Origin of the sequence: Listeria rocourtiae subsp. hofi, assembly GCF_963575615.1 — a bacterium.
Classification (GTDB): Bacteria; Bacillota; Bacilli; order Lactobacillales; family Listeriaceae; genus Listeria_A; species Listeria_A hofi.
The window spans coordinates 1-57,671 of record NZ_CAUYTL010000003.1 but is presented as its reverse complement, the minus strand read 5'-3'; the positions used below and the strand labels follow the sequence as shown (position 1 = coordinate 57,671).

Below are 57,671 nucleotides of genomic sequence, written 5' to 3'. Positions count from 1 at the left end.
GTGGTAAATCGAGCGCCATTAAAATAATTGGCCAGTAAATCGTGTGGAAGCGAACAATTTCTTTTCCGATAATATGAACGTCTGCCGGCCAGTATTTATTAAAATTAGCCTCATCATCTGAACCGTAGCCAAGTGCAGTTATGTAATTAGAAAGTGCATCAATCCATACATAAACAACATGTTTCGCGTCACCAGGAACCTTAATTCCCCAATCAAAAGTAGTTCTAGAAACCGCTAAATCTTCCAAGCCCGGCTTGATAAAATTATTTATCATCTCGTTTTTGCGTGATTCTGGTAGGATGAATTCAGGATTGTCATTGTAATAAGCTAGTAAGCGATCGGCATATTTGCTCATTCGGAAGAAATACGATTCCTCTTTTACGAGCTCAACTTCATTGCCACTTGGTGCTTTTCCGCCAATAACTTTGCCATTTTCATCGCGATACACTTCTTCCAGTTGCGTCTCCGTGAAATATTCTTCATCCGAAACTGAATACCAGCCTTCATATTGACCAAGATAAATATCTCCTTGATCCAGTAGTTTTTGGAAAATCTTCGCGACACCCTCTTTATGGCGCGGTTCTGTCGTCCGAATAAAATCTGTGTTTGTAATCTCAAGTTTCTTCCACAAATCTTGGAATCCAGCCGCGATATCATCTACGTAGCTTTGCGGTGAAATATTTTGTTCCTCTGCTTTTTGCTGAATTTTTTGACCGTGCTCGTCCGTGCCTGTCAAATAGAAGACATCAAATCCTTGCAAGCGCTTGTATCGCGCCATCGCATCTCCTGCAACTGTCGTATACGCGTGCCCAATATGAGCTTTTCCACTTGGATAATAAATCGGAGTCGTAATATAAAATGTATTATTCTCTTTTGGCAACCTAATCCTCTCCTATTCCTCCACCGAAAAATCATTTTTTCCGGTGTTAAATTCACAATTACCTTTTATTATATCATTTTCTGCTCAAAACAAAATACCGCAAGCTATAAAAATAAAAAAAGACAGCGTAGAGTAACCTTCCACACCGCCATATTTCCTTATTTTGTTAGACCAATCATAAATCCACCAGCACCAACAAGTATAATCCCGATAATAACTAAGATCAGTTCGCGTTTTGTCTTTTTCTCACCTAACAATAAAATCCCGCCTAGCGTTGAAATTACAACGCCCATTTGCGATAGCGAAAAACTGATTGCCACACCGATAACCGTGTTGGAGATAAGTAACGCCAAGTTTCCGATACTCCAAATAACACCTGGGATAATGCTAAGCCATGTTTCTTTTAAAAAGAAAGTTTTGCGATCTTTAAAGGAAAACGCAACCGCCGCAAAAACCATCCCAACTGCTTGTGGTAGAATTGCTTCCCAGCCGCTAATGTTAAATGCTTTTAGAATAACAACATACGCCACATAGCCCAACGAAGAAATAATTAACGCTACCATTCCTTGCTTCATATTGTTTCCCTTTGATTTGTGCTGCTGATAGGACGTCAAAGAAATTCCAACGATAATAAACACCAATGCTGAGAATCCAAGTACTAACTTCGCTGTGGTTCCCCATTCTTGGAAAACAAAAACACCGAACAACGAAGTTCCAACCAATTGCATCCCTGTCGATAGTGGCATCGCTTTGGAAACACCGATATGAGTAAACGCTCGAAATTGATTCAGTTGACCTACTGTCCAAAAAATCCCTGATACAAAACTCACTAACAAAATTGTTCCCGTAAATTGCGGTGTTGAATAAAAATACATCCCAATCGCAAAAATGAATGCTCCAAATGTAACTCCTAATGTTTGCTGATAAGGTTTTCCTCCAATTTTTGAAACAACAAGTGGCATTATCCCCCACATCACCGCTGGAATTAACGCAACCAATAAATCCATCCAAAAAAACTCCTTTCAAATCTGCGAAAATGTATAATTTATCTAAAGAAAAAAAATTGGCAATTGTAGAACATTTTATCTACAAATAGCGCTCCAACTAGGTTTATACCCTTTTTTAAAGAGAATAACCTTTTTTTTTGTATTTATTGATATTTTCATCTAGCTTTTCTAGGAAATTCTTGGTATTATAGATGTTAGACTACAGAAGTTAGGAGGTAAGAACATGAAATCTACAGGTATGGTAAGAAAAATTGACGAGCTAGGACGTATTGTAATCCCAGTTGAAATTCGTCGTAACCTAGGCGTTGCTGTTAAAGATGCTTTAGAAATTTACATCAATGAAGATGAAATTATCCTAAAGAAATATACAGCTAGCAACCTTTGTGACATCACTGGTGAATTTTCCGATCAAAACAAACAAGTTGTTGATGGTAAATTAACACTTAGCCGTGATGGTGCTGAGAAATTAGTAGCTGACATCCGTCGTCAATTCGGCGATGATATCTAAGACTACAACTAAAGAAAGTATCCTATTTGAAAGCGTGCTAGCCTCAAATAGGATGCTTTTTTGTTTGGGCTCTTATGAAGCGTTCTTTGCTGAATTAGAGCCCAAATATAAGCGTGAACACAGTGAACGGTTAATCCTACTTATCTGTACTCGGCGACAGCGCTAGACTTGGGGGCAACAGTTCGGCCTAACTTCCCCGTATGATCAAGTATACGCCTTTCCCCTACTTTCAGCCACCACATACACGAGCATGCTCCGGCTTTGTTGGGGCTGTTCGAATAACATGAGTTACAGCCCCAATATGCATGAGAGCAAAGCGAACATGTAATCCACCAGTGACTGTTCGAATAACATGAGCTACAGTCCCAATATACATGAGAGCAAGCGAACATATAGTCCACCAATGACTGTTCCAATAAAAGGAGTTACAGTCCCAATACAAGCGTGAACACAGCAAACGGTTAATCCATTCTAAAAACCACAGAATACAAATACTTTCGCTCGATTTGTTTAAATCAAAATGTAGATTCTACATAAAAGAAAAAGATATAATTAATCTAATTTATTGTTCTATCACTACAAATGATGTCAGTTCTGAGATTTTGGCGTCTTTTTTGTTGCTCTTGAAGGTGAAGATATCGGAGAAGTAGACATGTTTGCCTTTTTTGTTGATAACGATTCCATGTGCAGAGCCTTCTTTGCCATGTGTTAGGAGGGATTGAATTTCAAGGGAGCTTATTTCTTGGAGATTGGCTTGCAATTCTTTAATGAATGCTTCGCGACCTTTGATTTGGAATTCTCCCGGTACGTTCCATACGAATGATTCTTCTAATACGTTTTCAAGTGCCACTCTTTCGCCTGATGCAGAGGCAACAAGATAATCTCGGATAATGCGTTTTTTAGGGGCGTTGTCACAATTAAAATCACAGAATACGGCAAAGTCCACACCATGTGTAGCGCTTTCTTTCATTACTTCTTTAAAATGTAAGCCGTGTCCTGCCATCGCTTCTTTCAAAATCCCGATTGATTTTGGTCCAATCCCGTGTACTTTTAAAAGTGTTTTTTCATCATGCATTGCAATTTGTTCCAACGTTGTAATATCCAGTTGTTGTAGTGCATTTGTTGCTGGTTTGCCGATATTAGGTAGATTTGTCACTAGAATTCCTCCTTTTCTTGCTTTCATTATTATAGCAAGTACATCCATTCGAGAGCAAAATTTTGAGATTCCTCTTTTATAAGGTACAATGAAGTTTTCTGATGAATAAGACTACACTCATGTTTATCTTCTCGATAGTTTCGCTGTTCATTCCACTCGGTACTATTTTAGCGATTTGGACCTTGGTTTACAGTGTGCAATCAAAAAATTTGAGCACGAATCCATTGGTGAAGGCAACGTTTATTATCTCGATTATCAGTATTGTTCTGATTATTGTGCCAATAGTTTTGATTATCGTATTTTTATCGGTTAGTACGTAAAGGGACCAGCTCATGATGCGGAGCTGGTCTCTTTTTATAATTCATGGTATGCCTGATATACTTCGCGCTTCGGAAGCTGGCGGGTTTTCATGACTTGCTTAATAGCTTCTTTTGAGCTCATCGATCCTTCTGTCATGACTTTTTCAACATGCTCTTTGATTGATATTTTTGCCCACCATATTTCTTCATCTTCAATTGGTACGTCTGTATTTCCTTCCACTATAACGCAAAATTCACCGCGGATTTCGGTTTCTTTTGCCCACTCTAGCGCATCTTCCAACGTTCCTCGCAAAAATTCTTCATATTTCTTCGTCAACTCCCGGCATAATACGATTTTGCGGGTGCTGCCGAGTATTTTATTCATTGCTTTTAAAACATCTTTCAAACGGTGTGGTGATTCGTAGACAATCCACGTTTCTTCGCGACGGTTCAACTGAATCAATGCCCCCTCACGCTCTTTATTGCTCCGAGGTAAGAAACCGTAAAAGAAGAAGGGCTGTGGTGCAAGTCCTGATGCGATAAGAGCTGTTAGTGCTGCGTTTGCGCCTGGCAGTGGCACGACGGTAATTTCAGCTTCAATAGCAGCGCCTACAAGTTCATAACCTGGATCGGATATCGATGGCATTCCTGCGTCACTAACAACAGCAATCGTTCTTCCAGCCTGCAACTGCTCAATCAGCTCACTTTGGCGGGCTGTTTTATTATGTTCGTGATAGCTCACCATTTTTGTGTGGATGTCAAAATGGTTAAGTAACTTGATTGTGTTCCGTGTGTCTTCCGCTGCAATTAAATCTGCTTCTTCCAAAATTCGAATCGCGCGCATCGTCATGTCCTCTAGGTTACCAATTGGCGTTGGCACTAGATACAGTATGCCTTTTGCATCTGCTTTTTCGACAAAACTTTTTTGACTTTTCATCTCATATCGCCCTCCTTATTTTTTTGCAAATACTGTTCTTTATCTTTGCGTGCTAATTTTTTAAAGGCAGATTCGGCTTTGGTCGCTTCTGATCTCGTTTCGAAGCATTCAGAGTGGATGACTCTTACGGGGCGCCGATTTCGGGTGTATTTGCAACCAATTCCTGAGTTGTGCTCGGCTTCGCGGCGCGCCACATCAGTCGTATAACCGCCGTAATAGGTGCCGTCCTTGCATTCCAATACATAAAAATAATGCACGTCACTCTTTGCCATAAAGTAGCTCCCTCACTTGATTTGTGTACTCGCCATTCGCACGCTGAACAATGATTGGCGGTAAATATTTCACACCTGGTTTTGCGTCTTTTATCCCTTCGATGAGGATTGTGTTAGCTTCTCGTTCAACACGTGGATGGACAAATTGGATACGCTTAGGTTCAAGGCCGTATTCTCGCATGATATCAATGATTTCTAGCAATCGTTCAGGACGGTGAACAAAACTCGCCTTCCCACCCTGTTTTAGCAAATCTGCTGCAACTTGAATCGTATCCCGCAACGTACAATGTACCTCGTGACGCGCAATTCGCAAGTGCTCGTTCTCATTTTTGATGCTGGTCGATTTAAGCGCGAAATATGGCGGGTTACAGATCACGAAGCTATTTTTACCTTTCCCAAGAATCGGCACTACCTCGCGTAAATCTTGTTGCAAAATTTCAATCTGGTCCTCTAGCCCATTGTATTCGATGCTCCGTCGTGCCATGCTTACAAGCCGTTCTTGGATTTCCACGCCTAGAATTGGGACTTTTGTTCGCGAGCTAATCAAAAGAGGGATAATCCCATTCCCGCTACATAAATCGATGATGCGGCCGCCTTTTTGATATGGTATGTAGCTAAATCGTGCGAGTAATACGGCATCTAGAGAAAATGAGAACACAGATGGACTCTGGATAATCCGCAACCCTTCAGCTAATAAATGATCTAATCGTTCGTCTCCTACTAACATCCAAATCTCTCCTAAAAAATGAGTATGGGACATAAACCAAATAAATCGGCGACAAGCGCTCGCATTCAGGGGATTTGGCAGACTTCCGGTTCTCACATACAGTCGTATGCTCCGCTTCCGGCTTCCACCAAATCCCCTGAATACAAACGCTTTCGCTCGATTTGTGTCAAGCAAGATTCACATCCTACTCAAAAAAAAGGATTTGTGATATCTTGCTTGTTTTGCATGAAAATGAGTTTTGCCCCGTCCTCGCGTTTTACTTCTTATTCAATAACGACATGCAGAATAGACAGTCTTCGTCATTTCCGCGTGGGCTTCCAAAGTGTACATTACAAATATGAAAACCTTCTTTATACAGTTTGACTAAATTATCATATCCTTCGCCAACTTCAATCATTTGGCGCATCGCCTCTTTGCGAGCTGGAGCCATTGCGCCGAGCTCTTTGTCTGCGGGCACTGTACTCACGTGTTGCTTGCCATCTAACTCTTCTAAACGGCGACGCAAATGTTCATTTTCTAAGTTTAGACGGTTGTTTTCTTCAAGCATGTCACCTAAATTTTGCTTTAGATCACCAAGTTGTTGATACAGCTCGCCAATTTGTTCTTCCATATTGCTGACTGAGTCAAAAAGTGCTTTTTTATCCATATGGGCTCACCTCAGGACTTCGCGGGTTCTTTTGAAAAAGCATTGAAGGGACGTAATTCTTCTAATGCGTATTCAATGACCGCGTCTTGATCTGGTAGTCTGACTTGCATAATTCGGCCGAGTAGATTAATACCTACCACACGCGCCTTACCATCAGGCGTGACAACATGTTGGCCAACATCAGGCATTTCTTTCTTCGCCATTTCATATTCATCGTTCTCATATTTCAAGCAGCACATTAAACGACCACAAAGTCCAGAAATCTTCGTCGGATTGAGCGATAGGTTCTGGTCTTTGGCCATCTTGATAGAAACAGGTTCAAAATCACCTAAAAAAGTCGAACAGCAGAGCATCCGGCCACATGGACCAATTCCACCAAGTAATTTCGCTTCATCACGCACACCTATTTGGCGTAATTCGATTCGCGTGCGAAAAACTGATGCCAGATCTTTCACGAGTTCACGGAAATCAACACGCCCTTCTGCGGTAAAGTAAAAGATGATTTTGTTGCGATCGAATGTATAATCAACGTCAACTAGATTCATATCAATCTTATGTTCATGAATTTTTTCGTCACACAGTAAAAAAGCTCGCTGACATGATGCTGCATTTTCTTCAACACATTTATAATCCGCATCTGTTGCTACACGCAATACTCTTTTTAGAGGCATAACAACATCCTCTTCATCGACTTCGCGTGGTGCTATAATTGCTTTTCCGAACTCAATTCCTTGTGCATTTTCGACGATGACACCTTGGCCTTCAACAATGTTCAGTTTCTCAGGCGAAAAATAATATATTTTACCGGCTTCCTTAAAACGAACGCCTACAATTTTCGGCAATTGGATTACCTCCCTTGAATTTTCAGTACGAGTTGCTCCATCAGTAGTTGGGTGTTCATGTTAGAATCAAGTCTTCGCTTGGCTCCAAGGATAATTTCCATTTCGGCGGTTGTATCTGTGAGTGACTTCCGCAATGTATCCTGCTTTAATATTGATGCTTGTTCCGTGCAGATTGGAGAATAATTGTCATTTAGCGACAGATGCAAGCGGTCACGATATAGTAACAGCAACAACTCGAGTCCTAAATGTAATTGTGTCTTATCTTTAAAAACAGGCATCCATGCTTCTTGGACTAGCAAAATGGGATCGACACCTTGATGATGCAATCCTTCATATAGCTTCACAGTCACATTGCGAGCGTCAGCAAACCATTCATCTTCATTCCAAATGATGGCTTGTTCTGCGTTTCCAGCGACACTAGCCAAAACACGGGCCTTCTGTTCTGAAACGCCCTGTACTAACAAATCGTTGACAAATGCTTTAAACGGCAAAGCACGAAAGCTCACTGGTTGTAGCCGCGATTGAATAGTCGGTAAGATTTGTTGTGGACTGGCAGTCAGAAATAAAATTAACATTCCGCCATCTGGTTCTTCTATAAATTTAAGCAAAGAATTGGCAGATTGAACCGTCATTTTATCCGCATTATCGATAATCAAAACTTTACAATCCGACTCCATACCGCGCTTAGACAGTTCCTGCTTCAATTCCCGTACTTGATCAATTTTGATACTGTTGCCATCTGGCTCTAGCCAATGAACGTCAGGGTGATTATCGTTTTCGATTCGAAGACAATTATTGCACATGCCGCAAGCCAACTCGTCGTCGCTTTTTTCTAAGCAAAAGCGAGTTTGGGAAAGCCATTTAGCGATGCGTCTCTTACCAGTGCCACGCGCGCCTTCCAGCAAATAACCATGCGCCAATCGATCTGTTAGAATGCTTTTGATGAACAGTTGCATCGCGATTGGTTGCATCACGAGCAGATCAGCTTGTCGTCCCACGAAAAACCCCTCCAATCATTTCTATACATTATAACATGACAGGCATAGTTATGGCGCAGATTTTGCCAAAAAAATTGCTTTAAAATTCTTCGCCACGCATGATTGCTAGAACGCGCGTGTTTGGCAAGTAACGCTTTATTTCTCGTAATTTGGCATACGTATCTAAGTCATTCGTGTATTCTGCAAGTTGCATCGCGACCGCGCTACTTCTACTCACGCCAGCATTGCAATGCACAACGATTTGGCTTATATCCTCAAACTGATCAACGAAATCATGAATAATCGCTGCATGTTTCTTATTAAAAAGGAGCATTTCATCTGATTCTTTCTTGCTTAGTCCCCAATAATCATCTTCTTCATTGATATCATTGAACTGAATCTCCAAAATCCCTTGGTACTTACCAGAATCATTTATTTTTGCAAATGTTTTATTTTTATCGGCAATACGAATCATAATTGGCGTTTTTCCAATTGGATTAAAAGAGGTCGCGATTACCTCAGGCAAGGCTATGATGGGCAATGTATACGGATCAAAGTCTATTTGGCGACGTTTCTCGTTAATATAATTAGCCACTATTCTCACTCTCCTAGTTTCGGCAACTTTTCCTATACCTTTTATTCTAGCATTTATCGTGGCAATTCCCTACCGTTACCCCTTTATATTTGCACTTTTCTTCACATTGTTCGAAATAAACAAACCATTTCAAAAGTTTATGTAAAATGTCTAAGGAAATACGTTTGTCGGCATGCTATATTTAAATTTATAAAGAGAACGTTTTCATACAACTAATTAAATTAAGCGCTTTCTTTCACAAACTTATTTTGGTTTCAGGCTTATTTTTTAAGCTTATCATAATAAAAAGGAGGATAAGTAGTATGGTTCAGGTGGACAATGCGCAACTAGAGAAATATCGGTCTCGCGGGTATAGCGATGACTTACTGCCTAAGACAGAGAACAAACGGACATGGGGTACGTTTAACTATTTCACATTGTGGATGGGTTCTGTACATAACGTTCCTAACTATGTAGCAGTCGGAGGATTCCTGATACTCGGATTGTCAACGGTTAGTATCATGGCAGCTATTATTGTAAGCGCCTTTATTATTGCCGCGGTCATGGTTTTAAACGGCGCAGCTGGATCGAAATATGGTGTGCCTTTTGCGATGATTTTACGGGCTTCTTACGGTGTTCGTGGCGCTTTATTTCCGGGGATTTTAAGAGGATGTGTGGCTGCGATTATGTGGTTCGGCTTGCAGTGCTATGCAGGATCACTCGCTTTCTTAATTTTAATCGGAAAAATTTGGCCAGGATTTTTGGAGATTGGCGGGGGAACTAGTATTTTAGGGATTACGATTCCCGGTTTGATTGCCTTCTTGCTTTTTTGGGCTGTTAATGTCGCGATTGGATTCGGTGGAGGCGGTGTGCTAAATAAATTTACCGCGATTCTTAATCCTTGTATTTACATCGTGTTTGGCGGAATGGCTATTTGGGCGATTTATTTGGCGGGATTCGGTAATATTGTAAATTATGTACCGGCGAACGTTCAAACTGGTGGGAATTCGATTTTCCTATTTCTAGTCGTGATTAATGCTGTTGTCGCGGTTTGGGCGGCTCCTGCTGTCAGTGCCTCAGACTTCACGCAAAACGCAAAGAATTTCAAATCACAAGCAACTGGCCAAACGTTCGGTCTTGCAGTCGCTTATATTTTATTTGCCATAGCTAGTGTTTGCATCTTAGCAGGTGCGAGTATTCATTACGGTACGGAAACTTGGAATGTACTCGATATTGTACAGAAATGGGATAGCTTATTTGCATCCATTTTTGCAGTCTTGGTTATCTTGATGACAACGATCTCAACAAATGCAACTGGGAATATTATTCCAGCAGGCTATCAGATTGCTGCTATTTTCCCGAAGAAATTAACGTATAAGCACGGCGTAATGATTGCAAGTATTATTAGTGTTCTAATTTGTCCGTGGAAATTGATGGAGAATCAGGCGAGTATCTACTTATTCCTTGATATTATCGGAGGAATTCTTGGTCCAGTTATTGGTGTGATGTTAGCGCATTACTTCATTATTATGCGTCGCCAAATCAATTTGGACAGCCTCTACACAGAACCCGGCCAATTCTCTTATTACAAAAATGGGTTTAATTCGCTAGCATTCGTGGTGACAATCGTTGCTGTAGTTGTATCACTGAGTGGTAAGTTTATACCAGTTCTGGAGCCAGTTTCCAGACTTTCATGGTTCGTCGGTGTGCTCGTGGCTTTCGGTGCTTATGCCCTATTTGCCTCCCTTCACCGCAAGAAGAATCCATCGTTTTATGATGACAATACAGAAATTCATATTAAAAAAATAGGAGTTGAAGGAAATGAGTTATGATTTAATTATCAAAAATGGAAAAGTGATTTTAGACACGGAAGCGGTAATTACAGATGTCGCGGTAACAAACGGAAAAATCGTTGCGATTGGTGCTGATTTAGGCGATGCAAAAGAGGTCATCGATGCAAGCGGGCTAATTGTTTCCCCAGGCATGGTTGACGCGCACGTTCATATTTCTGAACCCGGCCGTACCCAATGGGAAGGCTATGAAACAGGCACAAAGGCGGCCGCAAAAGGTGGCGTAACGTCATTTATCGAAATGCCACTAAACCAATTGCCGGCAACGATTGACCGCGAATCTCTAAACCTGAAATTTGATGCTGCAAAAGGGAAACTTAGCGTCGATGTAGCGCTTTTTGGTGGACTTGTTCCGCATAACTTAGATCGTCTAAATGAACTAAATGAAGATGGCGTTGCTGCTTATAAGTGTTTTCTAGCAACGTGTGGCTTCGATGGTGTAGATAATGATTTCCGCAACGTAGACGATTATTCATTCTTCGCCGGCATGCAAAAAATCGCTAAAATGGATAAAATTCTGGCTATCCATGCTGAAAATGCGTTAATTTGCGATGAGCTGGGTAAAGTCGCACAAGCAGAAGGTAAAACATCAGCAAAAGATTATGTCGCATCACGCCCTGTGTTCACAGAAGTAGAAGCCGTTCGTCGCGCTATCTACCTTGCTAAAATCGCTGGTTGTCAAATTCATATTTGCCACTTAAGCACTCCAGAAGGCGTAGAAGAAGTCACTCGCGCACGTAATGAAGGGCAAAAAGTGACATGCGAATCGTGTACGCATTATTTCGCAATTGACGAAGAGCAATTCGAAACGATTGGTACAACTGCGAAATGTGCGCCGCCACTACGTGATAAAGCAAATCAAGAACGTCTTTGGGAGAAGCTTTTCGCAGGAGAAATTGATTTCGTTACTTCGGATCACTCGCCTTGTCCACCAGACATGAAAATCGGAAATGCGTTCACTGCTTGGGGTGGCATTTCTGGACTACAAAATAACGTTGATATCATGTTCGATGAAGCTGTTCAAAAGCGTGGCATGGAGCTAACACAGTTCGCGAAACTGATTGCGTCGAATCCAGCTGATCTTTACAAGTTAACGAACAAAGGCCATATCGCGATTGGCAAAGACGCTGATTTCGCATTAATCCAACCGAATGCGCCGTATACGCTGGTTGCTGAGGACTTGGAATATCGTCACAAAGTCAGCCCTTACATTGGTCGTACAATTGGTGCACAAGTCGTAGCAACGATTCTTCGCGGCTCAGTGATTTTCGACAAAGAAAACGGTGTGCGTGATACACATGAAGGTTCGTTCGTACTTCAAAACGCAAAAGAAACCGTTCAATAAAGTATTTCTAGGCAGGTTCTGTGTCTTTTCGCAGAGCCTGTTTTATTTTTGCTTCGTTGCTGGTATACTTAATAGTAATTATGATTTATTGGAGGCCAAATATGAGCGTAACGACGCAGTTTCGAAAAGGCGCACTGGATATGTGTGTACTTTACATTTTGCAGACGGATGATTTTTATGGCTACGACTTGACGCAACAAATAAAAAAACATATACCAATCACGGAAAGTACGCTTTATCCACTTTTGCGCCGGCTTGTGAAGGATGGGTATTGCGCGACGTATACGGTGGAATCGCCGTCTGGGCCACAACGGAAATATTATCATATTACACATCAAGGTCGGATTTTTTTGAAGGAAACGTTGCAAGAATGGGATGCATTCACGGCAAGCATCGCGGCATTAAGAAAGGAGATAAATCCACATGAACAGAATTGATTTTTTTGAAACATTACAGCACGGTCTCCGTTCTTTGCCTGCGGATGAGCGTGATAGCATTATCAAGGATTTGGATGAACATATTGCGGTAAGTTTGGAAAATGGAGTTTCGGAGGCGGAAGCGATTGCATTGTTAGGCCATCCGAGTGATATTATTGAGCAGTATGTGCATGGCGATGTTGTGGAGCCTAAGCGGGAGCAAGCGCCAATTATTCAGAAGCCTGCGCCTGTTCGAGCGGAAGAGCCTACTCAAAAGCGAATATCCACATTTAAAATCGTGCTAATCGCAGGCATGTGCTTTATCATTTTGATGATACTCCTGGATGCATTGGATTAAAAAATAGAAACGTGGACTGATTACCTGAAAAAATCAATCTACGTTTCTATTTTTTGTTATTCTTTGATCTTCACTGTTCTGAAAACGTTTGGCACGAGCGCTTTCTTCTTCTAATTTTTGTTGGACAAATGCAAGAAAAGCATCCGTATCTTGATTTGCCAAATAACTCATATACTCCGCTCGCTCCTCTGCACGTATGGTAAGTGGTGGAAAATCATTTTCAAGTAGCGCATAGTTCATGAGCATTCGCACCGTCCTACCGTTTCCATCGCTAAATGGATGAATTCGTTCAAAAGCAAGATGACTCTCCACGATAGCTCGCAATTTCTCATCTGATGAATCCTGCGCTAGCCGATAATTAAGATTATCTACCCATTGTTGCATTAAAATTGGCGTTTCTGCTGGGCTAGTCGTTTGAAAATCAGCTCCTAAAATGGCATTCTCACCAGTTTTGAATTCACCTCTATCGTACTGTAGTTTGTCAGTGAGATTAGCGTGAATGGCTTTTATTAATGATATGCTGATTGGTGCCGACTCTTCTAATTGCTCCAACATATACTCAAAGGTCTGCTCATGGTTCTTAATTTCATATATTTCGCGCAGGTCGTAGCCGCTTCCTGTTACTTTGTTATGAATAATAATTGATACCGTATCCGCCAAAGAAATCGTATTACCTTCTATCGCGCTAGAGTGATGGGCTAATCGGACCAGTACATCTTGTAAATACTCATTTGACAGTGTTCTCCTCATGATTGGGTTCAACCTCCTATACTTTCACTCAATTATAACGGTTTGCGCTACCAAAGTAAAAATCCCCACTCTCTCAAGCAGGGATTTGTCTTCGTATTTAATTCTCACTATAAAATTTCAACGCGGCTTGTGCTGCTTCGCCTTTTGCGATTTTGCCGCCGTGGAATGTGATCGAGGCTTCTAGCGCATTCAATGTATGCAGAACGTTCTCTTTACGACTGCTAAAGCCCATGTTCCCGATTCGCCAAATCTTGCCGGCAAGAGAGCCGAATGAGCTCGCAATTTCGACGCCGTAATGGTGAAGTAATGTTGAGCGAACCGCTTCCCCATCAAGACCTTCTGGGATATTAACACACGTTACGGTTGGCATTTTGCTAGACATATCACCGAACAGTGTCAAGCCCATAGCGTTCAAACCAGTCATCATCGCTTTTTCATGCTTACGATGACGAGCAAATCGATTCTCTAGGCCTTCCTCGTGCACGATTCGTAAACCTTCACGTAAAGCGTAAATCATCGACGTCATTTCTGTATGGTGATTAATATGTTTAGGACCCCAGTATTGCTGAATTTGGCTGAGATCTAAGTAATTACTCGAAATGAAGCGGTCATTTCGAACATCTTTTGTTAAGCCTAATTCAATTTGGTAACGGGACGAAAGGATTTTTTCGACTTTTGCATTGTAGGTTAATGGTGCCATTCCAGTTGGAACGCTGAGACATTTCTGTGTTCCTGCAACAGCGATATCAACACCCCAAGCATCTGTTTGAAAGTCTGCTCCCGTGAATGTTGCTACTGCATCGACCATAAATAAGACATCATTTTCTTTACAGAATAAACCAATCTCCTTCAAATCTTGCATTTGGCCTGTGGACGTTTCGCCGTGAACCATGATAAGCATTTTCGGATTAAAGGCTTTAATCTCATCAATAACTGTTTTAGGGTCAAAAATAGTACCCCATTCTTGCTCAACGATTTTAACTTGCGCGCCAGCACGCTGGGCAAGCTCTGCCATTAAAAATCCAAAACGGCCAAATGATGGTACGAGTACTTTATCACCTGGTTCAATAATGCCGCAAACGGCTGCTTCGAGTCCTGCGCGCGCTGTTCCATCAACTGCTAGCGCCCATTCGTTTTCAGTTTGGAACGGCATTTTTAAAAGGTCGGTTACGTCGTTCATCATTGCGAAGAATTCTGGATCATATTGTCCTAGAATTGGTGTGCTCATTGCTCTTAATACACGCGGTTCGGCTTCAACTGGGCCGGGAGTCATGATTGTCCGAATCGATGCTTGTAGTTCTTTTACCATATTATGTTCCTCCTCCGTTATAAAAAAAGAGCGGTTGGCCGTTTATGTATATTCATTCACAACATTACTTGGGAATTCATCATACACTCTCCATTGACCGACCGCCACAATAGCTATGTTTCTGTCTTTATTTTAAGATAATTCTAAACTGGAAACATTGGTTAATTAGCACGAAAAGACGGAGGCGTTTTGTACATAGTAGACAGTATTTTCTAACGACAAATAGGATCAATATATAGTACAATTGAGGAGATACAGCATGCTTTGGTTTGTACGATGCTTGTTGGCTTGCCAATGAAAGGAGTTTTTCTATGACAACGATGTCCGAACTGCTACTAACGCCAAGGTTTTCTAATATAGAAGTAATTAATGCAGAGGCTAATTTGGAAAATACAGTGGATACGATTGAAATTTCGGAAACGCCTGATATTGTTGCCTACCTACCTAAAAACACTTTTTTGCTCACGACTGCTATGGCTTTTCAGAATGATCCGGAAGCACTTTGTAAATTGATTGAAGATTTGCATCGTTTGCCAGCCGCGGGGCTAGGGATTAAGCTGGGCCGCTTTATTGATAAATTAGACCCCATGGTGATTGAGACGGCGAATCGCTTAGGTTTTCCGATTTTGCGAATTCCACTTACGGTAACGCTGGGCACGATTTCGCACCAGCTGTTGTCTTATATTTGGGATCATCAGACGGAAAAGTTTCATTATGCGATTGATATTCAGCAAAAATTTTCAAAAATGATGATTAAGGGCGCGTCGCTTCAGTCACTGATTCAGAATCTAGGCGGAATTTTGAAGCGACCAGTAGTTTTGATTAATCCCTTTTTAGAGGTTGTGGCGAGTACACAACATTTTAAACAGACGAGCTATGCCAGAACACTGGATGATATTCAGGAGAAGTTGAAAAAGACACCGGAGCTTACAAGTGAAATGACGTTTTTACTGGAAGATGATACGCTGTTGATTTCGGTGTTTCCAGTGAAAGTGACGACGTACTATCCTTATTTTCTGGTGATTTTGAAGGCGGATCAAATTCCGTACCCCTTCTCACAGCTCGCGATTGAACAAGCAAATACGATTATCTCATTTACGATTTATAAAAATCAGAAGTTGGCGGAAGGTAACAGAACATTACGTGGAAAATTTTTCACGAAATTGTTGCAAAAGGGAGATGATGACGCGGAGTACACCCGAAATTTATTAGATTATGGGAAAGGTTACGGGTTGTTACCCTCAGATTATTATCGGTGTTTGGTAGCTGGAATCGATGAAAGTTCTATGGCTTTGAAAAACCTGACATTACAAGAAGAAATTTACTCATTAACATATGAATGGTTGGAGCGAGAATTGCATCGAAATTTTGAGAATGCGTTAATATTTCCACATCCGACAGAGGATAAGTTTATCATCTTATTGCAACAACAGGAGGCAGAGTTGAAAGCAAGATTAGTTGCAATTCAAACAGCGCTTGATCGATTGTTCCCGATTTCTATTTCTTTTGCAGCAGGGAATGAAGTGTATGAGACTGCTTCCATTCATTATTCTTACATGGAGGCTGTGGATACATACCGGCAAAGTGAGAAGGACCACTATCATTCGTTTGTGCATTTTTATGAGTCGAAAGGTATTATGGAGTTGATGCAGTTTATTCCGGTGGAGCAGATTCAGCATTTTTGTTTGTTTACGTTGAAGACACTGGCCTACCCGCAAAATGAGATGCATCAGGAGTTACGGCGGACATTGCAAGTGTATCTGAGTTGTCAATGTGAGATTACGGAGACGGCGAAGCAGCTTTATATTCATCGGAATACAGTGAAATATCGAATTGCGAAATGTACGTCATTGTTAGATCATCCGATTACGCATGCGGATTTTTCTTTAAAACTACGGTTAGCGTTGCTGTTGTCGGATAAAAAAGGTTGAGCAGATGCTTTCTGCTCAACCTTTTTCCTATTTAATTTAAAATTGTTGAAACTGATCAACTGGCATTACAAACACCGTTGCACCACCGACTTGAACTTCTATCGGGTATGGCACATAAGTATCTACCGTCACACCAAGTGATGCTGCAGGACTCATAATTTGCTCACGAGCTTTGCAGTTATTTTTAATGATTTCAAGTGCGGTATCTACTTGTTTGTCCTCTACACCTATGATAAAGGTTGTATTTCCTGCTTTTAGAAAGCCACCTGTTGATGCTAATTTTGTGGCACGGAAATTGGCATCCGTTAGAGCGTCGGATAGGCGGTTGCTATCTTGATCTTGAACAATCGCAAAAATAAGTTTCATCATTTTCCATCCCCTTATAGAGTTTTTCTTTATTATACCAGAATTCCCTAGAAAACTTTACTAATAAAACCTCGTGTGCTGTGCGTCTAACTGACGTATGTAACAAACGATGTCAGCCTAGTCGCGCTTGGATTCGCTCAAAAATATCTGTCACGATTTCATCAATTGTTCTTGTCGCATCAATAATTTCAATCCGCTCTGGAAACATGTCGCGTACGGTTTCATAGCCTACTTGAACCTTATTGTGGAATGTCACGTCTTCCATGTCAAGACGGTTGACTTCCCGGCCTTTATTGGCAGCGATTCGCGCCAAGCCAACATCTGCTGGAACGTCTAAATAATACGTTACATCTGGCATCGTTGTTTCTACAGCAAATTGATTAATTTTCAAAACTTCATCAATCCCAATATCGCGTCCAACACCTTGATAAGCAAGTGAACTATCAATAAAACGATCACACAAAACTAGCTTCCCTTCTTTGAGCGCTGGGCGAATGAGTTCTACGACGTGTTGGCGTCTCGCACCAGCAATCAGCAAGGCTTCGGTTTTTGCATCCATCCTACTATCAAGATCATTCAGGAAAATCTCGCGTACAACATCGGAAATTTTGCTACCTCCGGGTTCTCTCGTTTTGATAAATTGGATTCCAGCTTCTTCTAATCGTTCTGCTAAGCGTGCACCGACCGTTGTTTTTCCTGATCCATCTGGACCTTCTAGTGTGATAAAAATACCGTTCATTTTTGTTACCATCCTTATTCATTTTCTTAATCATAAGCATAACATGAACTGACGCAAAACGCTTATATTTATATGAAAATAGAGGCAAGAAATCTAAATATGATTCCTTACCTCTATTAATTAAATGCTTAGTCGTGTTTGCGTCGTCTTTGTAGCAGTGCTCCAATCAGGATGAATGCTGATCCGAGAAGTGCATACAGCATATTAGATGTATCGCCAGTTTTAGGTAGTGCTTTTTTGATGCTTGGTTGTTTTACTTCTGGTTGCTTTGGTTCTGGTTGCGCTGGTACTGGCTGCGGTGCAATAACTTGAAGGTTTACTATTATTGTTGTTGTTTTGTTATTGCTATTTGTCACGCTGTACGTAACTGGGTAATTGCCCGCTTTTGTCAGGTCTGTTTGGCTCGCGTCATAAGTGATTTTATCTGTGATATCACCATCAACGGTATCTTGTGCATGTGCCTTTTCTAACCACCCAACGTTATCTTCTGTCACGCCTTGCATAACAATCAAATTTTCCGCTTCAAGAATCGCCATTTCCGCCGTCACATCGATTTGGGCAGTTTGGACAGTTGTTTTGCCATTACTGTTTGTCACGGTGTAGTAAATCGGATATACGCCTTCTTTATTGAATTCTACATTGGAATAGTCAACGGTTACATCAGAGCTCAGGTCACCATCTACTTTATCAGTTGCAAAAACATCTGCGAGCCAATCGATATCATCCGCTTTTGTTCCTGCCAAAATAGATTTATTGACCGCCGCGATAACTGGATTTTCAGCTGTGACTTGAAGGTTAATCGTAACGCTAGTTTCTTTGTCATTACTATTTTTCACGGTGTATGTGACTGGATAATTACCTTCTTTGTTAAAATCTACGCTACTGTAATCAACGGATACGAGTTGCGAAATGTCGCCGTCTACTTTATCAGTTGCCACAATGTTCTGGAACCATGGATAGTCTTCGCTTGTTGAGCCTGCCAGAACGCTGATATCGCTAGCTTCGATAACTGGATTTTCAGCAGTTACTTGTACATTTACTGTTTGTGTTGTTGTTTTATTATTACTGTTTGTAACGCTATACGTGGCTGGATAATTACCCTCTTTATTAAAGTCCACAGCGCTGTAATCTATTTTGATCTCGTCATTGATGTTCCCATCTGCTTTGTCCTCAGCCGTCACGTTATTGAACCATGTAGTGTCTTCGGCTTTTGTTCCTGCAATTATTGCCAGGTTGTTTGCGTGAAGGACAGGATTCTCAGCAGTTACGAGTACATTGATTGTTGCAGTTGTCATTTTGCCATTACTATTTGTCACACTGTATGTGGCTGGATAACTGCCTTCTTTTTTGAAGTTCACATTGTCGTAATTCACTGTGATATCAGCACTGATGTCTCCATCTGCCAAATCCTCAGCGGAAACTCCACGATACCACGGAATATCTAATGCATCGGTTCCTGCAATAACATCCAGATCTGTTGCTTCTAAAATTGGATTCTTAGCGGTTACTTGTACGTTTACTGTGGTTGTAGAGGTTTTTCCGTTGCTGTTAGTTACAGTGTATGTGATTGGGTAGCTACCTTCTTTCTTAAACTGCACTTTTGAGTAATCAACGGTCACATCTTTGGTGATATCTCCATCTGCTTTATCAAGAGCCGTTACGCTTTCGTACCACAGAGTATCCTCGGCTTTTGTTCCTGCAAGAATATCTAGATTGCTCGCTTGCAAGGCTGGTTTCTCAGCGGTTACCGTGATATTGACTGTTTTTGTTGTTGTTTTATTGTTGCTGTTTTTGATACTGTAAATAACCGGATAACTGCCTTCTTTTTTGAAGTTGACTGCGCTGTAATCGACACTGATATTTGCACTAATGTCACCGTCTACGCGATCTTCAGCTGATGTGTTTTGATACCAAGCAATTTCATTAGCGTTTATTCCTGCAATTGTTGTTAGATTTGTCGCTTGAAGCACTGGATTTTCAGCAGTGATACTCATGTTGACTGTTTTGCTCGTCGTTTTCTTATTGCTGTTCGTTACAGTATATACGACTGGATAATTACCTTCTTTGCTAAAATTGACTTGGCTGTAATCTACTTTTACATCCGTGCTAATATCTCCATCTGCTTTGTCGGACGCCAAAACACCTTGGTGCCAAGCGATGTCTGTTGATTTTGTGCCAGCTAGTGCATCTAGGTTTGTAGCTTGTATCGTTGGTGCATCTGCTGTGATTGTGATTGTAACTGTGACAGAGCTTGTTTTATTATTACTGTTTGTCACGGTGTATACAACTGGATAAGTGCCTTCTTTGTTAAAATTAACAGCACTATAATCAGCGGTTACAGCTGTGCTTAGATTTCCGTCTGCTTTGTCTGTTGCATTGACATCTTGATACCATGAAACTTCATCTGCTTTTGTTCCAGCTTGAAGTTGCATATCAACGGCTTGAATGATTGGTAAATCTGCTGTGACAGTTACTTGAACTGTTTTTGTTGTAGTCTTATTATTTGTATTTGTTACAGTATATGTGACTGGATATTGTCCTTCTTTGTTGAAGTTCACTTTACTATAATCAACTGTCAAATTCGTACTAATATCGCCATCCGCTTTATCTGTAGCAGATGTATTTTGATACCATGGAACGTCTGTTGCTTTTGTTCCTGCGATAACACTGATATCTTGCGCTGTGATAACTGGTAAATCTGCTGTGACGTGGGCTGTTATGGTTTTTGTCAAAAATTTATTATTACTATTTTTAACGCTGTAAACAACTGGATAGTCGCCTTCCTTATTGAAATTAACTGCACTATAATCAACAGTAAGGTCGTTACTCAAATCACCATCCACTTTATCTGTTGCACTGACGCCTGTATACCATGAAATTGCGCTGGCATCAGTTCCTGCGATGATATCAAGATCGTTCGCTTCAATAACTGGGGCATCAGCTGAAATCGTCATAGTCACAATTTTATTCGCTGTTTTATTTTTGCTATTTGTAATCGAATAAGTGACTGGATATTCCCCTTCTTTGTTGAAGTTCACTGCACTATAGTCAACGCTAATATTCTTCGTGACATCACCATCTACTTCATCCAACGCCGATACAGTGTTTAGCCAATTAAAATCTGTTGCTTTGGAACCTGCTATTGCATGAAGATCACTAGCTTGTAAAACTGGCGCATCAAAAATTCTGATTTTAGCAGTAGCTTCTTCACTTGTTAAAGTCAGTGCTTCCAGTTCTGTTTGTGAATTTGCTGGAATTTCCAAATACTTATTCTTCAGATAAGATTGATAATCGGCATCTTCTTTTAGATCTGCCGTTACCCTCAATACATAACTACTTGTATAAAAATTAGGGTTTTTAAGCGCGGCTGCTGTCGCTGTTGCCGTTACTGTATTAGTAGCCTGATCGATAGTAATGTTAAATAATGATGTTGCATCTTGCCCCGAAATATCTGTAATTTTGGCCGTTTTTATATCCAAAATATTCTTTAATGTATTCTTAATTACCAACTTTTTCTCTAAGTCCTCTGTGTCGCGATAAGGTACTTCTTGAATTGTCGTGTACTCTACTTGATTGTCCTCAAGATTAGAGGTTGCCTCATCTGCAATGAATTGTGGTTTTGGAACCTCGATAGGTACAAGTGACTTACCGATATATCCCATAACGCTAGTTCCAGTAGCTCGTGGTGCCATGACAATGTGATCTGTCGGCCCATATATGAAGGATCCCCAGCTTTCCTTAATTGTTTCATCGGTTGCAACACCAGCAGATGTGATGGAAGTCGATGTATCATCGTCACTATAGTTCAGCGTACTTTTTTCCATAACATAAATATTTTTCAATTGGCTTTCTTTAAAAATTTTCAAACTTTCTGCATTATCTATATCTGTATAAGTGAAAAATCCAGATACATTGATAGGCTGCTTGGTTTCGTGGTCTAAGTACTGAATTTTAATAATTGGATCAGATGTTGTTCCTGTGTTAGTGAACCTAAGGAAATTATTTGACGTGTGCCCCACTGTAATTGGTGACGTTAATTCAAGTGGGATTAGTCGAAGGTCGACCCATCTAGAATTATAAATACCCACTTTTGTTGCCTCCATGTAGGTATTTTCCACACCCTTAGTCACATTACTTGGTTGAAAAATAATATCATTCGCTGGTAGTGCCTTTGTTGTACCGCCAACTACATAACTCACTTGAGTATCCGATGTAAATCTCGGGAAAAAGGAGTATTCGTTCGGAATGAAAAGTAATGGGTCTTTCTTAGTTGGAACCTTGATGGAATATGGACTATCAATAAGTTTACCACTAATAGCTAGTCTACTCTCTAAACCTGTGCTTGTGTTTTCGATGGCCTGTGCTTGATTAGGTGATACTAATGAACTTATCCCTAGACAAAAATCAATGACAGGGACTGCAACTTTATTCATGTTTTGTTTTCCTCTTTTCTTTAAATGTCTTTAGGTTACTTATTAAGTTTCCTTAGATTCTACTATAATAGATAGAGAGGATAGCGTGAATACCCTGTTTTGTTGTTTAGAGCGATTTGATGTGAAGAATTTGTGAACAATGAGCAAATAGGAGCTCTTTTTAATATATCGCAAAGAAAACTCCTACTCGCTACATAAAAATTCGTAGCTTATCTTTATGCAATTGTTCACCACCCTGATAATGATACTGCTTGATAGTATGCAACGCTTCAATATGTTGCTTTGTAATTTGCTCACCAACAAGAAGAATAGGAATCCCCGGCGGATACGGGATAACCATTTCTGCTGCTATTTTACCAATCAAGTTTTCAAAAGTTTCAAAGTAGCTTTGGCTAGTTGCACCATTGGCTGAGAGTCGCGTTATTGAAGGAATTTCTATTTGAATTGATTTAGGCATCCCACCGAATAGAGCGGTATCCCACTTTATTAATTTCCTAGGAGTAGAGAACTCCATACCATTTTTGATTAGTGGCAAAGTCAATAGCACTTGTTTGGCATCCGCCAGCTCTGCAAAATATCCTTCGTTTTCTAATACTTCTTGTAGCGCGAAGCCTGATATGCGATTTTTTTGAACAATGAGTTTAAGTGGATCATCCGGTGTAATAACAGTCAGTCCGCTACGCTCTAGCCATTCTTGCCAACTTGTGCGTATTTTTAGAAACGCTTTGGTATCTTGTTCTCCATAATTTGCCACGTAATGACGGGCATAATCGAGCGATGCCATTATTAAATAGGATGGGCTACTGGACTGTAGCATTTGCAAATAGCGCGGAATTTCTGCTAGCTCCTCTCGCCATTTTGGTATATGTAAATAAGATCCCATCGTTAGTGCAGGAAGTGTTTTATGCGCTGAATGGACGACAACATCAGCGCCGAGTTCAATTGCAGAAGTTGGAAAAAGAAGCGAATCCGTTTGAAAATGGGCGCCGTGTGCTTCGTCAACCAGTACTAGTGCGCCAAATTCTCGACATATCTGGATGCATTCTGCCAAGTCAAAACCGAAACCATAATAACTAGGATACGTAAAAACGACTGCGCGAACCTTCTCTATTTGTAATGCTTCACGTAATAATGAAACTTCAATTCCACTCGCAGTTCCCGTCTGTTCTTCTTTTCGTGTTGCTAAATAAATCGCGTTGACTCCTGCTAAATCCAGCGCATGCATCACCGACTTATGACAATCCCGTGATACAATCACCGTATCTCCCCGTTTACAAGTTCCCAAAATCATCGCCAAGTTCCCAACTGTTGAACCATTCACCAACATGTAACTACGCTCAGTGTTGTAGCATTCTGCAAGTAATTGTTGCGCCTCCAATATAGCGCCTTCTGGGTGATGCAGATCATCCAATCCTGAAATTTCAGTAAGATCATGTTGCAAAACTTCACGGTATTTCCCGGGAAATAATAACCCATTTTTATGTCCTGGTACGTGTAAAGAAGTGTTCCCTATATGCTGCTTCAACGCATCCACTATCGGCATCTTATTTTGCATCTAAATCCCTCCAACCTTATCCTATCCATTGTATCACAAACGTTTAATCTCCCACCATCAGGGAAATTTAAATATATAGTAACTAAAAGCAAGGAGGAGACAGCAAAAATGAAAAAGATTCTAAATGAAGTGGACCAAGCCGTGGAGCAAATGGTAGAGGGCTTCGTCAAAGCGCATAGTGATCTTGTTTATCGTGTTAAAGGAACGCGTGTCATTGCTCGTCATGACAAACGCCTCGGAAAAGTTGGACTTATAAGCGGTGGTGGCTCTGGACACGAACCTGCACATGCTGGCTATGTTGGCAAAGGAATGCTTAGCGCAGCAGTTTGTGGTGACGTTTTTACATCGCCAACTCCTGATCAAATTTTAGAAGGAATTAAAGCTGCGGATCAAGGAAAAGGCGTGCTTCTTATTGTAAAAAATTATACGGGTGATGTGATGAATTTCGAAATGGCGGCAGAGCTTGCGGAGGCAGAAAACATTAGTGTTGCATCTGTGCTCGTCAATGATGATATCGCGGTGGAAGATAGTTCATTTACAGTTGGGCGGCGCGGCGTGGCAGGAACCATCTTTGTTCACAAAATCGTTGGCGCAGCTGCAGAAGCCGGTGCGTCACTGTCCGAACTCCAAGCTCTCGGTGAAAAAGTCGTAGCTTCTGTCAAATCGATTGGTGCTGCCTTATCCGCTGGGACGGTTCCCGAAGTTGGGCATCGCGGCTTTGAATTACCAGATAATGAGATTGAAGTCGGTGTTGGTATTCATGGTGGGCCAGGTTCTAGTCGAGAACAAGTGATGACCTCTCATGAACTCGCGAATTTACTTTTTGCTCGCATTAACGCAGAACTCATTCTTGGATCAGATGACAAAATCGCCGTTCTTATAAATGGTATGGGCGCAACACCACTTATGGAACAGTATATTTTTGCTAACGACGTGCATAAAATCATTGTGGCACACGGGATTCCTATTGTAAAAACGTTTGTTGGTGACTTTATGACATCGCTTGATATGAACGGTCTATCCTTGACAATTTTGAAATTAAGCGACGAAAAATGGCTTGATATGTTGAACTATCCAGTTGTTACTAGTTCGTGGAAATAGGAGGGGTTTCGATGACTTATGATACAAAATGGGCGATTCGGTGGCTGGCAGATTTCAGTGATCGTGTCATCAAAAATAAGCAACTGCTCAGCGATTTGGATCAAGCGATTGGTGATGGGGATCATGGTATCAACATGGCTCGTGGCCTCACCGAACTGCAAAAAGTGCTAACTGAAAAAGAGCCAACCAGCGTAAAAGAAACGTTCAAAACGGCTGGTATGACAATACTTAGCAAAGTTGGTGGAGCGTCGGGACCACTTTATGGCAGTGCTTTTCTTGCTATTAGCAAAGCAACCGATACAGAAACACTAAGCGAAACCGAACTGATTGAAGCACTCGAAGCTGGACTTGCTGGGATTGAACATCGCGGCAAGTCTCATGCTGGTGAAAAAACGATGATTGATGTTTGGGAACCGGTTATCCATGCATTGCGCCAAGACGAATTAACTGGTGATGTCATCGAAGCCGCTCTCCAAAAAACGAAAGACTTAAAAGCAACAAAAGGCCGTGCTGCATATCTTGGTGAGCGCTCAATTGGCCATCTCGATCCAGGCGCATACTCATCCGCACTACTTTTCCAAGCTCTACTTGCTCAGGAGGGAATCAGCTAATGGTGAAGAAGTATGGTATTGTAATCATTTCGCATTCCGCAGATCTCGCGTACAGCGTTCACCAAATTATTCAGGAAGTCGCACGTGACGTTGCAATCACGCATGCTGGCGGAACTGATGATGGCAAAATTGGCACAAGTTTTGAGAAAGTGAGCACTGCTTTTGAAACTAATGAGGCTGATCACATTTACGCTTTCTATGATCTCGGTAGCGCCAAAATGAACATCGAGACAATCATGGAAATATCCGATAAAGAAATCCTCTTGTTTGACGTTCCCATCCTGGAGGGCGCCTATGCTACCGCTGCACAACTTCAAATGGATGAAAGTATCGCTGTCATTAATAAGAATTTGGAGACAATTATTGTGAAATAAGAAATGCCTCGCGTGACTATTACGCGGGGCATTTCTTATTTCACCAACTTGCTTTCTTCACGCCAGGAATTTGTCCTTTATGTGCTAATTCACGAAATGTAATTCGCGACATCGCAAACTTACGCATATAAGCACGTGGTCTGCCATCTGTTAAATCACGATTTTTATAACGAATCGGATTTGAATCTTTTGGTAGTTTATTCAACGCTTCCATGTCGCCATTTGCCTTTAGTTCTCGCCTTATATCAGCATATTGAGCAATTAGTTGACGCTGTTTTGTTGCTTTTGCTATTTTAGATTTTTTAGCCATCTTCTTCCCTCCTCCTCATAAATAGTAATCATTACGATTTAACAAGTATACTCCTACTAATCGGATAAAGCAAGAAAAACTGAGCTTGACGAAATTACTCAGCTTTTAACTTTTCCAAAAACTTAGTCGCCGCAATGGACATTGGATGATTCTTTTTCCAAATCATACTTAATGATGCCTCTAGTTTCGGTTTTAGAGGGACAAATATCAAATCTGTGCCCACCGTATTAATTATTCCATCGATACAGAAAGCCACTCCAACTCCTTGTTCTACCATCAATGACGCATTGTATAGCAGGTTATAGCTACCTACAATATGAAGTTCTTCCAAACTCTTTCCAAACCATTCAGAAATTTGCTGGCTTACAAGGCTTTGTTGAGAAATTAATAGCGGGATATCTATTAAATCCGCTGGCAAAACAACTTTCTTATGCGCTAAAAAATGATCACGCCTCACTAGCAATCCCCAAACATCAATTTGTGGCAGAGCAATATGATCATATTTTTGCTTATTCGCTGGATTCACAATTACACCAAAATCTAGCAATCCATTATCTAGTTTAGCCATAACATCATCTGCATTTCCGCTAAACAGACGAATTTTTATATTAGGATACTGCTCCACCATACGCTTTGCTATTTTAGCTATTAATGACATTGCTCTTGTTTCGCCACCACCGATATAGACTTCCCCAGCAACTATTTCCTCTTTCTGTAAATTCAGTGTCGTCTTCTCCACTAAACTCAGTATCTCGCTAGCTTTACTTAATAAAAAAACACCTTCTTCTGTCAAACTAATTTCTCTGTTTCCTCGCTCAAAAAGCATAACGCCAAGTTCTTCTTCTAACTCTTTTAACTGCTTTGATAATGTTGGTTGAGAAAGATGTAGGCTTTTCGCGGCTTTGCTAATGTTTTTTTCTCTTGCTACTGCTAAAAAATACTTCAACACTCGAAATTCCATAGGACCTCCTATAACTATTTATTATGGATAGCTATATTTTATACGTATTAGACATAGATAGTATACTGCCATACAATAATATTAACAAGTACTTAGGAGGGATTACATTGAATAATGCACTCAAGGCCAGATTAAATAATCGCGAAATAAGCATATCAGACCCGATTTTTGAGGAGATTAATCGTATTCAAACGGCGAATGAGGAGAGGCTCGTACATTTAAATACTGAGTTCCACTCTAAACAAGAGCGCAATCAGATACTATCTACTATCATTGACGCAAAAGTTGACGAAACAGTTACAATCTTGCCACCATTTCACACTGATTTTGGTAAACACATCACTCTTGGAAAACATATTTTTATCAATAGGAACGCCATGTTTGTTGATTTAGGTGGGATTACATTGGATGATCATGTTCTGATTGGGCCGCGAGTAAATCTCATTACCGTGAACCATTTGATTGAACCTGAAAAACGCCGGGACTTGAAAATCAAGCCGATTCACATTAAAAGAAATGCGTGGGTCGGTGCAGCAGCAACTATATTACCCGGTGTGACAATTGGTGAAAATTCGATTATTGCAGCAGGTGCTGTCGTAACAAAAGATGTGCCAGACAATGTGATTGTAGTCGGTTCCCCAGCAAAAATAACGAAAGAATTAAGTTTTTAAGCATGAAAAATAGGCATGTTTGTAACTAGCACTTACAAACACGCCTATTTGGGATGAGACTCTATAAATAAGCTGCACACATAAAAAGACTTATTTATAAAGTCAACTCTATTCTACCTTATTTTTTAGCTATAGTCAAAGATTTATCAGAAAATACTTTTTTATTCAATTTAACTATTATTATAGTCTGAACAGCTTTTTTAGTTATTTGCTTCGAGGAATTGTTTGATTTTACGATCCACACCAATATTCGCATGAAGCCAACTGTGCTGCGCGAAACGACCTGTAAACAATGCTTCTTGATACGCATTATTGCTGAAAATAAAAGCCGCACTTTTCGCACTATCAACTGCAACTGGACCATCACTACGACTACCGTCATCCAGATCTCCAACGATATTTAAAACCTGCAAATTGGATGGAATTTTATCTTTTCGCTCCATCATTTCTTTAAAATAGGCTGACTCTTTTTTTGGCCCAGTGGGAGACAAATCATATGGCGTTTTCCCATCACTAGATACCGCTGAACCGTTGAATGGTGTACCAATAGCCGTAAATTTATCCACTTTCGGATAATTGTCTGCCTGATAATTGTATTTTTGTAGGAAATTAACGAACGTCAAACCACCGTAGGAATGCGCAACAATGTCCACTTTTTCAATGCCATAATCTGTTTTTAGCATATCCATTGCCTTGGAAAACCAAGTGGCGTTATTCGGTATAATCGAGCGCGGATTCTCAAAATTAACGCGAATCATCGGTCGTTTCATCCCTTTATCATAAACGCCAGACACTTCAATATCACCATTTTCACGAACAAGTAAAGTCAAAGAACGCGTTGCAAAATTAGTCGCACTATAGCGAATCGTCGTCGTAAAAAAAGTCCAATTCGAGCCGTCAAAGCCATGAATAAATACAATCGGTTCGTCATCAGCACTCGCTGAACTGGAAATATTCAATATCTGCTTAACGCGAAAACCTAGCGGATCAAACATTGTAGTTCGAAACGATACAAACAAGAGCAACCCAATGAGCACGATTGCAATAATCATTATCTTTCGTTTTCTCTTCATATTCCCCCCATTAATCACAAAACTAGAGACCGTAAACAAGATCTCTAGTCCTTTTTTATTTTGGTGAGTTTCTCAAGTTGCGATGCTTAGCTTCACGAAAAAGGTAAAAATACTTAGCTTCTGCTTTTTTTAATTCATATTCCGTTTCTGGGTTATAACCGAAACTTTTACGTGCAATGTCTCGTTGCTGATTCCATTTTTCTTGGGCAACTTCCATTAGTTCAACCAAATAAGCGTCATATGATTTATGCATTTTTCCAATCTTTTGCTTCTTTTTACTAGGAGATTTCGCATTTTTGTCGCTTCTTGTTTCCATTTTCGCTCACCTCATTTTTAAATTTCGCGTCGACCTTCCAAAGCTTTGGATAGCGTTACTTCATCTGCATATTCCAAATCGCCACCAACTGGCAGCCCATGAGCAATTCGGGTCACTTTAATGCCTGATGGTTTTAGCAGCCTTGAAATATACATCGCGGTCGCTTCACCTTCCACATTCGGATTCGTCGCCAAAACTACTTCTTGAATTGTATCATCTTGTAAGCGTTTCAGCAGATCAGGGATGTTAATGTCTTCTGGACCAATCCCATCCATCGGCGAAATTGTACCGTGAAGTACGTGATACAAACCACGGAAATCACGCATCTTTTCCATCGCAATCACGTCTTTTGCCTCTTGCACAACACAAATGATACTGCGATCACGCGACATATCCGCACAAATATAACACGGATCTTTATCTGTAATATGACCACAGACAGAGCAAAAACTCAAATTACGTTTCGCATCCACAAGTGCCTTCGCAAAATCAAGCACATCTTCTTCTTTCATATCCAACGTAAAAAAAGCCAGCCGCGCCGCTGTTTTCGGTCCAATCCCTGGCAATTTCATAAAGCTGTCCATCAGCTTCGTTATCGGCTCTGGATAATGCATTGTCTCCTCCCTACCTTTCTTTAAATTTATTGGGTAGGCGTCTAAATTCTGCTACCAACAAATCGAGCGAAAGCGCTTGTATTCAGCAGATTCGGTGGAAGCCGGAAGCGGAGCGTACTTGTGTACGTGATGACTGAACGCAGGGAGGGAGTCGTATCCCCGACCATGCGAGAAGTTAGGCGAAACTGCTCTTGTGTAGCAGAACCGCACAGATGTACCACTTACGTATTCTAAATCTCCTGAAAGAACGCCTATTCACTACGCTCACAGGCATATTGGAGCTGTAACTCATTACATATCGAACAGCTCCAACAATGCGAGCGCTTGTCGCCGATTTACATTGTGTAGGGACTATTCAAATTACATCCCTGGTAGGTTCATGCCTTGCGTGAATTTGCCCATTGTGGATGCTGTTGTATCTTCTACTTGTTTCAGCGCATCGTTTGTTGCAGCTAGAATTAAGTCTTGTAGCATTTCGATGTCTTCTGGGTCTACTACTTCTTCTTTTACTACTACATCTGTTACGATGCGTTTCCCTGTCATTTCAACGGTTACCATGCCACCGCCTGCTGTTCCTGTGAAGCTTCTTTCTTCTAGTTCTGCTTGTGCTTTGGCCATTTCCTTTTGCATCTTTTGCATTTGTTTCATCATACCTTGCATATTTCCCATTCCACGCATTGTTAAATCTCCTCTTTCTTATCTTATTTTTTATTCTTTAATTTCAAGTAAACCTTCTCCAACTAGTTTCACAGCTTCACTGATAATCGAATCCTCAGCGGGTTCTGATGGCTTTTCATCGCCTTCTTCTGTTTCCGTGTTGTCCGCATTTTTCAGGAAGTTCTCGCGGACTTCGCCCCACTGATCTTCTGGGATACCGATAAAGGAATAATTATTCTTCGTCAGACGCGAAATGCCGTTCGTTACTGTGTCAACAAAATTGGGATTATCCATCGCCATTTGACAATGAATCTCGTGCTTAAATTTTAACACAAAAGTGTCGCTAGAGGCAGCTACAGGCTCTGCTTCATTTAAAAGTGCCGCTTGCGAGGCCATCAACATCGAAATTAGGTCACTCCAACAGCTACGAATGAGTTGTAAATCTTGTTTTTTGGCAGCGCTTAGCACGGTGTTAATTCGTCCTACAGGAGCCTTAAATTGTTTGTTTCCTGAGATGGCTTGTTTCTTTCGCGGTGCTGCAGGTTTGGCATTCGCCCCATTTCCTGCTGTTGCGCCATTCGCGATTTGACGTTTTAGGTCGTTTAATTCTTGCTCTAAACGGTCGACTTTGTTCACGAGTTCGGCAACATCTTGACTTGGCGCGACCGCTGTATTCGGTGTAGCAACAGCAACTGGAGCTACTCCGCCAACTTGTATCAACTGCACGAGCGCGACTTCGATATAAATTCCCGGATGATTGGAAAATCGCATTTGTTGGCCAGAATCATTTAAAATCGTCACGTATTGGTAGATTTTATTCGCATCGGCAGACGTCGCAAGCGTTTGGAAAGCTTCATCGATGACAGCACGCTCCATGGCATCCGTTAAATCTGGCGCCTTTTGGAACAGCAATACATCGCGGAAAAAGACAAGCAAATCTTCTACTAGGCGAACTGGGTCTTTTCCTTCTGCTAGTAGTCCTGATAGTTTCTCCAATGCCATTTTTGCGTCTGAGTTAATAACTGCTTGCACGAGTTCTGTGAGCATGCCTTGTGCTACGGAACCAGTGATTTCGAGTGCATCTGCAACGGTGACTTCTTGCGTTCCGTACGAAATAACTTGATCTAACAAACTTAGCGCATCACGCATCCCACCTTCTGCTGCGCGGGCCACGATGTCGAGCGCCTTTTCATCATACACAATTTTTTCTTCATCCAAAATAAAAGCCAAACGCCCAATAATATCTTGCGTCGTAATTCGTTTGAAGTCGAAGCGCTGCACCCGCGAAATAATAGTCAATGGTAGTTTATGAGGTTCCGTTGTCGCCAAAATAAAGATAACATGCTTCGGCGGCTCCTCAAGCGTTTTTAGAAGTGCGTTGAAGGCTCCCGTTGAAAGCATGTGCACCTCATCGATAATGTAGACTTTGTATTTCGCAATGGTCGGTGCGTATTTCACTTTTTCACGAATATCACGAATTTCCTCGACACCATTGTTAGATGCGGCATCAATCTCCAAAACATCAGGAATTGAGCCATCCGTCGTGCCTGTGCAAATCTCACAATCATTACAAGGCTCACCGTCCACGCTATTCGGACAGTTTATCGCTTTCGCAAAAATTTTCGCCGCACTTGTTTTACCAGTCCCGCGAGGTCCAGAAAACAAGTACGCGTGAGAAGTCTTATTTTGAACGATAGCATTTTTGAGCGTTCGCGTTACATGTTCTTGCCCAACGACATCTTGAAAACTTTGTGGTCGGAAAACTCGATATAGTGCCTGATATGCCATTTTTACTCCTTTCAGCGAAGCGACAAGCACTCATCTTCGTCGTTAAAGCCTCCGTTCCGATGCTCTTCTACGCTGTACTTCGCATAACTTCTCACATGGTCGGGGAAGAAACTCCCTCCCTGTTTTCAGTTGATGTACAGTCGTACATTCCGCTCCGGTACTCACGTTTGCAAAGACTAACTTAAACAATGAGAACTTTGTCTGCTATCTGCGTATTCTGTATTTCCATTATAGCTTATAAAGGCGGATTTGATAAGTTCAATTTAGCGTTCAATTTTCGAGACTAAATCTTTGTGTTGCTGGATTACCAACGCTTCAATACCAGCTAGCATACGCGTGATTCGTTTCTTGCGAGTAAATCCTAGTAATCCGCCAACAAGGATGTTATTCCAACGCGCCATCGCTGTTTTCGCTTCTACTGTTTCGTTGTACACTACTTCGCACGTATGCTCTGTGACAGCCTCCACCGTGTAACTCGTCGTATGCGTATTCACATGCGTTTTCGTCTGGAATTCATAGACAGCAGGCGGTGTGCATTTTGTAATAATCATGATTGCTTCTGAGCCATTCGCCATTTTGCGCTTAAATTTTAGGCCTTCTAATTTCTGCACGAGCGGTTTCTTCCCAGTTGCCACTTTCACATCATGGACAACCGAATTCATAATCGTATCAAAACACTCTTTTTGCGAGATTGCGAGTTTTTTCGTAATTTTCACTGGTTTAACGCTCCTTCTTCACTTTAATTCCATGGCAACTTCTCCTCTAAAATTATCCCATTTACGCGCACCTTTTACAAGCATATAAGGAAAGAAAATGAGATTTGTAGTATAATGGGAGAGAAATGGAGGTCATAGCATGGCACAAAAAGCAGATTTCCCAGACTTCGACAATGGTAAACTGGTGAAGAAGAATGACTATACCATCGTGCTCCCAGGTGATAAAGAAATTATTTTGCCGACGAATAAGAAGCCTGACGATGAAAAAAACGATTTGAAAAAGCAAGACTAAAATCCAATTGCGCATCAAAAAAGCACTTTCCAGCTTAAATTCAAGCGGGATAGTGCTTTTTGCAGCTTATTCTTCTATATTCTCGATATCTTTTGCACGGAACATTTGATTGTACCGTTCTTCATCCTCCTGATTATCGCGCACAACTTTCGCTACTGTAAACGCAGATGAAATCAAACCGATGGAACCCATGAGATAATACCCTTTTACCATTAGTGGCTCTTTTAACGTTGCTAGGCCAATGATTGTAAGCGCTAGAAATGCTAAGAATGAACCCCAAGCTAACATAACAAATGCTGGTGAATTACGATATGCTTTTCTTTTCACATTATCACTCCCTTTCCACAAGTATACCAATTTCACAGTAGGAATGATAGGAGAATTTTACAAGGCTTACTTTTTGGTCGGGTAAGAAAGTAACGAACTGAATTCCTTCATTTCGCTGCCGGTGGGATCAATCCAGTTTCCGAAAACACTGGCGTTCACCGTTACCTCACCACGATCGTAGTGGAAAATATAATACCAATCCGTACTTTGTGGGTCGTTCGTATTTTTCTTTTCGCGGACTTGTTTGTTGTTTTTGTCATAGGTAATGTAGTAATTATCTTTCTCGTGCTTCGGATTCTCCAAATATGCTTTCCACTTCGCCATATCCTTTTTTGTCGTGATTATTCGGCCATAGCCACCACTTTTGAAGTCATAGCCAAGTTTACTTATATCAATAATATCATCTGCCGGAATGCCATACGCTGCGATTTGTTTGTCGATTGCAGTACTTGCCTTCGCTTTGCTTGTAGTGAAAATGATTGCTGGTATGGCAATGATGCAAACAATTGTCAGCGCTAGTATTCCCCATGATTTTTTTGTAAATTTCATTGCTTCGACTCCTCGTGTGGTAGTTGATTAAAGCTATTATAACATAATTTTAGTAGCAAAAAAGGCCTGGATTAAGAGGCTTTCAATATAAGTATGTCGAATTTTTGTCTCCATTGTCTCAGTATAAGGTTGTCCTATCATTCAAACGCCTCCAACAAAAAAATCCCCTTCCAATTAAGAAAGGAGACTCGTATCATTTAAAATTATAATGCCATGCACCTTATTCCGGCGATGTATCCATCTGCGTTACCTTTGCAGTTAGCTCAGCCCAGGCGACCTCACGGCACATGGAAAGCACTGATTAATGCTGCTTCCTTCCGGACCTGACATGGTTCACAGGTTCCCATTGCGCAAGACCCAAACGTCAACACCACTTACAAAGGGCTGACCAAACAGGTACAAAGCCTCGATAAGGAATTCAACCCCACTAGAGCGGATTGTGGGTTACAGGGCTCCGCTACGTCCCCATCTAGCATGACAAATTAGCTGCCATTTTGAAAAACGGCTCACTTATAAATATACCTTTATTCTTTGGAAAAGGCAAGCGAGAATATGATTTTCAAACGGAATTTATAACACTTTTAGAATGCAACTCGTAATGTAATCGCGTCATAAGCTGAAATTGTAAAATCTTGACCACTAATTGCTTATTCGAAGGTATTTATCAGTTTTAGACTTACCTTGATAATCTGTTATTTCCGCTTCACTAAAAAGCTACTACTCTCGTTTACTTTATTACTATAATTCAGCGTTGTTGTCTGAGGAAGTTCCGCACCTTTTTCATCAAGTCTAACTAGCTGCCCACCCAGCAAAAATGCGTCATTTAAAGCAAGGTCTGTTACTGCACCGTGCACATCAGCTGGGAAAGTCCGAACAATGATAGCATCACTTTTTTCTGCTTTTTTAACAATACTTAAAGTCGCCGTATGGTTAGCGCCCTCAGAAATAAAACTCATCTTTTGCTCTGCGTTATAGTATGCCTCATTCAACTTCATCGCGTTATAGCCGTTGCGATTGTAGGAAACGAGTGGTGTTACATAGCACTTTGCCATTCTAGACACCTCATTCGTATCAAGAGGCGTTGTAAAGCCAAAAGCAAAATCCAATTCAATCGTCCCTAACATCTGTGAATCAGGAGTTGGTAAAGCAATCCCAGATGGTCGACCAGGACGCCGCACCAGTTCCTTCTCCCCTAGCAAACCAATACTTCGGAATGCCGTTAGAGCAATCGTACTTTCATCCGGGAGCACCTCATACTCACGTGTACTTTTTGTAAAAATAAATGCTGAGTTATCGCCACTTTTAGCATGTAAAAATGTCAAGAATGGATAGATGGCATCTGGTCTCTCCGCCCAGCCCTCTTTTTGCCAATAGTCCACGGCGTCATCTTTAATACCGCGTTCAATGGTACCGAATTGATTATCCGCAATAACGGCTTTTTGTTTCATCATCGTTGGAATATGGAAACGAACCCGATGATTTTCACTCTTATTTTCAAGTTTCGCCTGTACCTCAATCACTGGTGAATCCTTCGGTACCTCCACGATAAGCTGAACGCCAAGCTCCGTTCCACATGTACCAGCAATCCGTTCATCAATCGTTTTTGGTAGCGCCAAGCTATAATCGATTTTCGCCGTAAAACCGCAACGAGTCTCCGCAATACTGGCTTTGGCCTGCGCTACATCATTCGTAAATATCACGTCATTCTCTAGCGGTGAATAATCATACGAATCACCAACATCGGATTGGCTTTCCAGTCGCAATACACGTTCATGCACCAGGCCAGTCCTTTTATCAGTCACTTGCAATTGCCCATTTTCCAAAACAGCAATATGATAGTACTCTGTGTCTATCTCCTGAACTGTATTTTGTACCACCTCTGCAAAGCCGTCCTTTCGCTTCAATACATACGTTTGATAGCCGAAAGCCACGACATTATCATGCATGCGAATCGTATATTTATAAAACGGATTGTAACCCCCATAATGCACGATTTGCCGATCAACCAGCCCAGGGTCGTACTCCACTTTTTCAATCACATCAAAAGCTACTTCACGCGTACCATCAAGCAGCGTAAAATTCTCCATCTTCGTAATAACTTCGACCGTAAATTGTTGTTCGCGCGCCTCCGTCAAAGCATTGAATACCGTCACTAGCTCATCACTACCTGCCATACTATCAGCAATCCGACGCATCGAATAATTTAGAAGTTCTGTTCCCTGCACATGCGCCTTAAAAAAGCGATCGCGAATCAAGCGGTGTACATCATCCGAACAACAACACGCCATACTGTCATGCGCATGATTCAACAAAATTAATTTCCAAGCATCGCGAATATACTCCTGATAATAGGTCCCGCCAAGCATGTATAACATCGAATGAATCGGTTCCACCAAATTACCGAGCAATTGCTCCGCCCTCGTGTTCAGACTTTTAATATCCATCCTCGTACCGTAAATACTCCGGTGAACCCGCATATACTTCCCATCCAAAAATTCACCTTCCACAACATCAAACGGATAATCAGTCGCTTCTAACTCCTTAAAATATTTATCATAGGATGTCATTTCAAAGCTATGTTCTGGATACAGTTCGTGCAGTTTTTCCATCACTGTATGGATATTTTTTTGTAACGGCATCTGATCATGACCGTGTGGTAATATCAGATGCTCACCCGTCGCCCCTTTTTCTAGCACCGGCAAATATTTATCCATCCGTTCCCGCAATACATTCGCTTCCTCAGGCAAATATTTACCAATCGCATAACCAAGCGGCAACAATAATGTCAATACTTGCGAGCCATCCTTAGAACGCCAATAAAATTCTGTCTTATCTGTCCCAAAACGCTCCGAAATCCCTCGCCAGAAAATGGCATGCTTAATTCCAAATCCATTCAAAATATGAGGCAACTGCGCAGATTGCCCAAATGAATCCGGCAAGTAACCAATTTTCATCGACTCACCGAAACGCTCGGCCTCTGCCATACCATACAGCAAATTGCGGACAATCGACTCACCGCCAACGACCATCTCATCCGTCTGCGAGTACCACGGGCCAATAATTAGCTTGCCTGATTGCACCAACTTATGAATACGCGCCACATTATGCGGTGCCAAGCGACAATAATCCTCTAAAATAGAAGTCTGCCCATCGAGTACAAAATAAGGGTAATTAGCGTCGTTTTCAAGCCGATCCAATACTTCTTCAAAATCGGTAAGCAACAACAAATCGGAATATTCTTGCGTGAAATACCACTCACGATCCCAGTGGAAATGCGGAACAACATGTACTTTATACTTCATTCATCTCACCCTTCAAAATTGTTTGCGCGTGTTTTTTATTATATTCTGCTCTTTTAAATGCTATTAGTAACGTTGCTGAAATAATGGCACCTATTACCGCAGCAAAAAACCAAATGGCTGCAGCTACAAATCCATTCATATCAGAACTTAGCAAGAACAGCGAGAAAATCCCTGCGCCTGGAACAGAAAGTCCGATATTGGAAACGGCCACAATGGCTCCTGTAACCGCCGAACCAGCACATAATGATGGAATAACTTTTAACGGGTTTCGAATCATAAACGGAATGGCACCCTCCGTAATTCCTGCAAGCCCTAAAATCCACGTGGAGCGTCCAATCTCAATTTCATAATCATCATAATATTTCTTAAATAACAATGTTGCCATCGTGACGCCAAACGCCGAAACCATTTTAACAGAAGAAAATATGGCGTACGGCATGAAATTCCCCTCGGCAATCGCTGCGATACAAAAGGCATAAGCCGCCTTATTCACCGGTCCACCTAAGTCAAATGAAACCATAATTCCTAGCACTGCACCCAGTAAAAGTGCGCTGCCTCCGCTCAACGAATTCAACCAGCTAATCATCGTTTCATTCAAGGCTGAAATCGGTCCGCCCAGAATGACAATCATCAACACACCAGCTACCAATGAACCAACAACCGGATACACCCAGAAACTAACAAATCCGGAAAGCACTCCTTTAGGCTTAATATATTTTTTCATGAAACGCATAAAGTAACCAATGAGTAAGCCACCGATTAAGGCGCCTAAGAAGCCACCGTTCACTAGATTCGCCGCCACACCGATTGCAAATCCAGGCCCAAGAGCAGGTTTATCAGCCAATGAGTACGCAATATAAGCGGACAACACAGGAATCATAATGACACTAAGTAAACTGCCGCCCAGTTGACGGAACATCCATAACCAAGAGCCTTCCGCATTATATAAATCCTGTACATGAAAAATCTGTGAGATAAATACCGCAAATGCCAAAATCATCCCACCAGCAACAATTAGCGGAATAATATGCGAAATCCCCGTCATCACTGCATCCTTAACATCACTCAATCCACCGCTTTTTTGATCAACATTTTCACGAACGGCAAAATCTGCGGATGGATCCTTTTTCAGTTGTAATGCCTGCTCAATCAATGTGTCACTGTCATGCAATGGCTTGGCTACAGATGTCTTCAAACTAGGCAAATGAGCGAAGCGATTCATATCCTTCACTGCAACATCAGCAGCAAAAATCACAGCATGAGCATCCTCCAGTTCCTCCATAGTAAAACGATCTTCAATACCATTGGCTCCCTGCTTCTCCACTCGAACGTTTACATCCAATTTCGCGCCACTCTTTTGTAAATTTTCGGCTGCCATGTATGTATGGGCAATTCCCGCTGGGCAAGCTGTTACCGCAAGAATTAACGGTTTATTCTCATCGACTGGTGCGCCTGAGGACGTAGCTGCATAGGCATCTAAATTTTCATAAAAAGCATCATCTGTCTTTGATGTCAGTAAGCGGTCACGATAATCTTCATCTACTAGGCGAGTTGCCAGCTCAGCTAAAATTGCTAAATGCGTGTCAGCCGTGCCATCTGGAATAGCTAGTAAGAAAATCAAATTTACTTTATTATTCGGATCCAAGCTTGGCCAATCACCAATCGGTTCACGAAGCGTCACGGCTGCAAATGCCGCCTGCTTCACGCTTGTACTTTTTGCATGGGGAATTGCCAAGCCATTCTCCATACCAGTGACCGACTGCGATTCACGCTCGTATACATCCGCTATAAACCCTTCTCTATCACTTAAAATTCCTTGCGCATCCAATTTACCTGCCAAAAATTGAATCGCCTCATCACGGGTTTCAAAGGATTGATTGACTGCTACTAGTCCCTTTTTAACAAACTCTGTCAACTTCATATTGCCCCTCCTATTTTCAACAATAATGTTGTTAGCGCTTTCTAAAAATGATTGTAGCACACAACTATTGAGAAAAAGCCAAATAACGAATTTATACACAAATTATTTACGACTGTCTAAAAAGTCGTGTACAAATTACATCATAACCAGAGCCATAGACACCCAAAAAAAAATCTGCTAAACTACGACTAAAGAGGTGTTATAATGCAATTTTCTCATCGTGTAATGATTCATAAAAATGAACTTAATGAGTCTGAACAAGAAATCGTTCGTTTTATTCAAGATAACCCTAATGAAGTAATTAGTAATTCCATTCAAGATTTGGCTAGCGTGCTTTTTATGCATCCAACCACTATTGTGCGATTAGCAAAAAAACTGGACTACACCGGTTTTGCTGAGATGAAGCATGAACTGCGCACAGAACAGCAACAACTTGATAAAATTCGCAACCAAACAAAAAATAATGAGGCACCCAAAATTGATTTAGCTGAATACCTATCCAATACAACCGTCGAAAAAATAGTTAGTCTTATTGAAAAAGCTCGTGATGTTCACTTTTATGGCATCGGTAACAGTCAATTTCTCTGCGAAATCAGTGCCAAACAACTACGATGCACCGACAAACGCAGCCACTACTACCAACACCGTCACGACATGCTCTACAGTATCCATGAACTTAAAGCCGGTGACCTCATTTTCGTCATCAGTATGAGCGGCGAATCTGAATCTTTAAATGACGTTGCCCGCCTCGTCAAAAAAACAGAAGCAACATTGATATCGCTTACTCATATTACTCCCAACACACTCTCTGAAATTGCTGATATCAACCTCTATTGTTACGCCCCTATCAATTACATACACAACTATGATGTTACAAACCGCACCTATGCTATGGCTACACTCTACCGTATCATCGAGAAATATTGGCAATATCACATATGACAATAGATCTAGAGTTAGTCACTAACAGTCTAATATAATAAGAATTGGTTGTAGTCTAGTAGCATCTACACTGTAATATATAGACTTTCTCCAAATCATTCAAAAAAGCGATACCCGCTATTAGGGGTATCACTTCTCGTTTTGTATTGGTCTATCTTTTAAATCACCGTGGTGTGAAATAGGCGTATGATTTGTATGTTTGCTTATTGTATTTCACAACTATTTCGATTTTTACTTTATAGCCCTTTGTCGCTGTGCTAATATTGAATTTTTTAGCTGTGCCAACTTTTCCAGAGATGTAGGTTTTTTTAGACTTATAGAAGATAGTTCCTGTATAAGCCGTATTTTTCGGTACACCAGATACGTTTAGTGTCACATTTGTGCGTTGTTTTGGTGCGGTTGTACTTAAAGATACTTTGACTGGATTCTTAACAGCTGCCTCCGCTTGAATACTCGAAACGCCCGTTACGCTCGCTGAAATTGGTGAAAAAACAACTAATAATGCCATTAAAAATAAAGCTATTTTGTTTTTCATTGACATAGTTCCCCTTTTGATTAATTATTATTTTCGAAAAACCAATACATTACTTATATTACCATGATTCAGTCTTTTTTCAAAATTTAATGTAAATTCGCTTTTTCAGTTATTAATGGGGAGAGCCTTCTATCTCACTCCCAAAATGTAGATTTTGCAGTGTTTATTTTTGAAAGTGCACCTTGCATTAAAAATAAAAAACTGGCCTCGGCCAGTTTTTTATGCATGAAAGTAAAACAAGTTCGCTAATACTGCAATTAATGTCCCCAATAAACAAATCCCTACTAGAACGATTAACGTCCATACTAATTTGCGGTTCATTCAAATCACCCCACGTTTTTTTGCCTGTGATGTGCGCTTTATCTGTTATTTGTTTCTATCTTACCATTTACTTGGCTTTTTTGCCAATCAATTAAACGTTCATAACTGCCCATTAGCTGTGTTGTGATTTGTTGGAAAATCGGTTTTAGTTCATTGTATATGGTGACATTCTCTGGATTTGGTTGATAGATGCGACTCGGCGGTAATTTTTTCGTGAGTTCGAGTGTGGGTAAAATTTCTAAGGAATATAAAGCGATGATTGCAGCCCCTAGGCTTGAGCCTTCAATAGTGTGGGGCACAATGACTTCACGATCAAAAACATCAGCAACGAGTTGGCACCAAATCGGGCTTTGAGATAGTCCGCCGGTGACATGAATTTTATCGTGCGGGTCACTCATCACTTCATAAACATGCGCTAAATTGAAGGCAATTCCTTCTAAAATGGCTCGGATGAAATGTGCGCGTTTATGGTTAATGGTCAGCCCGATGAAGCTACCGCGGATTTGATCGGTCCAATATGGCGCGCGTTCGCCTAGCAGATATGGCTGGAAAAGCAGGCCGTTTGCGCCGGGTAATGTCTGATCTGTGCTGTCGATGAAACTGGTGAAATCATTTGTTGTGCGCTCAGCATCGGTGCCGAATTGTTCTAATCCCCAAGCAAGGGTTGCACCGCCGTTGTTTACCGCACCGCCTTGTACAAAATAGCCGTTCGCGACTCCGTAACAGAAAGTTCGTTGCCACTCATCGACGTGATATGTTTTTGTCAGCTTGCGAACTGCGCCACTTGTTCCGACAGTAAGCGTAACATCATGCTCACCAATAGAGCCGATGCCGACATTGGCAAGCGCGCCGTCACTGCTTCCAACGATAAAGAGCGTATTTTCTGCAATGACGCTAAGTGCTTCCTTCCAAACTGGTAGCATTTCCTGAAAAACGTACGATTCTGAGACGACTTTCGGGAGTTTTGATGCCGCTATTTGTGTGATATCAAGAGCTAGTGGTTCCCAGTCATGTATCAGAATATTATATAATCCAGACGCCGACGCCAATGCCTCATCAATGACATATTCGCCAAAAAGGGCATGCAAAACGTAACTTTTTATTCCAATATATTTATCTGCTTTCGCCACAACATCGGGAAAATCATCATGTAACCAGCAAAGTTTGGCAAAGGGACTCATTGGATGAATTGGTGTTCCTGTTTTTTCATAGACTTGATGCAAGTAAAAATCGCGTTTTCGTCGTTCCAAAGCTTCACCGCTACGTTGATCCGCCCATGTGATGCAATTCGTCAATGGTTTCCCATCCGCATCCATCGCAATCAAACTGTGCATCGCCGCGCTAAAAGAAATTGCGCGCACATCTACATTCGCCTTCAATATAACAGCTCGAATCGATGCCACGACAGCTTCCAGAATAGCTTGAGGCTCTTGTTCTGCCATCCCAGAATCATCCGTTAACAAAGGATATCCTCGCGATTCCCGCGCCACGACCTCACCTTTCACATTAAAAATCACCGCTTTCGTGCTCGTCGTTCCAATATCGACGCCCATTACAAAAATCGATTTTCCCATCCACGTCACCCTCCATTTGTCCCAATTATAACGATAAAAAAGGGAGAGTCAAGGCTTAGCCCTCGAATCCCTTCATGCCCTATAGTATACTAAACCTGTATGTAAAAAATAACACCTCGAAGGGAAGTAATGTATATGAAATCACGTGCAGCAGTGGCTTTTGCACCTGGACAACCTCTTGAAATCGTTGAAATTGATGTGGAGGCTCCAAAAAAAGGGGAAGTTTTAGTTAAAATTACGGATACGGCGGTTTGTCATACGGATGCCTACACACTTTCTGGTGATGATCCTGAGGGCGTTTTCCCAGCCGTTTTAGGGCATGAAGGTGGCGGGATTGTTATCGAAATTGGGGAAGGCGTGACGAGTGTTGCGGTCGGTGATCACGTTATCCCACTTTACACCGCGGAATGTGGTGAATGTGAATATTGTACATCTGGAAAAACGAATCTTTGTCAGGCAGTTCGCGAAACGCAAGGCAAAGGCCTGATGCCAGACGGAACGACACGATTTTCTTATAAGGGCGAACCCATTTATCATTACATGGGCACGAGCACATTCAGCGAGTACACGGTTATTCCAGAGATTTCGCTTGCAAAAATCCATCCGGATGCACCACTTGAAAAAGCATGTTTGCTTGGTTGTGGTGTAACGACTGGGATTGGTGCAGTTCATAATACGGCGAAGGTTCAAACTGGCGATACGGTCGCAGTTTTTGGACTCGGTGCTATTGGCTTAGCGGTTATTCAAGGTTCGGTACAAGCTGGGGCTGGCCGAATTATCGCGATTGATACGAATCCTGATAAATTCACGCTAGCAAAAGAGATGGGCGCAACTGACTTTGTAAACCCGAAAGATCATGCTCGACCGATTCAAGAAGTAATTGTCGAAATGACAAATGGTGGCGTTGACTTTAGCTTTGAGTGCATCGGAAATACTGATGTGATGCGCTCAGCGTTGGAATGTTGCCATAAAGGTTGGGGCGAAAGCGTGATTATTGGTGTTGCTGCGGCTGGAAAAGAAATTAGTACCCGTCCATTCCAACTCGTGACGGGTCGCGTGTGGCGTGGTTCAGCTTTTGGCGGTGTGAAAGGACGCAGCGAATTGCCAGGTATGGTGGAGCAAGCGATGAAGGGCGAAATCAAGCTTGATCCGTTTATTACGCATACGTTGCCATTTGCGAACATTAATGAGGCGTTTGACTTGTTGCACAATGGTGAATCGATTCGGACGGTGCTTTCGTATGACTAAAAAATTGGAGTTGCTGGAGGAACATCGGAGTTTTGATGGGACGCAGTTGAAGTACCGGCATTACTCGGAAGTTCTAGGTTGTGATATGACGTTTAGCTTATTTTTGCCGAATAAGGAAAAATTTGAGGCGCCTCCACTCATTTGGTGGCTTTCAGGCTTGACGTGTACGGATGATAATTTCACGCATAAGGCTGGGGCACAGAAACGGGCCGCAGAGATTGGTTTGGCGTTATTGATGCCGGATACGAGTCCTCGCGGGGACGATGTCGCGGATGATGTGGACTGGGATTTGGGGCAAGGGGCTGGATTTTATGTTAATGCGATGCAGGAACCTTGGGCGCGGAATTTCCAGATGTATGATTACATCGTGACGGAGCTTACGGGAATTGTGCGCGAGGAATTCGGTTTGACTGGCTCGGAGTCGATTATGGGGCATTCGATGGGGGGGCATGGTGCGCTCGTAATCGGATTACGTAATCCTGGACGCTTCCGCTCGATTTCAGCCTTTGCGCCAATTGTGAATCCGATGGAGGTTCCATGGGGACAGAAAGCGTTTGATGCATATTTGGGCGAAAATCGGGAAAGTTGGCCGGAATGGGATGCGACAAAGTTGTTGGCTGAACATGATGGTACACAGGCTCCGATTTTGATTGATCAGGGAACTGGTGATTCGTTTTATCATGAGCAATTGCAACCTGAGAAGTTAGCCGAAATCGCAGATGGGAAAAGTTATCCATTGACGCTACGCATGAGAGACGGTTACGATCACAGCTACTATTTCATTGCAAGTTTTATCGACGAACATTTGGAATTTCATCAAAAGCATCTATAACTACAAAAAAGCCGTAAAAATAAGATTCTATGTCTTACTTTTATGGCCTTTCGCGCGAATAAAATCATAAAATCAGGGTAACTATAAGGTATCCAAGGATCGGTTAGAAGTAGCTCGATCTGCGAGGGGGGAATTTCGTATGAAAAGTTTTGTTTCTGCGTCTGCTTATAGAATGTTAGTACTGCTCAATATCCTATTTATTTCTGATGAAAAAAAAGCAAAGAAAGAATTAACGGATCAAGTTGGCTGCTCGTTAAATACATTGATGAAAGACGTGGAACTCATTAATTCTATATTTCCAGATGAGGTGGCCCATATCGAGGAAGATGACCGGATGCTGTCATTAAAAGTTAGCATGGATGTTAGTTTTGACTATTTGACAGCCAACATACTTTCGACAAGTGACCTTTTCTTAGTCGGCCTCTCTATTTTTAACGATGAACAGCGCTTACCTAAAGAATGGGCAGAAGAGAATTTCCTAGGGCTTACTAGCCTCTATGCTAGACTTTCAGAAATGGATGATTTATTAGCAAAAAGTAGGCTAATTCTCAATAGAACACCATTTCAAATACTTGGCAATGAATTGAATATCAGATTTTTATTTTATCACTGGATAAGTAAATGTGTCCCTTATGCAGGTTGGTTTATCAAAGACTTTGACTATCAGGATATTGATCATTTTATCCAAAAATTAGAAAAACACTTGCACATCTCTTATTCTCTTAGCGCTCGAATGGATTATGCTGTCGCAATTGGTGTCTCTTTGACGCGAATAAAGCAAGGTTATCTAGCCACACTCGAAGATGAGCAGGATCATGTCGAGAATCTGGAAACCTATTTTGAAGCTGATAAAATTGATTTCAGTGATCTAGAGTTGAATCTAGATCACGAGCTAAGTACCACTGAGCGGCACTTAATTTTGCTAGCTTGCACGCTTGGACCATTTTCTTATGTAGACCATTCGCGTATTGATTTTCGAATGGCATATCATAAAAAATATCGCAATCAACGTTATCAGTTAGGTTTTGACCTCGCTCAAATTATCAAAGATCAAACTACAGACTTTGATCGACTAGTCGTTGTCGTACTAGATTATTTAACCCGCTTTAGCTTTGTTCAGAAGAAGAATTTGATTATCGATGTAGACTATTTTACCGAAAAAACAATACCAGACACCGACATCACACAACAAATCGACATGGTTTTAACGAAATATGAAAAGCTTCCCGGCTACCAATATATTCGAGATAATAAAAATATCATTACATCCTATATGAATGACTTATTCCTATTTATTCTGCTAAATGAAGCAGAGGAAAAAATTATACATGTAAAAGTCATCGCTAAGAATGGATTCTTCTGGGAGACATTTTTAAAAACGGAAATTAGAAAGCATTTTTCTGAGGCGCTGGTGCTTTTTTCTGATGATTGGAACGAGATGGACAATCCGCTTATTTCAAGACTAATTATAACAGATTACCCCATTTGGCTAGATCAGGATGTAAATGTTATGGTGTGGAACATGCCGCCTACTATGCGCGATATTATGCGATTGCAAAATTACATTGATCAGCTTGAATAATAGCTATTATTCAAGCTGCCTTTGTTCATTATTACATGAAACACTCCCCACAAAGTAGCTAGAATTTTTATTTTTCTAGTGTTTACTTTATGGGGAGTTTTTTATTGCTTAGTTTTTATATCTCTATTATTTAGTAACTGGTAATGCCATTTCAGATAATGCATTTTTTGATTTGTCGTAACCTACGATTGTAATAATGCTATCTGCTGTGAATTTTTTGTCGGCTACATAGAATTTAAAGGTGCCGTCTCCTGTAATGGTCCCACCATTGTACGTTGTGCCATCAATAGTTACACCGAAACTCTTGATATCGCCTGTGATAGTCCCAATGATGTTTTTATCGCCCACTGCTACGGTTGCACTTGTGATTTCACCTGATGTGACAACTGGTGCTACGATGGTTAAGTTTTTCGAAATGATTAACTCATTTTTTGCGTTGAAGAAATTCATTGTTACTTCATCTGTTGCACTTGTGATTTTGTCTAGGGCGTAGAATTTGAACTCGCCGTTTGCTAGCGTACCACCCCAATATGTTTTACCATTAACAACGATATTCATCTTTGTGATATCTGGATTGTTGAATGCACCTGTGATATTCGAATCTTTCAATTTGTATGCATTTGGTGTAATCTTTGTTGGAACTTTTACTATGACTACAAAAGTTGTTTGGATAGACTTATCCGCACCATGAAGGTTGACCATTACTTCATCAGTTTCTTTTGCGATTTTATCTAGGGCGTAGAAACTGAACTCGCCACTTTTTACTGTTCCACCGTAGTAGCGTTTGCCATTGATATCCACGCTCATCGATGATACATCGCCTGTGTAGGTTCCTGTCAAATAGCGGTCTTGTTGAAGTGTGAACGTATTGCCTTTTCCAGTGACTTCTACTTTAGTTTCTTTTTCTGTTAGTTGTTGTTGAGCTTTTTCAATTTGAGACTCTAATTCTGCTTTTTTAGCTGCATCTGTGATAGCTGCTACTAATTCTTTTGCTTGGTCAATCGCTTCTTGTGTCGTGCTGTCCTTGATTGTTCCTGTTACGTCATTGTTGTTGAATAGATTCTTAACCGCATCTGTTGCTACTTCTTGGCGTGTTTTTTCTGTTCCTTCTTCAGCTTTAGCATCCAATTGTTTTTGTGCTTCTGCGATTTGCGCTTCTAATTCTGCTTTTTTATCTATGCTTGTAACAGCTACTAATAGCTCCTTTGCTTGATCGATTGCTTCTTGTGTCGTGCTATCCTTGATTGTTCCTGTTACATCATTGTTGTTGAATAGGTTTTTAACTGCATCTGTTGCTGCTTCTTGACGTGCTTGTTCTGCTACTACTTCCGCCATCTTCACGTCTAATTGTGCTTGTGCTTCCGCTATATATGCCGCTAACTCTTGCTTGATTGTCGAATCCACCACTTTGTCAACAAGTTCTTTGGCCTTATCAATACTTTCTTGTGTTACATATTCTGTGATTAGCCCTTGTGGATTCTTATTTTCAAATAAGTCATTGACTGCTTCACGTGCATCATCTTGTGCTACTTTATCCTTGTTGTTAGCCTCTTCCAGTGCATCTTTTTCTACTTGAGCTTGTGTTTTTTGAATGGTTAAACCACTTACTTCTACATCAAAGTTATAATTCATAGCCGTGCCTGCAGCATTCTTTGTTGCTACATCTATCATGATTAAGGAACCTTTAGTCATTTTAAATTTAGCGCCAGAAGAAAGGGCCCTTCCACCTTGACTAAGTGTTCCTAGCATAACCCTAACGTCAACATAATGTTTTGCGACTGTTGTCGTTGCTTTTGTAGAATAAAAGATTTCATACTCTTTTCCTACTTCTAAATTATTGCTAGCATTGACCGCTGTCTTACTATAGGATTCGTAATTGGCTTGAGTAAGTTTAACCACAGAGTTAGTCATCGTATAGTTACCATTGAAACTCAGTCCACCATTTGCTGCTTGGGCTCTATACACTTCCCACTTAGAGTCTAGTGCAGGCAATACACTCGCTTGTGCTTGTGTCGTTGGCAATGATGCCACGACCTCCAACGTTCCTGAACCTACAATTGTTGTCGCTGTGACTACCGTTAATATTTTTTTCAACATATTTTTCTTCATACTTATCAACCTCTCTCAATTGCTTTATTTTTTCTTGCCTAAACTTAGTATAGAACATCATTTACTCCAAATCGGGGTTTTTCAAATCTTTCAAAAAAGGAATTAAAAATATGAAAAATTAGTGTTTGATTATTATCATAAAAAACCACTAAAATTAAATATACTGACTAATTTCAGCAATTTCTCTAGTCGTTACTTAGATACTTCTATCATTACTTCCGAACTGCTTTTGCTTTGTCGTAAGTGTAAATAATGACTGTACTATCAGTTTTGATTTTCTTATCCACAGTGTGGTATTTAAATGCACCAGATGTAAATGTTATGCTGATGTGATTTCGCCATTTGCAAGTATTAGTTTAATTCGCTCTTACAGCCGTACTAATTTTACTTATTGCATCATATGCTTCCTTACCACTTAATTTTATGAAAGATAGAGCTAAAAAACGATAAGAAGCTTCTTACTCCAAGCTCTTATAGTTCTTCACAGTCACGCTTAAAGATGTCTTGATAACATTACCCACACCACGTAAATTTACGATAACAACATCATTTGTATTGAAAATTTTATCTAAAGCATAGAAACTAAATGTTCCGTTATTCACGGTTCCACCGTAGTAACGTTTGCCGTTTACGTCCAGGCTCATAGCTATTACATCACCTTGATATGTTCCTGCTACATAACAATCTGTTTTTAGTGCGAACACATTCACTGTCCCAGCTATCGATGTTTCTTTTTCTGTTACTTGTTTTTGAGCTTTTGCAATCAGTACTTGTAATTCCGCTTTTTTGGTAGTATCTGTGATTAGCGCTACTAATTTTTTGGCATTATCTATTGCTACTTGATCTGTATCCCCCTTGATTTTTCCAATCACATCATTGTATTGAAAAGACCTTTTACAACATTTTTTGCTACTTCTTGGCGCGCTAATTCAGCTGCATCTTCTCCACTTGTTTTTCCATCAACTTGTGCACGAGCGCTGGCGATTCCTGCTTGTAGTTCAGATCTTATATCTGGATTCCCCACAAAATTAGCGATAATTTCCATTCCATCGATATATACATGCGTTAAACCGTCCTTAATTGTGCCCGTTGGATCACCATTTTTGAAAAGTTGGTTTACGGCTGCTCTACCTTGCCTTTCAGTGGTTCTTTCTTTGAGTTGTTTTTGGGCTTCTGCTACTTGCGCTGTGAATTCTGCTTTTTTCGTTGCGCTTGCGAGAGTTTCAATCCCCTTTTTCACCCTATTAATAGTAGCTTGCGTCAGTTCAGCTTTGATGGTTCCTGCTACATTATTGCCGTTGAATAGAGACTGTATATTTTGGCTTACCATGTCTTGACGTGCTACTTCCATGGGATCTACTATTGTTTCTGCCGCGGATACTGATAATACGTTGATTGGTGCAGCCATCGGTCCTCCTATAATCGCTAGTATTGCTGATGTTGCTACAATTTTCTTGGTAATCTGTTTTTTTAACATCATATCTTATCTCCTTTTCTTTAGCTCACTCTTGTGGCTAAGTTCACTTTAACAAAGATTTTAGGCTATTTTTCTTTCTACCTAGATATGAGTCTCCTCATTTGTGAATTTTGTGTGCTATTCACAAAAAAACGATAAGAGGCCAGAATTGATGGCGTTCTTATCGTCTTAATTTACTTGCTTATTTAGATACTACGATATTTGTTTCTGCCAAGATGTTTTTTGTTTTGTCGTAACCAACGATCGTCACTACGCTGTCAGCTGTGAATTTCTTGTCTGCTACATAGAACTTAAATGTGCCATCTGCGGCAATTGTTCCACCATTGTATGTTGTGCCGTCGATTGTTACGCCGAAGCTCTTAATATCGCCTGTGATGGTTCCGACAATGTTCTTATCGCCAACTGCTAGGTTCGCAGATACGATTTCACCTGAGGTAACAGCTGGTGTCGTGATAACAAGGTTTTTCGAGATGATTAGTTCATTGTTTGCATTGTAGAAGTTTAATACGACTTCATCTGTTGCGCTAGTAATTTTGTCTAAGGCATAGTACTTGAACTCACCATCCGCAACTGTTCCGCCCCAGTATGCTTTGCCGTTTACAACGATACCCATTTTTGCGATGTCGGAGTTGTTAAATGTTCCTGTGATATAGGAATCTTTCACTTTGAAGGCGTTTTGTGTTACTTTCGTTGCTTCTTTTACTACTACTGGGAATGATGCTTGGATTGTTTTGTCAGCACTGTGCAAGTTAATGATGACTTTATCGCTTACTGATGCAATTTTGTCTAAGGCATAGAAACTGAATTCGCCATTTTTAACTGTTCCACCGTAGTAAAGTTTACCGTTTACTTCTACGCTCATTGATGCTACGTCGCCAGTGTATGTTCCTGTCAGGTAGCGATCTTGTTGCAAGATGAACGTGTTGCCTTTTCCTGTTACTTCTACTTTGGTTTCTTTGTCTGTTAGTTGTTTTTGTGCTTCTGCGATTTGCGCTTCTAACGCTACTTTTTTGTCTGTGTCCGTCAAGGTCGATACGAGTTCTTTTGCTTTATCGATTGCGTCTTGTGTTGTATCTTCTTTGATTGTTCCTGTGACATCATTGTTATTGAATAGTTCTTTGACTGCATTCGATGTTGCTTCGCCTTTGAGTGCTAAAAGACTAGCATAGGTTTGTTGATACTTGATTTTATCTGCGTCGGTATCTGATAAATATTGGATTCCTTTTTTTAGTTTTGTTTTCGGTGCTGCGTAATCTTCATTTTTGAATTTCGCTATGACTGTTTCAGCAAAAGCAACTAAATTGGATTTATAATTGGCCAAAGCATCCTGATCCGTCACTTTTGTCACGTTACTCGTTAATCCATATTTGCTGACTTTAAACGTCTGCTCTGTCGCTGTATTTATTAGCTTGGCAGATGCTCCAATGATACTAAAGCGATTTGGCTCTTTGTGCATGATCTTGATTGTATCGTTAGGTTTGATAGCCATTTGGAACTTGCCAGTCTCTGTCCCATTCCCATTCATTACTTTCTTGAAAAGCGATTTCCCTTGCTCGTCGAAAACTTCGATAGAAGCATACTCGTTTGCAAAATAAGAATGTGGTTTGTTATTTGTCACGTTTAATTCCAAGTTCCCTTTTTCAGGGTCAACCGTAGTAATCGCAAAAATGTTGTCACCTAGGCCTTTAAACACCATTTTTTGCTCCGCTATCGTCGATGTTTGGATCTCATTCATCGTGATAGTTGCGCTACTTCCGTGATCTGTTATCGCCAAATAATTTGTTTCTGGCTCATAAAAACGAGTTGTTCCTGTAGCGATGTCTAGGGAGTAAATTCCAATTGGCATATTTTTTAGCGTCATCGTTGGCGACGTGATGATTATCTCGCGAACAACATCTGCACCATTTTTTATTCGTAATACTTTTCCTTCTATTTGCGCGAAATCATTGATGGAAAATGTCACTTTTGTTGTTGCTGTTAATTTGTACTTATTGAGTTGGTCATTACTTACCAATCCCCATTTTGTATCTAGCTTTGTATCTTGGCGTGCTTTTTTCAAGTTGTCTCCTGATAGTAAAGAGGCCAGTGGATAAACAGCTTTATTGCCAGAATACAGATTTTCAGCTTTTTGATTGCCTGATATCGATCCTTGAACAAGTTCCACGAAAGGCGTAAAATCATAGTGACTTACCTCGCCGAAATATTTAGTCAAGAGGTCTAATAGGAAAGCATCTTTATTCTTTTTAGTTGCGTTCGCGTCAGCTCGATACGCTTGGTTAAAATGTGTAAAAGCTTTGTCGCCAGCCATATCTTTCATCAAAGTCAACATGTATAACTTGTTAGCAAGATCCCAGTTGTTCACAGGTGTTTTTGTTGTGTACACATTTTTTTCGAAAGCTTCCTCCTTATTCGCCACATTACCACCGTATAGCCAACCACTGTAATAATCTTTACCCATCATTTTTTTCTGCATGCTATCTGCGTATAAGTTATTCCAGACTTCTCCTGTCGAAAATGTCGTGTCTGACATAAAGTCACCTTGATAACCATGAGCAATCTCGTGAAGTCCGCCCCATCCAGGTTTTAACCAGAATGAGATCACAGACGCACTCGTTTCTGCGGTATAATTACCACCGTAATAAGCTACACCTGCACCATGTTTATCTGCTTTCGCAAAGTAGCGATTCGGAATATTTTTGTCCGTCGCATTTTTTGATGTGAATGAAATACCCTCTAGTTCATTAAACGTTTCAAATAACGTATCGTAATAGGCTAATAAAGCATCAATGGACTTGAAATCATCCATTTTCTTCAGATAAGATTTATCTCCGGCTGGAACTAAAATCTGGATATATTGATTACTCACTAATCCGAATGCCGCTTTTGTTGTGTCCCATTTATTGAAGAATGCGGTTTCGCCATCCCCTTGTTTCAACACGGGCAAGCTAATGGCTGTGTCGCTTACTTTGTATTCTACAACTGGGGCATTAGCTGTAAATGTGGTTTTTATAAACGGAACAGAGTCGCTACTTGCCGTTATTTTCACCCATGAACTTCCAACCGTATAAGTATTTTCTGTTTGGTTGTCATCGTTTAGTAACTCTAATGTGATATTATCTTTAAAATTCGTATTGGTTTGACGAATTTCGATTGTTGCATTCTTTGGAAGAATCACTCCCAAATCTTGTCGATCATGATTAACACCTTTAGATAGTCCTTGGTTCCTCATCCAAGCTGGGTTTTCCAAAGTATCCAACTTCTTCTCCATTGTCGCTGCGTCTACTTTTAACCCCCACGTCGTAAAGACACTTATTGTAGCAACCAGAAATATAGTAGCCAAAAAAAGATCCCACTTATTTTTTCTCATTCTTTCATTCCTCCATTTCAAAATATTATCCGCTACTAAAACTTAAATTATTTTGTTTAAAACATCCGATGCTATACATGCGAGAAGCTAACGATCACAATTACTATTTCATAGCGAACTTTATCGATAAATATTTGAACTTTCATCAGAAACATTGGGATTACAAGCTTCTATGCCAGCCTCTCAGAGACAGTAGGTTGCTCCCCAACAGAACACCATTCCAATAATATTAGCTATTCTATTGTTTACTTTATTGGCATATATCCTATTTGTGTATTAAAAACCATGTCATGTATCCTCTTAAACTTTTAATTTATCTCACTTTTGCGGCTAAGTTAACTTTAACAAAAATTGCTGGTCATTTTCCTTAATACCTAGATGTTGAGTGTCGTTTTTTGTGAATTTTTTGTGATATTTTACTAAATAAAATGGATTAATCGGTAGAAAGATGGTAAGATACAGGATTTGATTGCTCTTATCGTCTTGGTATAGTTGCTTATCTAGAACTTACAACACTCATTTCTGATAACACGTGATGTCGGAATTGTTGAATATTTCTGTCAGGTAGATATCTTGTTGCAAGGTTAACGTATTGCCCTTTCCTGTTACTTCTACTTTATTTCTTTTTCTGTTAGTTGTGTTTCATCTATATGTTGTCGGTGCAATTGTTTCATCATCTATTACCAAGTTGCTCCGTAACTGCCCCAGGAACGCCATTTTGTTGTACACATGTAGATACTGTATATTCTTTACCAATTTCCGTTTTTACGTTTTGTGCAATTGTATGAGGTAGCTTCGTACTTGTTAATGTGAATGAATTGTCATTATTCACTTTGACTGTTTTAAATACATCAGAAATCGTGTAGACATTTTCTGATTTCGTATATGTGTCGATATTAGAAGATGCTGCTATTTGATTGTGAAATCCAGTATTTTAGTTTATTTGTGCTGTATGGCTCCCTATTGAAGTTTAGTAGACTACTTTGTGTTCCTGTACTCGCTACTCCAACTACATTCTGATCTTCTGCTGCTAATGCTGTTAAAGATTGTATTAATACCTCTCCACTAATACTTGATAAGATAATTGCCTTGGCCGTTAATACGTTTAACAGCTTCTTCCTATTTTTTCTTTGTTATTTAAATCAACCTCTTCGTTTAGTTTTTGTCTTGCTTAACCTTAGTATAGAGCATCAGTTGGCTGAAACTAGAATTTTTTCATTTTTTTAAAGTTAAAAAAATTACGTAATTTAATTTCCTTATATTGAAAATACCTACCTAGATGCAGGTGATCCATCAAATATCTCTAAGTACACGAATCTAAATCCTAATACGGTTACTAAAGTATTGAAAAAACTGAAAAGTTAAGGTGTTATTTATAATATAAGTCGAAAAATGCATATTGATATGTTTTAAATCGCATCAAAATTAGCATACGGACGTTCAGTAAGGGAGTGATGGTTCTACGATTGTGACTTATAGAACTTAAAAAGTCATTAAAAAGTCATTAAAAACTTGTTTTACCTCTAGGTAATCTAAACAAATAATCTCTAATCTTGTTAAGATAAGTAATATATTATATAAGCATGGTTTTCTTTGTGTGTATCACATGAAATAACTTTAATGCTAATGTAATATAGATCATAGAATGGAAAGGAGGTGGAATAGGTTGGATTCCTATACAGAAGCGATAAAAAACCTTTACGATATAACGAAAATTAGAGAGTACTTTAATCTTTCGAAGTTTGCTGATTTTCTTTGTACAGAAGAAGCTATGCCAATTCCTTACGAAACGATTTCATTTAAGAAAAATACGTATTTGCTTAGAGAGATGATTCATACGGGAATGGTAGAGGACAAGAGACCAGATACCGAGTTTATTTATATTATTGAGTCTGGAATTGCGACAATGGAAAAGGATAACATTGTTTTGGATATAAAAGCGAGTGATGATATTATCGGTTTTTCAGATTTATTTACATTCAATAGTTCGAACTATTCGTATAAAGCGATTTCGAAGGTGATGACTGTTTTGAAATTTAATAAGGCGCACATTGTAGATAAATTGTTGAATACGCAAAAAGGAAATTTGTATCATTACAGCTATACGTTGCGAGAGCGTCAAAATATGGAGTTTAAAGAGAGCATACGCCGTGAAAAAGCAGAGAGCAAAGTGGTGCTGACGATGCATCATTTATTAGATAAGTTAAATCTGTTGAATTCAAAAAAATCTGATTTTTGCACAATTCCCCCGATAACGGTGGTGACGCTAGCTAATTATGTACAGCTTCATGTAAATACTATATCGAGAGTGTTACACAATTTGATGAAACTTGGTGTAGTAAAGATAAACAATAAGAAGATTTTTATTCATCTAAAAAAATGGAAGCCTATATTATCGATATTGAGAGACAGCATTAATTTTTAAAAGAAATGCTATATAATGCAAACAATAGACGAATCATCTTTAAAAATCTAATCATCAAAGTACTAGTGGGAACATCAGGCACAATCACAAGTGTAACAATCGATGGCACATTCAAGTCTTATGTAGTAGACAAGAAGCTCGATGCGAATAGTATTATAGTCATCGTGGGGCGTGACAAATCTCAAAATATATTAGCGGAAATGATACTATAAGTTTCTAAATAACATGTAGAGGAGGTAATTAAATATGTCTAAAGAATATTTTTACGAAAAGAAGAACGGACGGACTTCTTTTTTTGATGGTGGTTTATTCCAGTATATTGGTTGGATTATCCTTGGATTTATTGTAACTGTTATTACGTTTGGCATCTGTTATCCATGGGCATTAACGATGATTTATGGCTGGAAAATAAACCATACTGTTATCGAAGGACGCAGAATGCAATTCAGTGGCTCCGCGTTTGGTTTATTTGGCAATTGGATAAAATGGTTGTTGCTTATGATCATCACATTTGGTATCTATTATTTCTGGGTATTTATTAAATTGGAAGATTGGAAAGCAAAACATACGACGTTTGTTACGGGCCTTTGAGGAAAAATAATAGAGCTTTATTGTGCTATCTAGATGTTGTTATAAGGAATAATAAATAAGTCATCTTTGTAAAAAATTAACCTATTCGTCGCATTAAAATTGATATTTTCTGGTTTTGCTTCACCTGAATCTCTGATATAGGAACCTTCAAGCTAATTAAATACACTAATTTTCACAAAAGCAAACACTTATCCCGAGTAGAAAGAAAACAGATATGTAATATTTATTAAAGTTAAAACAGCCACAAAAGTGAGCTAAATTAAAAGTTAAAGAGGAGATTGAACATGATTTTAAAAAAACAGATTACAAAACAAGCTTTAGCAACATCAGTTACATTAGCAATTTTAGGAGTGAATGTTACACCATCCATTAATGTATTGTCGGCATATGCAGCAGAGCAAGTTCAAACAGCAGTAGCGACAACTGAATCTGAATTAATAAACAAAGATACAGGTTTGTTGAACCAACGCTTTAAGAATTTTACGATTTTAGGAGAGTACACGAACACGCCACAACCAGCAACAGGTTTTGAATTGACGGGGACAGACCCGAATCGATATGAGTTAAAAGGCCAAAATCATCGAATGGTTGCTAAAGATAATCCATTTAATTATTATCTACACGAAACGCAAAAAATTAGCGAAACTGCTGGTTTCACTGCAGTGACTATTAGTACAGAAGTTGGTAAGTCATATATTTTTGACTATACTTATAGACTAAGTAACTCATACGCTAGCACTGCTAATGCATCTAGTCATTTGAGCTTAGAGGTTGGTGTTAGCCAATACGGTGGGGACAAAATTAAGTTTAATACTTATATGTTACCTGGTAGATCAGACATTACAGTTTCAGACAGATCACAAATTGAGTTTAAAGCAATTAGTACAAGTACTATTGTATATATACGTGCTGGCTATACGTCTATGAATACGCTAGGTGCGCAACATTATGCATCGCTTGAAAGTTACTCTGTAAAAGCTGCACACAACGAAGCAAGCGCTCAAGAAGTAGCAACAAATGCGGTAAAAGCGCTGTTTAACAACAATGACGTCACAGGAACCATTAAATCGAGCTTAACTCAAAATGCGATTGATAATGCTAAAGAGCTTGTTGCAGCTGTGACAAACGCCGCGAAAAAAGCCGAATTAACTACACAAATTGCAGAAGCGCAAAAGCAATTGGATGTAAGAATTGCGGAAAACCAAGCA

The 57,671-nt window shown here is 40.4% G+C and carries 53 protein-coding genes and 1 other RNA gene (1 of these 54 running past the window's edge); 19 read left to right on the top strand and 35 right to left on the bottom strand.

Going from position 1 to position 57,671, the window contains the following annotated elements:
- Together metG and R8925_RS02810 are read right to left on the bottom strand one after the other, a co-directional pair.
- A protein-coding gene (gene metG / locus R8925_RS02815; protein WP_430534408.1) for a methionine--tRNA ligase crosses the window boundary here: on the bottom strand, window positions 1–880 show its beginning. It extends 1,115 nt beyond the left edge of the window; only the first 880 of its 1,995 coding nucleotides appear in the window; its start codon is at window positions 878–880; its stop codon lies off the left edge, out of view.
- A 158-nt stretch (window positions 881–1,038) separates the two neighbouring features.
- On the bottom strand, window positions 1,039–1,887 hold the full coding sequence (locus R8925_RS02810; protein ID WP_430534407.1) for a GRP family sugar transporter: 849 nt from the start codon (window positions 1,885–1,887) through the stop codon (window positions 1,039–1,041).
- A 223-nt stretch (window positions 1,888–2,110) separates the two neighbouring features.
- On the opposite strand from R8925_RS02810, the gene R8925_RS02805 reads away from it, so the two are divergent.
- On the top strand, window positions 2,111–2,395 hold the full coding sequence (locus tag R8925_RS02805) for an AbrB/MazE/SpoVT family DNA-binding domain-containing protein (protein WP_036060638.1): 285 nt from the start codon (window positions 2,111–2,113) through the stop codon (window positions 2,393–2,395).
- Between the two features lie 562 nt (window positions 2,396–2,957).
- Here R8925_RS02805 and R8925_RS02800 read toward each other — a convergent pair.
- A complete protein-coding gene (locus tag R8925_RS02800) occupies window positions 2,958–3,551 on the bottom strand; it encodes a DNA-binding protein (RefSeq protein ID WP_430534406.1) in 594 nt (197 codons plus the stop codon).
- 101 nt (window positions 3,552–3,652) lie between these two features.
- Between R8925_RS02800 and R8925_RS02795 the strand changes: the two genes are divergently transcribed.
- A complete protein-coding gene (locus tag R8925_RS02795) occupies window positions 3,653–3,871 on the top strand; it encodes a hypothetical protein (RefSeq protein ID WP_430534405.1) in 219 nt (72 codons plus the stop codon).
- 34 nt (window positions 3,872–3,905) lie between these two features.
- Here R8925_RS02795 and rsmI read toward each other — a convergent pair whose 3' ends face one another.
- The 7 genes from rsmI to R8925_RS02760 all read right to left on the bottom strand — a co-directional run bounded on the left by rsmI (window position 3,906) and on the right by R8925_RS02760 (window position 8,846).
- Window positions 3,906–4,787 (bottom strand): 16S rRNA (cytidine(1402)-2'-O)-methyltransferase, encoded by an 882-nt coding sequence (gene rsmI, locus R8925_RS02790; protein WP_430534404.1) that lies wholly within the window; start codon window positions 4,785–4,787, stop codon window positions 3,906–3,908.
- A complete protein-coding gene (locus tag R8925_RS02785; RefSeq protein WP_430534403.1) occupies window positions 4,784–5,059 on the bottom strand; it encodes a GIY-YIG nuclease family protein in 276 nt (91 codons plus the stop codon). The genes rsmI and R8925_RS02785 overlap by 4 nt, the downstream gene beginning before the upstream one ends.
- Window positions 5,046–5,786 carry a tRNA1(Val) (adenine(37)-N6)-methyltransferase gene (locus R8925_RS02780; RefSeq protein ID WP_430534402.1) on the bottom strand — a complete coding sequence of 247 codons (741 nt, stop codon included), beginning with the start codon at window positions 5,784–5,786 and terminating at the stop codon, window positions 5,046–5,048. Before R8925_RS02780 ends, R8925_RS02785 begins: the two co-directional genes overlap by 14 nt.
- A gap of 256 nt (window positions 5,787–6,042) precedes the next feature.
- Window positions 6,043–6,432, bottom strand: a complete 390-nt coding sequence (gene yabA / locus R8925_RS02775; RefSeq protein WP_430534401.1) for a DNA replication initiation control protein YabA — start codon at window positions 6,430–6,432, stop codon at window positions 6,043–6,045.
- Between the two features lie 11 nt (window positions 6,433–6,443).
- Window positions 6,444–7,274 carry a PSP1 domain-containing protein gene (locus tag R8925_RS02770; protein ID WP_430534400.1) on the bottom strand — a complete coding sequence of 277 codons (831 nt, stop codon included), beginning with the start codon at window positions 7,272–7,274 and terminating at the stop codon, window positions 6,444–6,446.
- Between the two features lie 5 nt (window positions 7,275–7,279).
- The gene (gene holB / locus R8925_RS02765) at window positions 7,280–8,272 is read right to left on the bottom strand and encodes a DNA polymerase III subunit delta' (protein ID WP_430534399.1); all 993 of its coding nucleotides are present in this window, start codon (window positions 8,270–8,272) and stop codon (window positions 7,280–7,282) included.
- 79 nt (window positions 8,273–8,351) lie between these two features.
- A complete protein-coding gene (locus R8925_RS02760; RefSeq protein ID WP_430534398.1) occupies window positions 8,352–8,846 on the bottom strand; it encodes a hypothetical protein in 495 nt (164 codons plus the stop codon).
- Between the two features lie 302 nt (window positions 8,847–9,148).
- Between R8925_RS02760 and R8925_RS02755 the strand changes: the two genes are divergently transcribed.
- From R8925_RS02755 to R8925_RS02740, 4 genes are all read left to right on the top strand, one after another.
- On the top strand, window positions 9,149–10,657 hold the full coding sequence (locus R8925_RS02755) for an allantoin transporter (RefSeq protein ID WP_430534397.1): 1,509 nt from the start codon (window positions 9,149–9,151) through the stop codon (window positions 10,655–10,657).
- On the top strand, window positions 10,647–12,020 hold the full coding sequence (gene allB, locus R8925_RS02750) for an allantoinase AllB (RefSeq protein WP_430534396.1): 1,374 nt from the start codon (window positions 10,647–10,649) through the stop codon (window positions 12,018–12,020). Before R8925_RS02755 ends, allB begins: the two co-directional genes overlap by 11 nt.
- 101 nt (window positions 12,021–12,121) lie before the next feature.
- Window positions 12,122–12,457, top strand: coding sequence for a PadR family transcriptional regulator (locus tag R8925_RS02745; RefSeq protein WP_430534395.1), 336 nt, complete (start codon window positions 12,122–12,124; stop codon window positions 12,455–12,457).
- Window positions 12,444–12,794, top strand: coding sequence for a DUF1700 domain-containing protein (locus R8925_RS02740; RefSeq protein ID WP_430534394.1), 351 nt, complete (start codon window positions 12,444–12,446; stop codon window positions 12,792–12,794). The genes R8925_RS02745 and R8925_RS02740 overlap by 14 nt, the downstream gene beginning before the upstream one ends.
- Before the next feature lie 33 nt (window positions 12,795–12,827).
- Here the strand turns inward: R8925_RS02740 and R8925_RS02735 are convergent, their stop codons facing one another.
- Together R8925_RS02735 and R8925_RS02730 are read right to left on the bottom strand one after the other, a co-directional pair.
- Window positions 12,828–13,544, bottom strand: a complete 717-nt coding sequence (locus R8925_RS02735) for a Fic family protein (RefSeq protein WP_430534393.1) — start codon at window positions 13,542–13,544, stop codon at window positions 12,828–12,830.
- A 97-nt stretch (window positions 13,545–13,641) separates the two neighbouring features.
- The gene (locus tag R8925_RS02730; protein ID WP_430534392.1) at window positions 13,642–14,853 is read right to left on the bottom strand and encodes a pyridoxal-phosphate-dependent aminotransferase family protein; all 1,212 of its coding nucleotides are present in this window, start codon (window positions 14,851–14,853) and stop codon (window positions 13,642–13,644) included.
- Window positions 14,854–15,164: 311 nt separating this feature from the next.
- On the opposite strand from R8925_RS02730, the gene R8925_RS02725 reads away from it, so the two are divergent.
- Window positions 15,165–16,784 carry a PucR family transcriptional regulator gene (locus tag R8925_RS02725; RefSeq protein ID WP_430534391.1) on the top strand — a complete coding sequence of 540 codons (1,620 nt, stop codon included), beginning with the start codon at window positions 15,165–15,167 and terminating at the stop codon, window positions 16,782–16,784.
- 36 nt (window positions 16,785–16,820) lie between these two features.
- Here the strand turns inward: R8925_RS02725 and R8925_RS02720 are convergent, their stop codons facing one another.
- The 4 genes from R8925_RS02720 to R8925_RS02705 form a co-directional block, all read right to left on the bottom strand.
- Window positions 16,821–17,150 (bottom strand): cyclic-di-AMP receptor, encoded by a 330-nt coding sequence (locus R8925_RS02720; RefSeq protein WP_036074151.1) that lies wholly within the window; start codon window positions 17,148–17,150, stop codon window positions 16,821–16,823.
- 112 nt (window positions 17,151–17,262) lie between these two features.
- Window positions 17,263–17,889, bottom strand: coding sequence for a dTMP kinase (gene tmk / locus R8925_RS02715; protein WP_430534390.1), 627 nt, complete (start codon window positions 17,887–17,889; stop codon window positions 17,263–17,265).
- 128 nt (window positions 17,890–18,017) lie between these two features.
- Window positions 18,018–22,322 (bottom strand): LPXTG cell wall anchor domain-containing protein, encoded by a 4,305-nt coding sequence (locus tag R8925_RS02710; RefSeq protein WP_430534389.1) that lies wholly within the window; start codon window positions 22,320–22,322, stop codon window positions 18,018–18,020.
- A gap of 190 nt (window positions 22,323–22,512) precedes the next feature.
- Window positions 22,513–23,877, bottom strand: a complete 1,365-nt coding sequence (locus R8925_RS02705) for an aminotransferase class I/II-fold pyridoxal phosphate-dependent enzyme (protein WP_430534388.1) — start codon at window positions 23,875–23,877, stop codon at window positions 22,513–22,515.
- A gap of 108 nt (window positions 23,878–23,985) precedes the next feature.
- On the opposite strand from R8925_RS02705, the gene dhaK reads away from it, so the two are divergent.
- The 3 genes from dhaK to dhaM are packed head-to-tail and all read left to right on the top strand — an operon-like array spanning window position 23,986 to window position 25,963.
- Window positions 23,986–24,978, top strand: coding sequence for a dihydroxyacetone kinase subunit DhaK (gene dhaK, locus R8925_RS02700; RefSeq protein WP_430534387.1), 993 nt, complete (start codon window positions 23,986–23,988; stop codon window positions 24,976–24,978).
- 11 nt (window positions 24,979–24,989) lie between these two features.
- Entirely contained in the window at window positions 24,990–25,589 is a 600-nt protein-coding gene (gene dhaL, locus R8925_RS02695) for a dihydroxyacetone kinase subunit DhaL (protein ID WP_430534386.1), read from the top strand.
- Window positions 25,589–25,963, top strand: a complete 375-nt coding sequence (gene dhaM / locus R8925_RS02690; RefSeq protein WP_430534385.1) for a dihydroxyacetone kinase phosphoryl donor subunit DhaM — start codon at window positions 25,589–25,591, stop codon at window positions 25,961–25,963. The genes dhaL and dhaM overlap by 1 nt, the downstream gene beginning before the upstream one ends.
- Before the next feature lie 40 nt (window positions 25,964–26,003).
- Here dhaM and rpsN read toward each other — a convergent pair whose 3' ends face one another.
- Together rpsN and R8925_RS02680 are read right to left on the bottom strand one after the other, a co-directional pair.
- Entirely contained in the window at window positions 26,004–26,273 is a 270-nt protein-coding gene (gene rpsN / locus R8925_RS02685; protein WP_430534384.1) for a 30S ribosomal protein S14, read from the bottom strand.
- A gap of 94 nt (window positions 26,274–26,367) precedes the next feature.
- The gene (locus R8925_RS02680) at window positions 26,368–27,234 is read right to left on the bottom strand and encodes a LysR family transcriptional regulator (protein WP_430534383.1); all 867 of its coding nucleotides are present in this window, start codon (window positions 27,232–27,234) and stop codon (window positions 26,368–26,370) included.
- A gap of 107 nt (window positions 27,235–27,341) precedes the next feature.
- Here R8925_RS02680 and R8925_RS02675 point away from each other — a divergent pair, with 107 nt between their 5' ends.
- Window positions 27,342–27,905 (top strand): sugar O-acetyltransferase, encoded by a 564-nt coding sequence (locus tag R8925_RS02675; protein WP_430534382.1) that lies wholly within the window; start codon window positions 27,342–27,344, stop codon window positions 27,903–27,905.
- Between the two features lie 200 nt (window positions 27,906–28,105).
- Here R8925_RS02675 and R8925_RS02670 read toward each other — a convergent pair whose 3' ends face one another.
- From R8925_RS02670 to R8925_RS02645, 6 genes are all read right to left on the bottom strand, one after another.
- Window positions 28,106–28,978: an alpha/beta hydrolase gene (locus R8925_RS02670; protein ID WP_430534381.1), complete on the bottom strand. Its 873-nt coding sequence runs from the start codon at window positions 28,976–28,978 to the stop codon at window positions 28,106–28,108.
- 55 nt (window positions 28,979–29,033) lie between these two features.
- Window positions 29,034–29,294, bottom strand: coding sequence for a YaaL family protein (locus tag R8925_RS02665; protein ID WP_430534380.1), 261 nt, complete (start codon window positions 29,292–29,294; stop codon window positions 29,034–29,036).
- 17 nt (window positions 29,295–29,311) lie between these two features.
- Window positions 29,312–29,908: a recombination mediator RecR gene (gene recR / locus R8925_RS02660; RefSeq protein ID WP_036067663.1), complete on the bottom strand. Its 597-nt coding sequence runs from the start codon at window positions 29,906–29,908 to the stop codon at window positions 29,312–29,314.
- A gap of 360 nt (window positions 29,909–30,268) precedes the next feature.
- Window positions 30,269–30,586 carry a YbaB/EbfC family nucleoid-associated protein gene (locus R8925_RS02655; RefSeq protein ID WP_185342981.1) on the bottom strand — a complete coding sequence of 106 codons (318 nt, stop codon included), beginning with the start codon at window positions 30,584–30,586 and terminating at the stop codon, window positions 30,269–30,271.
- A gap of 30 nt (window positions 30,587–30,616) precedes the next feature.
- Entirely contained in the window at window positions 30,617–32,353 is a 1,737-nt protein-coding gene (gene dnaX, locus R8925_RS02650) for a DNA polymerase III subunit gamma/tau (RefSeq protein WP_430534379.1), read from the bottom strand.
- Between the two features lie 263 nt (window positions 32,354–32,616).
- Window positions 32,617–33,069, bottom strand: a complete 453-nt coding sequence (locus R8925_RS02645; RefSeq protein ID WP_430534378.1) for a DUF3284 domain-containing protein — start codon at window positions 33,067–33,069, stop codon at window positions 32,617–32,619.
- Window positions 33,070–33,208: 139 nt separating this feature from the next.
- Here R8925_RS02645 and R8925_RS02640 point away from each other — a divergent pair, with 139 nt between their 5' ends.
- Window positions 33,209–33,361 carry a hypothetical protein gene (locus R8925_RS02640; RefSeq protein ID WP_430534377.1) on the top strand — a complete coding sequence of 51 codons (153 nt, stop codon included), beginning with the start codon at window positions 33,209–33,211 and terminating at the stop codon, window positions 33,359–33,361.
- Window positions 33,362–33,427: 66 nt separating this feature from the next.
- On the opposite strand, the gene R8925_RS02635 is transcribed toward R8925_RS02640, so the two are convergent.
- The 5 genes from R8925_RS02635 to mngA form a co-directional block, all read right to left on the bottom strand.
- Complete coding sequence (locus tag R8925_RS02635) at window positions 33,428–33,688, bottom strand: YiaA/YiaB family inner membrane protein (RefSeq protein ID WP_430539397.1); 261 nt, start codon at window positions 33,686–33,688, stop codon at window positions 33,428–33,430.
- A 66-nt stretch (window positions 33,689–33,754) separates the two neighbouring features.
- The gene (locus R8925_RS02630; protein WP_430534376.1) at window positions 33,755–34,237 is read right to left on the bottom strand and encodes a hypothetical protein; all 483 of its coding nucleotides are present in this window, start codon (window positions 34,235–34,237) and stop codon (window positions 33,755–33,757) included.
- Window positions 34,238–34,448: 211 nt separating this feature from the next.
- An RNA gene (gene ffs, locus R8925_RS02625) (signal recognition particle sRNA large type) lies at window positions 34,449–34,715 on the bottom strand.
- A gap of 214 nt (window positions 34,716–34,929) precedes the next feature.
- Entirely contained in the window at window positions 34,930–37,539 is a 2,610-nt protein-coding gene (locus R8925_RS02620; protein ID WP_430534375.1) for a glycoside hydrolase family 38 N-terminal domain-containing protein, read from the bottom strand.
- Window positions 37,529–39,460: a PTS 2-O-a-mannosyl-D-glycerate transporter subunit IIABC gene (gene mngA / locus R8925_RS02615; RefSeq protein WP_430534374.1), complete on the bottom strand. Its 1,932-nt coding sequence runs from the start codon at window positions 39,458–39,460 to the stop codon at window positions 37,529–37,531. The genes R8925_RS02620 and mngA overlap by 11 nt, the downstream gene beginning before the upstream one ends.
- A 204-nt stretch (window positions 39,461–39,664) precedes the next feature.
- Between mngA and R8925_RS02610 the strand changes: the two genes are divergently transcribed.
- A complete protein-coding gene (locus R8925_RS02610; protein WP_430534373.1) occupies window positions 39,665–40,402 on the top strand; it encodes a MurR/RpiR family transcriptional regulator in 738 nt (245 codons plus the stop codon).
- A gap of 163 nt (window positions 40,403–40,565) precedes the next feature.
- On the opposite strand, the gene R8925_RS02605 is transcribed toward R8925_RS02610, so the two are convergent.
- Together R8925_RS02605 and R8925_RS02600 are read right to left on the bottom strand one after the other, a co-directional pair.
- Window positions 40,566–40,937, bottom strand: a complete 372-nt coding sequence (locus tag R8925_RS02605; RefSeq protein ID WP_430534372.1) for a hypothetical protein — start codon at window positions 40,935–40,937, stop codon at window positions 40,566–40,568.
- A 359-nt stretch (window positions 40,938–41,296) separates the two neighbouring features.
- Complete coding sequence (locus tag R8925_RS02600) at window positions 41,297–42,832, bottom strand: gluconokinase (protein ID WP_430534371.1); 1,536 nt, start codon at window positions 42,830–42,832, stop codon at window positions 41,297–41,299.
- A gap of 135 nt (window positions 42,833–42,967) precedes the next feature.
- On the opposite strand from R8925_RS02600, the gene R8925_RS02595 reads away from it, so the two are divergent.
- From R8925_RS02595 to R8925_RS02585, 3 genes are all read left to right on the top strand, one after another.
- Window positions 42,968–44,080 carry an S-(hydroxymethyl)glutathione dehydrogenase/class III alcohol dehydrogenase gene (locus R8925_RS02595; protein WP_430534370.1) on the top strand — a complete coding sequence of 371 codons (1,113 nt, stop codon included), beginning with the start codon at window positions 42,968–42,970 and terminating at the stop codon, window positions 44,078–44,080.
- Window positions 44,073–44,912: an S-formylglutathione hydrolase gene (gene fghA, locus R8925_RS02590; RefSeq protein WP_430534369.1), complete on the top strand. Its 840-nt coding sequence runs from the start codon at window positions 44,073–44,075 to the stop codon at window positions 44,910–44,912. The genes R8925_RS02595 and fghA overlap by 8 nt, the downstream gene beginning before the upstream one ends.
- A gap of 139 nt (window positions 44,913–45,051) precedes the next feature.
- Window positions 45,052–46,494 (top strand): AcpB/EbpR/MafR family transcriptional regulator, encoded by a 1,443-nt coding sequence (locus R8925_RS02585; protein WP_430534368.1) that lies wholly within the window; start codon window positions 45,052–45,054, stop codon window positions 46,492–46,494.
- 126 nt (window positions 46,495–46,620) lie between these two features.
- Here the strand turns inward: R8925_RS02585 and R8925_RS02580 are convergent, their stop codons facing one another.
- The 4 genes from R8925_RS02580 to R8925_RS02565 form a co-directional block, all read right to left on the bottom strand.
- Window positions 46,621–48,603: an immunoglobulin-like domain-containing protein gene (locus R8925_RS02580; protein WP_430534367.1), complete on the bottom strand. Its 1,983-nt coding sequence runs from the start codon at window positions 48,601–48,603 to the stop codon at window positions 46,621–46,623.
- 458 nt (window positions 48,604–49,061) lie between these two features.
- Window positions 49,062–49,475, bottom strand: coding sequence for an immunoglobulin-like domain-containing protein (locus R8925_RS02575; protein WP_430534366.1), 414 nt, complete (start codon window positions 49,473–49,475; stop codon window positions 49,062–49,064).
- Complete coding sequence (locus R8925_RS02570) at window positions 49,472–50,083, bottom strand: toxin Cry1Ac domain D-VI-related protein (RefSeq protein WP_430534365.1); 612 nt, start codon at window positions 50,081–50,083, stop codon at window positions 49,472–49,474. Before R8925_RS02570 ends, R8925_RS02575 begins: the two co-directional genes overlap by 4 nt.
- 178 nt (window positions 50,084–50,261) lie before the next feature.
- Entirely contained in the window at window positions 50,262–53,447 is a 3,186-nt protein-coding gene (locus R8925_RS02565; protein ID WP_430534364.1) for an immunoglobulin-like domain-containing protein, read from the bottom strand.
- A gap of 1,666 nt (window positions 53,448–55,113) precedes the next feature.
- Here R8925_RS02565 and R8925_RS02560 point away from each other — a divergent pair.
- The 3 genes from R8925_RS02560 to R8925_RS02550 form a co-directional block, all read left to right on the top strand.
- Window positions 55,114–55,872, top strand: a complete 759-nt coding sequence (locus R8925_RS02560) for a Crp/Fnr family transcriptional regulator (RefSeq protein ID WP_430534363.1) — start codon at window positions 55,114–55,116, stop codon at window positions 55,870–55,872.
- A gap of 246 nt (window positions 55,873–56,118) precedes the next feature.
- A complete protein-coding gene (locus R8925_RS02555) occupies window positions 56,119–56,463 on the top strand; it encodes a YjgN family protein (protein ID WP_430534362.1) in 345 nt (114 codons plus the stop codon).
- Window positions 56,464–56,747: 284 nt separating this feature from the next.
- Window positions 56,748–57,671: toxin Cry1Ac domain D-VI-related protein (locus R8925_RS02550; protein WP_430534361.1), on the top strand; the 924-nt coding region annotated here is incomplete at its 3' end.

Coding starts and splice junctions, on each gene's coding strand:
- fghA (WP_430534369.1), top strand. CDS start 44,073: ATGACTAAAAAATTGGAGTTGCTGGAGGAACATCGGAGTTTTGATGGG.
- dhaM (WP_430534385.1), top strand. CDS start 25,589: ATGGTGAAGAAGTATGGTATTGTAATCATTTCGCATTCCGCAGATCTC.
- rsmI (WP_430534404.1), bottom strand. CDS start 4,787: ATGAAAAGTCAAAAAAGTTTTGTCGAAAAAGCAGATGCAAAAGGCATA.
- R8925_RS02705 (WP_430534388.1), bottom strand. CDS start 23,877: ATGCAAAATAAGATGCCGATAGTGGATGCGTTGAAGCAGCATATAGGG.
- R8925_RS02580 (WP_430534367.1), bottom strand. CDS start 48,603: ATGAAGAAAAATATGTTGAAAAAAATATTAACGGTAGTCACAGCGACA.
- R8925_RS02620 (WP_430534375.1), bottom strand. CDS start 37,539: ATGAAGTATAAAGTACATGTTGTTCCGCATTTCCACTGGGATCGTGAG.
- R8925_RS02785 (WP_430534403.1), bottom strand. CDS start 5,059: ATGGCAAAGAGTGACGTGCATTATTTTTATGTATTGGAATGCAAGGAC.
- R8925_RS02720 (WP_036074151.1), bottom strand. CDS start 17,150: ATGAAACTTATTTTTGCGATTGTTCAAGATCAAGATAGCAACCGCCTA.
- R8925_RS02640 (WP_430534377.1), top strand. CDS start 33,209: ATGGCACAAAAAGCAGATTTCCCAGACTTCGACAATGGTAAACTGGTG.
- R8925_RS02745 (WP_430534395.1), top strand. CDS start 12,122: ATGAGCGTAACGACGCAGTTTCGAAAAGGCGCACTGGATATGTGTGTA.
- R8925_RS02725 (WP_430534391.1), top strand. CDS start 15,165: ATGACAACGATGTCCGAACTGCTACTAACGCCAAGGTTTTCTAATATA.
- R8925_RS02740 (WP_430534394.1), top strand. CDS start 12,444: ATGAACAGAATTGATTTTTTTGAAACATTACAGCACGGTCTCCGTTCT.
- R8925_RS02735 (WP_430534393.1), bottom strand. CDS start 13,544: ATGAGGAGAACACTGTCAAATGAGTATTTACAAGATGTACTGGTCCGA.
- R8925_RS02795 (WP_430534405.1), top strand. CDS start 3,653: ATGAATAAGACTACACTCATGTTTATCTTCTCGATAGTTTCGCTGTTC.
- R8925_RS02555 (WP_430534362.1), top strand. CDS start 56,119: ATGTCTAAAGAATATTTTTACGAAAAGAAGAACGGACGGACTTCTTTT.
- R8925_RS02630 (WP_430534376.1), bottom strand. CDS start 34,237: ATGAAATTTACAAAAAAATCATGGGGAATACTAGCGCTGACAATTGTT.
- R8925_RS02595 (WP_430534370.1), top strand. CDS start 42,968: ATGAAATCACGTGCAGCAGTGGCTTTTGCACCTGGACAACCTCTTGAA.
- R8925_RS02605 (WP_430534372.1), bottom strand. CDS start 40,937: ATGAAAAACAAAATAGCTTTATTTTTAATGGCATTATTAGTTGTTTTT.
- tmk (WP_430534390.1), bottom strand. CDS start 17,889: ATGAACGGTATTTTTATCACACTAGAAGGTCCAGATGGATCAGGAAAA.
- dnaX (WP_430534379.1), bottom strand. CDS start 32,353: ATGGCATATCAGGCACTATATCGAGTTTTCCGACCACAAAGTTTTCAA.
- R8925_RS02755 (WP_430534397.1), top strand. CDS start 9,149: ATGGTTCAGGTGGACAATGCGCAACTAGAGAAATATCGGTCTCGCGGG.
- mngA (WP_430534374.1), bottom strand. CDS start 39,460: ATGAAGTTGACAGAGTTTGTTAAAAAGGGACTAGTAGCAGTCAATCAA.
- R8925_RS02570 (WP_430534365.1), bottom strand. CDS start 50,083: ATGATGTTAAAAAAACAGATTACCAAGAAAATTGTAGCAACATCAGCA.
- R8925_RS02710 (WP_430534389.1), bottom strand. CDS start 22,322: ATGAATAAAGTTGCAGTCCCTGTCATTGATTTTTGTCTAGGGATAAGT.
- dhaK (WP_430534387.1), top strand. CDS start 23,986: ATGAAAAAGATTCTAAATGAAGTGGACCAAGCCGTGGAGCAAATGGTA.
- R8925_RS02600 (WP_430534371.1), bottom strand. CDS start 42,832: ATGGGAAAATCGATTTTTGTAATGGGCGTCGATATTGGAACGACGAGC.
- R8925_RS02670 (WP_430534381.1), bottom strand. CDS start 28,978: ATGAAGAGAAAACGAAAGATAATGATTATTGCAATCGTGCTCATTGGG.
- dhaL (WP_430534386.1), top strand. CDS start 24,990: ATGACTTATGATACAAAATGGGCGATTCGGTGGCTGGCAGATTTCAGT.
- R8925_RS02810 (WP_430534407.1), bottom strand. CDS start 1,887: ATGGATTTATTGGTTGCGTTAATTCCAGCGGTGATGTGGGGGATAATG.
- rpsN (WP_430534384.1), bottom strand. CDS start 26,273: ATGGCTAAAAAATCTAAAATAGCAAAAGCAACAAAACAGCGTCAACTA.
- R8925_RS02610 (WP_430534373.1), top strand. CDS start 39,665: ATGCAATTTTCTCATCGTGTAATGATTCATAAAAATGAACTTAATGAG.
- R8925_RS02585 (WP_430534368.1), top strand. CDS start 45,052: ATGAAAAGTTTTGTTTCTGCGTCTGCTTATAGAATGTTAGTACTGCTC.
- R8925_RS02665 (WP_430534380.1), bottom strand. CDS start 29,294: ATGGAAACAAGAAGCGACAAAAATGCGAAATCTCCTAGTAAAAAGAAG.
- yabA (WP_430534401.1), bottom strand. CDS start 6,432: ATGGATAAAAAAGCACTTTTTGACTCAGTCAGCAATATGGAAGAACAA.
- R8925_RS02780 (WP_430534402.1), bottom strand. CDS start 5,786: ATGTTAGTAGGAGACGAACGATTAGATCATTTATTAGCTGAAGGGTTG.
- allB (WP_430534396.1), top strand. CDS start 10,647: ATGAGTTATGATTTAATTATCAAAAATGGAAAAGTGATTTTAGACACG.
- R8925_RS02655 (WP_185342981.1), bottom strand. CDS start 30,586: ATGCGTGGAATGGGAAATATGCAAGGTATGATGAAACAAATGCAAAAG.
- R8925_RS02565 (WP_430534364.1), bottom strand. CDS start 53,447: ATGAGAAAAAATAAGTGGGATCTTTTTTTGGCTACTATATTTCTGGTT.
- recR (WP_036067663.1), bottom strand. CDS start 29,908: ATGCATTATCCAGAGCCGATAACGAAGCTGATGGACAGCTTTATGAAA.
- R8925_RS02730 (WP_430534392.1), bottom strand. CDS start 14,853: ATGGTAAAAGAACTACAAGCATCGATTCGGACAATCATGACTCCCGGC.
- R8925_RS02805 (WP_036060638.1), top strand. CDS start 2,111: ATGAAATCTACAGGTATGGTAAGAAAAATTGACGAGCTAGGACGTATT.
- R8925_RS02680 (WP_430534383.1), bottom strand. CDS start 27,234: ATGGAATTTCGAGTGTTGAAGTATTTTTTAGCAGTAGCAAGAGAAAAA.